Source organism: Micromonospora pallida (assembly GCF_900090325.1).
Classification (GTDB): domain Bacteria; phylum Actinomycetota; class Actinomycetes; order Mycobacteriales; family Micromonosporaceae; genus Micromonospora; species Micromonospora pallida.
Genome location: NZ_FMHW01000002.1, coordinates 3,281,579 through 3,339,249, shown reverse-complemented (window position 1 = coordinate 3,339,249; position 57,671 = coordinate 3,281,579). Strand labels below are relative to the sequence as shown.

At 69.8% G+C, this 57,671-nt stretch carries 23 protein-coding genes and 1 pseudogene (2 of these 24 running past the window's edge); 17 read left to right on the top strand and 7 right to left on the bottom strand.

Annotation, left to right across the window (positions count from 1 at the left end):
• From GA0074692_RS13250 to GA0074692_RS13195, 10 genes are all read left to right on the top strand, one after another.
• A protein-coding gene (locus GA0074692_RS13250; RefSeq protein WP_091644246.1) for a WXG100 family type VII secretion target crosses the window boundary here: on the top strand, positions 1-235 show its 3' portion. It extends 83 nt beyond the left edge of the window; 235 of the gene's 318 nt are visible here — the last part of the coding sequence; the start codon falls outside the window, past its left edge; the stop codon is at positions 233-235.
• Positions 236-304: 69 nt separating this feature from the next.
• A complete protein-coding gene (locus GA0074692_RS13245; RefSeq protein ID WP_091644242.1) occupies positions 305-592 on the top strand; it encodes a WXG100 family type VII secretion target in 288 nt (95 codons plus the stop codon).
• 203 nt (positions 593-795) lie between these two features.
• Positions 796-1,167, top strand: coding sequence for a hypothetical protein (locus GA0074692_RS13240; RefSeq protein ID WP_091644239.1), 372 nt, complete (start codon positions 796-798; stop codon positions 1,165-1,167).
• A 2-nt stretch (positions 1,168-1,169) separates the two neighbouring features.
• Complete coding sequence (locus tag GA0074692_RS13235) at positions 1,170-4,433, top strand: hypothetical protein (RefSeq protein WP_091644235.1); 3,264 nt, start codon at positions 1,170-1,172, stop codon at positions 4,431-4,433.
• 67 nt (positions 4,434-4,500) lie between these two features.
• Positions 4,501-4,923: a YbaB/EbfC family nucleoid-associated protein gene (locus GA0074692_RS13230; protein WP_091644231.1), complete on the top strand. Its 423-nt coding sequence runs from the start codon at positions 4,501-4,503 to the stop codon at positions 4,921-4,923.
• Positions 4,920-5,261, top strand: coding sequence for a hypothetical protein (locus tag GA0074692_RS13225; protein WP_091644227.1), 342 nt, complete (start codon positions 4,920-4,922; stop codon positions 5,259-5,261). Before GA0074692_RS13230 ends, GA0074692_RS13225 begins: the two co-directional genes overlap by 4 nt.
• A 121-nt stretch (positions 5,262-5,382) precedes the next feature.
• Positions 5,383-11,241, top strand: coding sequence for a hypothetical protein (locus GA0074692_RS34715; RefSeq protein WP_091644223.1), 5,859 nt, complete (start codon positions 5,383-5,385; stop codon positions 11,239-11,241).
• Positions 11,220-27,683: a hypothetical protein gene (locus GA0074692_RS13205; RefSeq protein ID WP_141725269.1), complete on the top strand. Its 16,464-nt coding sequence runs from the start codon at positions 11,220-11,222 to the stop codon at positions 27,681-27,683. Before GA0074692_RS34715 ends, GA0074692_RS13205 begins: the two co-directional genes overlap by 22 nt.
• 698 nt (positions 27,684-28,381) lie before the next feature.
• On the top strand, positions 28,382-34,462 hold the full coding sequence (locus GA0074692_RS13200) for a toxin glutamine deamidase domain-containing protein (protein WP_141725268.1): 6,081 nt from the start codon (positions 28,382-28,384) through the stop codon (positions 34,460-34,462).
• A complete protein-coding gene (locus GA0074692_RS13195; protein ID WP_091644205.1) occupies positions 34,390-42,771 on the top strand; it encodes a toxin glutamine deamidase domain-containing protein in 8,382 nt (2,793 codons plus the stop codon). Before GA0074692_RS13200 ends, GA0074692_RS13195 begins: the two co-directional genes overlap by 73 nt.
• 23 nt (positions 42,772-42,794) lie before the next feature.
• Here the strand turns inward: GA0074692_RS13195 and GA0074692_RS36920 are convergent.
• Positions 42,795-42,980, bottom strand: a pseudogene (locus GA0074692_RS36920) (hypothetical protein); the annotation flags it as partial.
• 68 nt (positions 42,981-43,048) lie between these two features.
• Between GA0074692_RS36920 and GA0074692_RS13190 the strand changes: the two are divergent.
• Positions 43,049-44,680 carry an esterase/lipase family protein gene (locus GA0074692_RS13190; RefSeq protein WP_091644202.1) on the top strand — a complete coding sequence of 544 codons (1,632 nt, stop codon included), beginning with the start codon at positions 43,049-43,051 and terminating at the stop codon, positions 44,678-44,680.
• 16 nt (positions 44,681-44,696) lie between these two features.
• A complete protein-coding gene (locus GA0074692_RS13185) occupies positions 44,697-45,482 on the top strand; it encodes a DeoR/GlpR family DNA-binding transcription regulator (RefSeq protein WP_091644199.1) in 786 nt (261 codons plus the stop codon).
• 98 nt (positions 45,483-45,580) lie between these two features.
• On the opposite strand, the gene GA0074692_RS13180 is transcribed toward GA0074692_RS13185, so the two are convergent.
• From GA0074692_RS13180 to GA0074692_RS13170, 3 genes are all read right to left on the bottom strand, one after another.
• Positions 45,581-46,303, bottom strand: coding sequence for a hypothetical protein (locus GA0074692_RS13180; protein ID WP_091644195.1), 723 nt, complete (start codon positions 46,301-46,303; stop codon positions 45,581-45,583).
• Between the two features lie 162 nt (positions 46,304-46,465).
• On the bottom strand, positions 46,466-47,185 hold the full coding sequence (locus GA0074692_RS13175) for an LrgB family protein (protein ID WP_091644191.1): 720 nt from the start codon (positions 47,183-47,185) through the stop codon (positions 46,466-46,468).
• A complete protein-coding gene (locus GA0074692_RS13170) occupies positions 47,182-47,574 on the bottom strand; it encodes a CidA/LrgA family protein (protein WP_091644186.1) in 393 nt (130 codons plus the stop codon). The genes GA0074692_RS13175 and GA0074692_RS13170 overlap by 4 nt, the downstream gene beginning before the upstream one ends.
• Before the next feature lie 624 nt (positions 47,575-48,198).
• Here GA0074692_RS13170 and GA0074692_RS13165 point away from each other — a divergent pair.
• The 5 genes from GA0074692_RS13165 (at position 48,199) to GA0074692_RS13145 (ending at position 54,038) form a co-directional block, all read left to right on the top strand.
• Positions 48,199-49,362, top strand: coding sequence for an extracellular solute-binding protein (locus tag GA0074692_RS13165; RefSeq protein ID WP_218106651.1), 1,164 nt, complete (start codon positions 48,199-48,201; stop codon positions 49,360-49,362).
• A gap of 165 nt (positions 49,363-49,527) precedes the next feature.
• Entirely contained in the window at positions 49,528-50,286 is a 759-nt protein-coding gene (locus GA0074692_RS13160; RefSeq protein WP_218106650.1) for a carbohydrate ABC transporter permease, read from the top strand.
• Positions 50,283-51,173: a carbohydrate ABC transporter permease gene (locus GA0074692_RS13155; RefSeq protein WP_091644181.1), complete on the top strand. Its 891-nt coding sequence runs from the start codon at positions 50,283-50,285 to the stop codon at positions 51,171-51,173. The genes GA0074692_RS13160 and GA0074692_RS13155 overlap by 4 nt, the downstream gene beginning before the upstream one ends.
• Positions 51,170-53,221, top strand: a complete 2,052-nt coding sequence (locus tag GA0074692_RS13150) for a beta-galactosidase trimerization domain-containing protein (protein WP_091644178.1) — start codon at positions 51,170-51,172, stop codon at positions 53,219-53,221. Before GA0074692_RS13155 ends, GA0074692_RS13150 begins: the two co-directional genes overlap by 4 nt.
• A complete protein-coding gene (locus GA0074692_RS13145) occupies positions 53,214-54,038 on the top strand; it encodes an alpha/beta fold hydrolase (protein WP_091644175.1) in 825 nt (274 codons plus the stop codon). Before GA0074692_RS13150 ends, GA0074692_RS13145 begins: the two co-directional genes overlap by 8 nt.
• A 108-nt stretch (positions 54,039-54,146) precedes the next feature.
• Here GA0074692_RS13145 and GA0074692_RS13140 read toward each other — a convergent pair whose 3' ends face one another.
• The 3 genes in view from GA0074692_RS13140 to GA0074692_RS13130 are tightly spaced (at most 42 nt apart) and all read right to left on the bottom strand, a layout consistent with a single transcriptional unit that may run on beyond the window.
• Positions 54,147-54,812 carry a GntR family transcriptional regulator gene (locus GA0074692_RS13140; RefSeq protein WP_091644172.1) on the bottom strand — a complete coding sequence of 222 codons (666 nt, stop codon included), beginning with the start codon at positions 54,810-54,812 and terminating at the stop codon, positions 54,147-54,149.
• A 42-nt stretch (positions 54,813-54,854) separates the two neighbouring features.
• Entirely contained in the window at positions 54,855-55,619 is a 765-nt protein-coding gene (locus tag GA0074692_RS13135) for an alpha/beta fold hydrolase (protein ID WP_091644168.1), read from the bottom strand.
• On the bottom strand, positions 55,616-57,671 hold the 3' portion of the coding sequence (locus GA0074692_RS13130; protein WP_091644164.1) for an alpha-amylase family protein. 122 nt of this gene lie beyond the right edge of the window; 2,056 of the gene's 2,178 nt are visible here — the last part of the coding sequence; the start codon falls outside the window, past its right edge — the gene reads right to left on this strand; the stop codon is at positions 55,616-55,618. Before GA0074692_RS13130 ends, GA0074692_RS13135 begins: the two co-directional genes overlap by 4 nt.

Here is a 57,671-nt window from a genome sequence, read left to right as displayed (position 1 = left end):
GGCCAAGAACAGCCAGCAGGCCGTAACGGCCGCCAGCAGCAACCTGTCCGCCCAGTGGCAGAGCGACTCGGCGGCGCCGCGGTTCCTCCAGGCCGTCCAGCAGTGGCTGAACGGGTTCCAGAAGGTCCAGGCGGGCCTGGACATGCTCAACCAGAACATGCAGCAGTACGCGCAACTGACCACCACGACCGAAGACGACAGCGCGATGCGGGCCGGCGGCTGGGCCGCCGGCTGACCGTCGAGCCCTCACCTGTGAAAGCCGGGCCGACGAAACCCGGACCGACGAACGAGAAGGAGGCCGAGAATGGCCAACTACAGCATTAATCCCGCTGCGGTTCAGGCGGTCGCCGACGAGATGGCCAGGGAGACCCGCGAGCTCGACCAGTCGCTGGCGAACCTCCAGACCTCGGTGGCGAGGTTCACCGCAGCCAACAACGGTCAGGCGCCGGAGGCCTACAAGGCCGCCCAGGCGCTGTGGAACCAGGGTCAGCAGGAGATGAGGGCGGCCCTGGCCCTGGGGCAGCAGCGCCTTCAGGAGATCAACGTCAACTACCAGCACGGCGACAACCGGGGCGCGGCCATCTTCAGCTAGTACCCCGCCGAACCTGACCTCGCACGAGGTCGGGACGGCAGTTCCGCCGAGCCGATACCGGGTCAGGCGCGCTGGTCCGCCGCACCGCCGGGTGGACCAGCGCGTCTGACCCACCGCTGTCCACGGACTCGTCCGGACCTCGACCCCGGCCGGGTGCGGACAGCCGAGTCCCGCTGGCCCGTCTCCATCCGAGAGGAAACACGATGAAGAACATCGTCATCAACGAGAGCTACCTGCGGAAGCTGCACGGCACCTACACCAAGCAGGTCGACGAGATCGATCTGATGTACGGCAAGAACTACCCGTACGGCTCTCTGCCGGATTCCACCGTCGACATCACCAAGCAGTTCAAGCTGCGCCTCGGCGGGAAGGGCTTCACCGAGGCGGAGGACCTGACGGGGGCGATCGACGTCGTCCGGGCTGGCCTGGCCAACCGGCTCAAGGGCGCGCGAACCGAGCTCAACAACCTGGAGCACGGCATCAAGTTCCTGCTGGCCGACTCCGACGCCGTCGAGCAGACGAGCACGCTGAGCGCCGAGCAGTTCGAGTACTTCATGCCCAAAGCCGGGGGTTAGTCATGGCGAACACCGCGACGTTCGAGGATGCCCTGGCGAGCATTCTGGGGCTGGTGCTCGGCGGTGGAGAGGGCGGGGAAAAGGCTTCCATCAACGACAACTTCCGACCGCGGACCATCAAGGGCCCCGGTTACTGGCTGATCACCCAGACGAGCACCCTCAAATCAAACGTAATCGGCGGGTGGATGCCGGAGTACAACAAGGACGCGGTCACCTTCTACCGGTGGAAGCAGAAAGGGGTGTACAAACACATCACCCGGGTGACGGTGTGGGTGGGCGTGACCAGCCGGGACGACACCCAGGGGCAGGAGCGCAACACCACCGACCCGGGGAACTCGACCAACCCCGACGGCAACCCGGTCGTCGCGCTCGGCAACGCGTGGGAACGGATGATCGCCGACCTGCCCAAGGTGGCCGGGCCGAACAAGGCGTTCGACCCGGACTCGATCGGGTCGGTCCGCGAGATCCTGGCCAACCTGACCACCCACGCGCTGGGGATCTCGAGCGAGCTGACCGATCAGGTCAAGTCGGTGAACGCCAAGAGCCCCGACTTCAAGGGCTCCGCCGAATCAGCCTGGCGGCACCGGGTGCAGGAGGCGAACAAGTACCTCGCGGACATCATGCCCCAGGCCAAGCAGTGGGACACCTCGCTGGCCCAGGTCGAGCAGGCCATGAGGGACTTCATCACGGCGGTGGCCGACACCTTCGAGAAGTGGTCCTCGATCCACCCGGCCGGCATCTGGCAGCACCCGTACCGGGTCATCGCCCAGATGTTCAACGAGAGCACGCTCGAGTACGGCGACCTGCACGACGGCCAGTCGAACGCCTGGGACCTGGGTCAGCAGTACGCTGAGACCGGGGACGAAGAGGGATCGCAATACCGTGGCACCAAGTTCGGTGGCTCGGACGCGGGTATCGTCACGTGGACGCCGCCCGCGTGGGTGAAGTACCACCCGTTCGACGCGTTCAGCATCCCCGAGTGGAACAAGCTGGACCAGCATCTGCGCCAGATGTGGGCCGACAACGCCCTCAAGACCTTCGAGCCGGCGATACTCGCGGCGAAGAAGTTGGTGTCGGTGTTCGCCGAGGCGCGCAACCCGATGAGCATCACCGACCCGAAGCCGGTGCCACCGAACCCGATGCCCAACGACGTGGGGATGCCCAACGGCGGCTTCGCCAACAACCCGTTCGGGAACATGGGTAACCCCTTCGCCAACTGGGGCGACCCGTTCGCGAACATGGGCAACCCCTTTGCCAATGTGGGTAACCCCTTCGCGAACATGGGCAACCCGTTCGCGAACGTGGGCAATCCGTTCGCGAACGTGGGTAACCCGTTCGCGAACGTGGGAGCCAACTTCGGCAACCAGTTCCCCAACGGCGGCGGCTTGGGCAACCCGTTCGCCAACGGCGGCGGCTTGGGTAACCCGTTCGCCAACGGCACCGGTGGCGGTGCTTTCATGCCCGCCAGCATGATGCCCAACTCGGGCGCCGGTGGTGGTGCGGGTAATCCGTTCGCCAATGGCTTGGGTGGTTCCTTTGGCGGTGGCGCGGAGAATCCGTTCGGTGGTGGCGTCGGCGGCGGCCTTCCCACCGACCTGAAGGTCAAGTCGGGCATGCCGTCCGAGGGTGGTGGTGCGGGTAATCCGTTCGCCAATGGCCTGGGTGGTTCCTTCGGTGGTGGCGCCGGCGGCGACCTTCCCGCCAGCCTGATGCCCAACTCGGGCGCCGGTGGTGGTGCGGGTAATCCGTTCGCCAATGGCTTGGATGGTTCCTTTGGTGGCGGCGCGGAGAATCCGTTCGGTGGTGGCGCCGGCGGCGGCCTTCCCACCGACCTGAAGGTCAAGTCGGGCATGCCGTCCGAGGGCGGTGGCGCGGGCAATCCGTTCGCCAATGGCGGCTTGGATGCTGTGGTTGGCGGCGGTGGCGCGAGCGGCCTTCCCCCCATTCCGGCCCCCAAACCGGTCACCCCGTCTGCCGGCGGTGGCCTGGAGAATCCGTTCACCGGTGGTGGCGCGGGCAGTTCCCTGCCGACCAGCAATCTCGGGCTCAACCGCAAGCCGTCCGGGCCGCAGTCGTTGGGTGACCTGACGCCGTCCCAGTTGGAGCAACTGGACAAGGCCGGGCTGCTGGACGATGTGCCGCTGACGGCTGAGCAGGCGGACTACCTGCGGAAGAACGGTCTGTCGCCGGGCGGTGCGACGAATCTCGGTCAGCTCAGCCCGGATCAGCTCGACGCGTTGGATCGCGGCGGGCTGCTGGACGAGACCCCCCTCACCAACGACCAGCGGGCGAAGCTCGGCCTGAACGGGCCGCAGTCGTTGGGTGACCTGACGCCGTCCCAGTTGCAGAGGCTGGACGGGGCGGGGCTGCTGGACGATGCGCCGCTGACCGCTGAGCAGGCGGACTACCTGCGGAAGAACGGTCTGTCGCCGGGCGGTGCGACGAATCTCGGTCAGCTCAATCCGGATCAGCTCGACGCGCTGCAACGCGGCGGCCTGCTGGACGATGTCCCGCTGTCGCCGGAAGAGCGGGCGAAACTCGGGTTGCCGCCCAACCCGTCGGGGAGTTCCGGCGGGGGTGGATCCGTGCCGGGCCTGAACACGGGCAAGTTGCCGTGGCCCGACACCGGCGGGGGTGGATCCGTGCCGGGCCTGAACACGGGCAAGTTGCCGTGGCCCGACACCGGGCCGTCGGCACCAATAGACCGGAATGCGTTCCCGACCACCGTCGACGGTAAGGACGTGTCGCCGAAGCCGGGTATGACCGGGAGCATCACCGCCCCTCCGGCACTCGGCGACGTCACGAGACCCGGCTCGGCCAGCTTCCCGCACGTTCCCGGGGTGCAGGTCGGCACCGGGGGCCTGTCGGCGGTGCCGGGTGTATCCGGCTCGCCCGGAGCGCTGAACCCGGACAAGCTGGGAGTGCCCGTCGGAGGCCCGGTCGGGGCCAACCTGACCCCAGGTCCAGGTGCCGGCCCTGGTCTCCCGCAGCCCGGCGCGGGCGGTATGCCGGGCGGTGGGATGCCGTTCATGCCCCCGATGATGCCGGGCATGGGTGGCGCACCCCAGCAAGGACAGGACCGTGATCGTCAGCGCAGCACCTGGCTGAAGGAGGACGAGAAGGTCTGGGGTACCGACCCCGACTGCGCGCCCGCGGTGATCGGCCGGCGCGGTCGTGACACCCGGGTCGAGGACGACGAGTTCGGCATGCCGGTCGACGACCGCCCCGGCAGCCAGGACGAACGCCGCCGGTACCGGGGCCGTTGAACACTGTTGCGCCGACGTGAACCCGGTGCCGCAGGTCAGCCGTGGGATAGAAGAGGAGGTAGTCGGGATGAGCATGTTGGGCGACGAGGGACTGTTGGCCGAGATGCGTGCGGCCCTGAAGGACGTCGACGAGGCGGCCGAACGGGTACGCCGGCGCGTGGCCCGGGCGCAGACCACCGTGGAGGACAAGAAGAAGCTGCTGTCGGTGACCGTGGGTGGCCACGGCGAGCTGACCCGGATCACTTTCAACGGGGACGCCTACCGGCGACTCGCGCCGGCCGAGCTGGCCGACCTGATCGTGACGACGGCACGGACCGCCCGCGAGAAGGCCCAGCGCAAGACGATGGCCGGCACCGCCGAGCTGACGCGTCACCTCACCGGCCTCGACGACGCCGCGCAGTCGGCCGGGAGCATCGAGGAACTTGTCGAGGGCATCGCCAGCATGGTTTCCGGCGGTGCCGACCGGCGGACCGGGCCGGCGGCGTCATGAGCGGGCAACGGATCGAGCACCACGGGGATATCCTGCTCCAGAATGTGCCGGCGGTGCTCCAGTTCAAGGACCACCTGATCGGCACGGTGGACCCGGTGCGCCAGATCGCCGAGTGCCGGTGGGCGGCCGGCGTCCCCGCGGACGACGAACTGAGCCTGCAGGCCCGCGCGGCCGTGCAGCAAGTGATCGGGGTCATCGTGCTCGCGGCGTACGCCAAGCTGGCCGCGGCGGCCGGATTCCAGGGCGAGAAGTTGCACAACGTTTTCCGTGTCGGGGAGAACACCGAGGCCACCATCAACGAAATGGTCCCGGACATGAGCGGTGGCGCGCGGGGTTGATCCGCGGAGACGAGATGGCCGAGGGCCGGGGCGGTGGTCTGCGCCGCTGAGTGATTCGCACTGAGCGACCAGGGGCAGGGAACGGAGGCGTTGCGCGATGGGTAAGGTCGCCGTTCCTTCCGTGGGGCTCAGTGAGTCGGACAAGCAGGCCCTGGAAAATTTCACCGGGATGCGGTTGCACCGGTCGAATCTGCCGATGTTGGCGTACGACCTGAACGCGTTGGAGGTGCTGGCGGATCGGGTGCGGACCCTGTTGGTTCCGGAGCTGATCCAGGCGATCAAGGCGGTTCGGGCGGCGGGGGAGGGTGAGGTCTACGACCGTTTCGTGGCGCAGACCGCTCCGTTCGTGGAGTTGTTGGACGGGGTCGCCGATCTGAAGGTGAACACCGCCCAGGCGATGCGGGGCTTCCTCAACCAGATGGAGCTGACGGATCGTCAGGCGCTGGTCATGTTCATCTTCATGATGACCGAGTTGGCGGTCGCGTTCGCGATGGCGTTCTTCCTGCCGGTGGAGGCGGCGGCGCACATCGTGAAGACCCGGACGATCATCCAGACGATCCTGCGGTCGTCGATGGTGCGGGCGGCGGCGAGCAGCACGGCGATCCAGATGTTGTTCATGCCGGGCTCGTCGCTGTTGGCGCAGATCAGCATGCTGGCTGATGGTCTGATGCCGGGGATCGACTGGGCGCAGGTCGGTAAGCAGGCGTTGTACGGGTTGGCGGTGGCGGGTGTCACCACGGCGGCCTCGCCGGCGTTGGCCCGGTTCGCCGGTGCCGTCGGTGGTGGTCTGGCGCACCTCGGGGTGTCGGGTTCCACGCGTGACCTGTTGACCAGTCTGATGATGGTGCCGGTGTCGGAAGTCGGCATGGAGGTGGTCGGCGGTGCCGGCGCCGGCTTGATGGTCGACGGGTACTACGACACGGGCAGTGTCGGGCCGGACGCGCTCTCCGGGGCGTTGTCGGGGTCGGGTGAGTTGGCCGGGACGGCGGCCGGGATGGGTGCGCGTCGTGGCGCGGTGGGCCTGGGGTTCAATCCGACCCGGCCCCGGTGGCGGATGCCGGATGGTGTCGGCTTCACCGCCGACGGTAGGCCGGTCGCTCCGGTGCCGCCGCCCATCCCGGTCACTGCGGACCCGTCCGCGTATCAGCCGGAGGTCGGCGATCCGGCGGGTGCGGGCTCCGGCGGGCCGGCCCCGGTGCCCGTCCCGCCGGTGCCGGCACCGTCGCTGTCGGCACCGGCGCCAGTGGTGCCTGAACCGGTGCCGCCGGTGCCGGCGTGGTCGCCGCCGGACCTGTCCGTGCCGTCGTGGTCGGTGCCGGACGTGCCCGTGCCGCCGGTGCCGGCGCCGGAGTGGGTCGTGGCCGCTGGCGCGCCGGTGGTGGAGCAGTGGCAGCGGTTCCAGCGGGAGCTGGTGGACCATTACGGTGGGGTGCTGGCCGGGACCGGGCAGGCGCGGCAGTTCCTGGCTGGGCTTCCCGTGCCGGTCGAGCAGGTCTTCACCGAGTGGGCCGACGCCCGGCAGAACGACCCGACCGTCCCCGCCTTCCTGTCCCAGATCGGCCTGCCCGCCACCGCCCTCACCGAGCGGTACCTGTTCGGTGTCCGGGACCAGGCCGTCGCCCGGATCACCGAAGCCCTCGCGGGGCAGATCCCGGCGGGCGGGCAGATCCCGGCGGCGGTACGCCCGGAGCAGGTCGTCGCCGCGCTGCCGGCGGAGTTCGACCGGCAGGCGTTGCGCTCGGCCGTGCATCTGGCCGCCCAGCACCACATCGACCAGTACCTCACCACCGGCACACCGACGCCCGTCACCCTGCAAGGCGGACTGGTCCTGCCCGAGGCCGTTCAGGTGCCGGGGACCGCTGGTGTGCCGGGGGCGGGTGGCGTGCCGGGCGGTGCTGCCGTGCCGGCGGTCGTCGGTACGCCGGGGACCGCTGGTGTGCCGGGTGGCGCGGGCGTGCCGGGGGCCGCCGGGGCGGCGGCGGTGCCGTCGGACGCCGTGCGTGCGGCGGTCGCGCGTCACGTGGACCGGAGCCTCGACGCGATCCTCGGCACCAACCCGCTACCCACCGCACCACTCACCAAGCCGTCCACCATGCCGTCGGCCGTGCCGTCGGCTGCGGTGGCCGGTCCGGACGCCGCGCAGGTCAACGCCGTGGCGGACGTGGTCCGACAGGTGGTCACCGACCTGCCCGCCCGCTTCACGGCCGCGGTCATCCCCGATGCCACCGCACCGGAGGCCACCCCAGCCGGCACGGACACCCCGGCACACGGACGCACCGACGTGCCGACGGTGCCGGTGACCCCGGAGCAGCACACCGCAGCAGCGGCCAGCCTGGCGGAAACCCAGTTCACCGCCCTGGCCAGGAAGCACGGCGTCGAGCCGACCAGTCACGACACCCTCGCCGAATCCTTCCGACAGGACTGGGTCGACGGATACCACCAGGTACTCGCCCAGGCCACCGCCACCCCCGGCACGGCGGGTACGCCCAGCGCGCCGGCCATGTCCAGCACGCCCAGCGTGCCGGGTGCGCCCGGCGTGCCCGGCGTGCCGGCCACGTCCAGCACGCCCGGCGCGCCGGGCACTCCGGATGCGGCCGGCGTCCGCAGCACGCTGCCGGGTGGTGTCGCCTCCCGCATCGACGGCACGCCGGACCACCACGACGCCAGCGACCAGACGTCGGTCAGTGAACTCTCCGTCCCCAGCGACGGCATCTTCAGCCGCGACAGCAGCTTCACCGACCCCACGACGATCAGCGACCTCTCCTCGCAGGACGGTCGGGCCGACCGCGACGAGATCATGACGGTCAGCGATCTCTCCTCGCTGGACGAGCCGACCAGCCGCGACCCGGTCAAACGCGACGTCATCGACGGGGATTCGGTCAGTGGCGTCTCGTCCCTCGACGAGTCGGACAATGGTGAGGCGGCCAGGCGCGAATTCAGGGACACGGACCCGTTCGGGGACGCCTCCTCGCGGGACGGGTTGATCAGCGGTGGCCCGGTCGGGAGCGATTTCGGCGGCAGGGATTCGTTCAGCAACGTGTCCTCGCTGGACGAGCCGGTCGGTAGTGACCCGGGCGGACGCGGCGAGCCGGCCAGCGCGGCACCGGAGCCGGCGGTCGCGGCGACCGGGCAGCCCGTCGCGGCGGCCGAGACCGCGCGGCGGGTCGCCGACTGGATCGATCAGACGCCGGTGAGCCCCGACAACAGCCGCGACCCGTGGTGGTGGTGCGTGCAGGCCACCCTCGACGCCTACACCACCGCGTACGGACGGCCGGGCAAACGGGCGGTACTCGACGACCGGATCATCGGACCCGACGGCCGACCCGCACCCACCCGGAGCTGGCCGCAACTCCTGGACATCCTCGGCGCGACAGACGAGAGCGTCGCCCACCCCGGCGGAGTCACCCCGGAGGACGTGCTCGCCGCGCTGCGAGCGGCACCGGGATCGATGGTCGTGGTCAGGATCGCACCACCCAACGAACCACAACACGTGTTCGCCCTCCACAGCCAGCCACAACCTTCCGGACCACCGACGATCAAGGTGCGCGACGGCCTGGTGCCCGGCGCCGAGGACCGACCCGAACCGACCGACCCGAAACGCGACCCGTGGCTACGACACCTGTTCGCATCGAGTACCCGACTCGCCGCGTTCGACAGCACCGGGCGTCCCACCACGATCGCTGACCTTCTTCCCGACCGCACCACCGCACACCCGCAGCCGAGCACCACGACCAGCATCGACCCCAGCGCCATCCTGCTCGCCTCCACCACCCCGCCACGCGGCCCGTCCCAGGCGATGCAGGCGGACACCACCTCCCCCGGGCAGCCGTTTGATCCGGCGGAGATGGACGATGCGCCTGGCACCGACCCGGCGTTTGTTGGTCTGGGATTCCAAGACGCGGACCCGGATCTGAGCGGGCTGAATCTGAACACACCGGCGGAGCTCCCCGAGGGCTGGGAGCCGCCGTGGGATGTCGATCCGGTCGAGTCGGACCTGTCGTCAGGAGGGGAATCACCGGCGTCCGACATGGACGGGGAAACGCCGAGGGGCGCCGAGCTGGTCGACCCCTCGGATCCGCTGGCATCGGAGTCCGGCGCCGTCCTGCTCGCCTCCACCACCCCGCCGCGCGGTCCGTCCCAGGCGATGCAGGCGGACACCACCTCCCCCGAACCGGCCGGCTTCTCCGGGCAGCCGTCCGACCCGGCGGAGATGGACGACGCGCCTGGCGCCGGCCCGGCGTTTGTCGAGCAGGGATTCCATGAAGCGGACCCGGATCTGAGCGGGCTGAATCTGAACACACCATCGGCGCAGATCCCCGAGGACTGGGAGCCGGCGTGGGATGTCGAACCGGTCGAGTCGGACCTGTCGTCAGGAGGGGAGTCACCGGCGTCCGACATGGACGGGGGAACGCCGAGGGGCGCCGAGCCGGTCGACCCCTCGGATTCGCCGGCATCGGAGTCCGGCACCGATTGGCTGGCGGGTGCCAACCTGAACGACCCCTGGGAGCCGATCGAAGAGTTTGCTGGCGTCGATTGGCGGGCGGAATCCGGCCCGGTCGACTATTGGGTTCCGCTGGCGCGGGTGGATTCGCCGGCACCGGTGTCCGACGTCGATCGGCTGGCGGAACCCGAACAGGTCGGGTCGGACCTGCCAGCAGGGGTTGATTCACCGATGTCCGAGGACGGGGGGACGCCGGCGGGTACCGACCCGGTCGACTCCGGGAATCCGTGGGCGGGGATTTCTCTGCCGGCATCGGTGGCCACCGGTTGGCTGACGGATGCCGACCCGGGCGAAGCCGTGCGGCTGCTGGCAGCGTGGGACCAGCAGGATTCGGCGCCTGGTTTCGGGACTCTGCCGGAGAACCCCGCACCAGTCGGGCCGGACCCGGGGTCGAGTGGGGTACCGGCCGTCGGTGGGTCCGGCGGTGTCCCGCAGGACTGGAAGCGGACCGTGGCTTCGGCGATCGCGCAGTTGTCGGCCGTGGGAACCCGTGGTGAGGGGGGTGGAGTCCGCGATGTCGGGGCGGAGTTCGTGCAGTGGACGCGCGACGTGCTCGGAGTCGGTCTCGCGAATCACTCTCCGCACCCGAACGACTTCCACAACGCGGTGGTGCGTCGCTTCGAGGAGCAGTTGAAGGCTGAGGGGGTCGAGCCCAGCATTCCTGGACTCCGCGCGTGGGTGGCCCGCCAGTTGGCCGCTGACCTTCGCCGGGGTGGCGAGTCGGAGTTCAGCGGGTTGCTTCCGTATCCAGAGGTCATGTCCGAGCGGCGACGGGAGGATCTGCACCGGCAATGGCTCAACAAGATCGCGCGCAACCAGTCCGGCGATTTCGACGTTGCGCATGTGGTTCCGCACGTCATCGCTTCGGGGTTGTCCCTGTCGATGCGGATCCACCATCCGTTCGGTGCCCCGTACGACATCGGCCCGGAGCCCGGTGCTGGTGTCATCCCGTATCCGGTCGTCTTCCACAAGGGCGCCTTTTACCTCGGCCAGCGGCCTGACCCGGCCGATGTCGAACGCGCTCGGCGCATCGCTGAGGGCTTCCCTCGGACAGAGATATCCGAAGACGAGCGGCAGCGACTCGATCGACTGTTCGACGACGCACGCGATCTGCTGCGGGCGACGATCGCGGAGGCGGAGAACCACCCCCATCCGACCAACTCCGACCAGTGGCCCATCCTGCGGGAAACCTTCCACCGCGAACTTGCGGTCATCCGTCAACACCCCGACTTTCCCCACAACAAGAAGGCCCGGGAACTGGCTGCCCACGTCCACTACCTTCGGAGACTCCTCCTCAGTGCCGGCAGATGGGAGTCCGGGAACCGGCAGAACCTGGAGAACCTGGAGAACCAGTTCACCCTCCACCTGCCCGTCGCCGTCGACCAGAGGGGCGGGGGCACCGGTATTTGCGCGTATGGTGGAGTGGCGCAGAGTCGGTCGTCCTTGATGTCGATCGGATGGCTGTCCCGGGCGATATGATCGCTGTCCATTTCGGGAAGGTCGACGAAGCGGGCACCGGCTTCGCTGAAGTCTCGTACACCGCGGCCGACGGTACCGAAATCTACTCTCGGCGAGAAATCGGCCGCAGTCTCAACGACTCGCAGCTGGCCAAGCTGAGGAGCAAGGCGGCCGACAAGGTGTGGGACCTGGACCGTCCGCCACTGGTGCGCGATTTCTCCATAACGACGCCCGTGCACAGGAGCGGGGAATTGAGCGTGGGGCTCGGCAGAGCCGAACGCGGCCGGGATGTCCTGGGGGTGAGGATCCCGTCGGCCCCGGTAGTCGGCGGACTTCCGCCCGTTCTCACCAGGGAGCTGGAGGAGGCCCGGCTTCTGCTCGGGTATGCCCGGGACGGCGGCCGACCCACTGCCGTCGTGGAAGCACCAGCCGGGAAGAACGTCAAAGGGCTGCCCCTGTATCTGGAATTGTCCAAACCTGTCATCACCCGATACGACATCGAGCGGCTGCGCAAGAGGGCATTGTGGGAACCGGAGGATCGGTGGGCTCTTTCCGAGCAGGTGTCTTTCGATGTCGTGTTGCAGCCGGGGGCGAGTCGCCCTGGGTCATTGTCGATTCGTGCCGCGTTGGGTCGACTGTCCATCGAGGTCAGCGGTAGTGGTCGGGCCAGGACCTTGGCCGGGGCGGAGGTGGATCTCTCCCCGGGGACGTCGGTCACCCTGTCCGTGGGGAAGTGGCCGGGGCAGGGGGAGGACGGGGCGGGTGTCGCCGGCACCATTCCTGTCGTGGTCCGCGCGCCGTTGGTCGACGGGCCCGGACACGTCTACCGGCTCTTCGACACCGGTGTGGACATCCGGTACTTCGACGACCTGACAAGAGAGATCAGCACGGCCTCGGCGGAAGTGCGGGAGGTTCCGGAGCGGATTGGGGTACAGGCGGTCGGTGGGTCCGGCGGTGTCCCGCGGGGCTGGAAGCGATCCGTGGCTTCGGCGATCGCGCAGTTGTCGGCCGTGGGAACCCGTGGTGAGGCGGGTGGAGTCCGCGATGTCGCGGCAGAGTTCGCGCAGTGGACGCGCGACGTGCTCGGGATCGATCTCTTGGCTCACGTTCCGAAGCTGAACGACTTCCACGACGCTGTGGTGCGTCGCTTCAAGGAGAAGTTGAAGGCTGCGGGGGTCGATCCCAGCATTTCTGGACTGCGCGCGTGGGTGGCCCGCGAGTTGGCCGCTGATCTTCGCCGGGGTGGCGAGTCGGAGTTCAGCAGGTTGCTTCCGTATCCGGAGGTCATGTCCGAGCAGCGCCGGGAGGATCTGCACCGGCAATGGATCAACAAGATCGCGAACGTCAGGACCGCCGATGACGACGTTGCGCATGTGGTTCCGCGCGTCATCGCTTCGCGGTTGTCCCTGTCGATGCGGATCCACCATTCGTTCGGCGCTCCGCATGACATCGGCCCGGAGCCCCGTGCTGGTGTCATCCGGCATCCGATCGTGTTCCACAAGGGCGCTTACCACCTCGGCCAGCTACCTGACCCGGCAGATGTCGAACGCACTCGCCGCATCGCGGAGGGCTTCCCTCGGACAGAGATATCCGACGACGAGCAGCGGCGACTCGATCGACTGTTCGTCCACGCACGCGATCTGCTGCGAGCGGCGATCGCGGAGGCGGAGAACAACCCCCATCCGACCGACTCCAAGCACTGGCCCGTCCTGCGGGAAACGCTTCAGCGTGAGCTCGCGGTCATCCGTGAGCACCCCGACTCTCCGCACAACATCCGTGAACACCCCGACTCTCCGCACAACAGGAAAGCCCGGGAACTCGCCGCATACCGCCTATACTTCGACGACCTCCGTGCGGATCATCGATGGGAGGAAGAAACGACGGGCTTCCGTTACGACTTTACGCTCGACGTCGGCGTCACGCGACGTAAGAATAGTAAGTCCATGGAGCTGAGCGTGCCGCTGGACGGCGGGGCCGTGCCTGTGAGTATCGGCCGACTGGCCATACGGGGCGACCGGCTTCCTGTTCATTTCGGGGCGAGAGGCGAAGAGGGAATCGCTTTTGCGGAATTCCGGTATACCGACGCGACCGACGGCACCGACAGGATCCTCTACCTAAAATTCGAACACAATCTCAGCGACGGTGACCTGCTCGAGTTGAGGGGGAAGGCAGCCGGCCGCGTGTGGGACCTTCACCACCTGCCGCTGTCGAGCGACCACTATCAGGTGGCAGTGCCTCTATTGGGACGCCAGTATTTGGCCGGTCAATACGGCGACCCGGCGGCCGGGCCGAACGACAGACGGATCGCGGTCCCACACGTCCCGGTGGTCGGCGGGCTTCCGGCTGTTCTCTATGCCGACCTGAACGGCCGTCTCATCCTCGGGTACGCCGAGGACGGTCGACCCACTGCGGTCTTGGTAGCGCCGGCCGAAAAGAACGTCACAGGACTGCCCCTATACCTGGAAGTGGGCAAGCCCGCCCTCGTCGTCGACGATATCAAGCGCCTGCGCAAGGACGCGCTGTGGGAACCGGAGGATCGGTGGGCTCTCTCCGAGCAGATGTCTTTTGAAGTCGTATTGGAGCAGGGGAAATGGACGCCCGGTCCGCTGCCCATCGCGGTCGGCGGTCCTGACCCGGCCAGGACGTTGGCCGGGGCGGAGGTGGATCTCTCTCCGGGGACATCGGTCACCCTGTCGGTGGGGCAGTGGCCGGGGCGGGTCGGGGCGGATGTCGCCGGCACCATTCCTGTCGTGGTCCGTGCGCCGTTGGTCGACGGGTCCGGACACGTCTACCGGCTTCTTGACACGGGTGTGGACAACGAGCGCTTCGACGACCTGAAACGCGACATCACCGAGGCACTGAAAAACCCGGGGTCGACTGCGGCGATGCTGGCGGGGAGGTCCGACGATGCGGCGCAGGGCTTGCCGCAGGAGGACCTTGAAACGTCGGGCTGGTTGCCGGCGGCGGTTGCCACGGCGATCGAACAGTTGTCAGCCGCGGGCAACCTCGACGAGCAGAACTTCGTGCGGTGGACGGGCGAGGTGTTCGGAATCGATCTCACGCGAGCGAAACCGGGCAACTTCTACGACTCGGTTTTCCGCACCTTCAAAGAGCAGTTTGCGGCCTTGGGGATCAACCGTCAAAGACTGCACGAGTGGACGGCCAGCAGCCTGGCCGCCGATCTCCGTCTGGGTGACGCGTCGGAGTTTCGGCGTTTGCTTCCGTATCCGGAGGGCGTGTCCGAGCAGCGACGAGAGGACCTGCACCGGCAGTGGATCGGCAAAATCGCGTACGGCTACAACAGCGATCACGACGTCGCGCATGTGGCTGTCCATGTCCTGGCCCGGCTCATACCCCAGTCGGTGCGCATCTACCAACCGTTCGACGCCCCGCACGACATCGGTTCGGGGTCCGATTCCACCAAGCTGCCAGTTGTCTTCTACAGGGGCGCCTACTACCTCGGCCGGCCTGCTGATCCAAACGATGCTGACCTCGCCGCCAGAATCGCCATGGGTCCCGAGCGGACGCCAATACCGGACGGTGAGAAGCGGCGACTGGATGGACTGTTCGACCAGGCGCTCGGTATGCTGCTGGCGCGAATCGGTGCGGTGGAAGAGAAACTCCGAACGGCCGGCAGCCACTGGTCCGTCCAGCGGGAACACCTTCAGCGTAGGCTCGCGGTCATCCGTCAAGGGGTCGGCGGGGTAGATCTCGCCGAGCGGCAACGCCCCAAATCGCCCCGGCAGCAGGCCGACATCCTGGCGGAATACCGCCGGTACCTCCACAGCATGTTCCAATCCAGCCCCTGGAGAGGAGAGGACCCAAGGCCTCAGGGAGGTCGGGTCACCCTCCACCTCAACGTTGCCTCCCAAGGTGATTCGATGGCAGTGGCGTTTGCCCAAGTGGGTGACAAGCGCCTGCGTATCCGCCATCTGAATGCTGTCGCCATCCCGGGCGACCGGATCGCCGTCGATTTCGGGATGGACGGTGAAAAGGTCTTCGCTGTTGCCAGAATTCCCTACACGGCGCCCGACGGAACCGAGAGATTCATCTACCGGGACTTTGATACGGACTTTACTGCGGAAGATCTGAATGCTCTGAATGAGCGGGCAGTGGAGGCCCCGTGGCGGAAAGTGCACTCGGCGATCGAACAGTTGACGGCCAGGAAAACCCACAAAGGGTCGGCATTCAAGCGTTGGGCGTATGAGGTTTTCCGCATCGGTCGCGCGGAGGGCGGCGCGCGGCCGCTCGACGCCTTCTACGGGACGGTGTTGAGCACCCATCAGGACCGGTTGGCGCAGGCGGGCGTCACCACCGTGGCTGAACTGGGCGCATTGGTGGCCCGCCACCTGGACGCCGACCTCCGCCGGGGCGGGCAGTCGATGTTCAGAGCACTTCTCCCCTATCCGGAGGACATGTCCGAGCAGCGACGGGAGACGCTGCACCAGCACCTACTCAACAAACTCCTACACCGCCAGCCGGGCTATCCCGACGTCGTGCACGTGGTTCCCCACATCGTGGCCTGGGGTTTGGGTCTGCCGATGGCGATCCACTATCCGTACGGTGCCCCGTACGTCATCGGTCCACCGTCCGATGACGGTGAGGTCCCGCAACCAGTCGTCTGGTTTGACGGCGCCTACTATCTCGCCCAGCCTCGTGACCCACACGATGCCCGCATCGTCGAGGGCTTCCCGTCACCCGCAGCCCTCACCGAACTGCGCCGACTGGACGTGGTGTTCGACGAGGCGCTCGAGGTGCTGAAAACCGAAGTCGACACGGCGGAACAGAACACGGCGATCGGCCACTGGCCGCTCCTGCGGGACACCTTCCACCGGAACGTCGCGGCTATCAGCCAACGCCCCAGCTCCCCCCAGGTGCGCGCCGACGTACTCGAAGAACACCTCCGATACCGCGACGCCCTCCGCGAGGAGAGCACCTGGGAGGACGAGAACCGTTGGAACCTGCAAGACCCGTTCACCATCCCCGTCCTCGTCGAGGACACCGCGGGTCGTCCAACTCTTCGGCTCCGGCTTGACGGCAACGACATTTCCCTCGGATATGCCGATCGAGTCGCCGTCCCGGGCGACAGGGTCGCTGTCGATTTCGGAAAGGTTGACGGCGAAGGTGTCGGTATTGCCAGAATCCCGTACACCGCGCCCGACGGCACCGAGAGGTTCGTCTACCAGGAGATCGCCCGCAGGTTCACCGACAGCGAGCTGGCCGAACTGTGGAGTGTGGCAGCCGGCCCGGTATGGGAGACCGTCGACCGGTGGACGTTCGGCAATTCCTACCACGTCACGGCGCCGGTGAGCGAAAGCGGAACATTTGACATCACCTTCGGCGGCCAGCGAGTCACGCTCCCACCGGTCGAGGTGGCCGACGGACTTCCGCCGGTCATCGCCGCCGAACTGAGGGAGGGGCGTTTCCGGCTCGGGTACGGCATGGATAGTCGACCCCTGGCGGTCCTGGAAGCACCGGCCGGGAGGAACGGCACCGGAGCGCCCCTGTACCTGGAGCTGTCCTCGCCGGCCCCCACCGCCTACGACATCGAGCGGCTGCGTTCGATGGCGCTGTGGGAATCGGCCGAGCCAGCGGCGCTCCTCGACGAAGTATCCATCGATCTCGTCATGCAGGAGGACAGGCGCACGCCATACCCGCTGCCGCTCACGCTCGGCGATGACAACTCGGGCAGGACGCTGGACGGGCAGGAGGTGGATCTCTCCCCTGGGACGGAAGTCGCCCTGCGGGTCGGCCGATTTCTCCGGCTGGAGGAGTCGAACGTCGTCACGAGCATCGTCGCCGTGGTCAAGGCGCCGTTGGCCGACCAGTCCGGATACGTCTACCGGCTCATCGACACGAACCTGCCGAATGAGTGGTTCGACGAGTTCAAGACGCAGTGGGAGACGACCGACAGCGGCAAACGTCCGGCCGCGCCGGCATGGCCTGCGGGGCCACTCGAGAAGCGTCCGCGTACCGGGGGTGAGTTGCCTGGCAGCCCGGCCGCGTTCGAGTGGGGTCCTGGGAAGGGCTCGTTCTCGGCTGGTGTGGGCGTGGAGACCCTGTCGTCTTCCGGATGGGCGGCTGGGGTGGAGCCGTCGGTGGAGCAGGTTGACGGTGGTTGGCGTGTGTCGTATCGCAGTGCGGAGGGTTTGCCTTCGTGGGGCGAGATGAACCGGGTGCATTCGGATCGGTTCACGTGGAAGGGTCCGGCGCCGCTGGAGTTCGTGCCGACGCCGGGGGACGGGCGTCCGTTCCGGGTGGTGACGGCGGGGGAGGATGCGGGGGTTCGGGTCCACGTCGATCATTGGGTGGATGGTGAGTCGGGGACGGTGGTGTTCCGTCTTCGGTTGGAGCCTGACGCGAACGTGGTGGAGAAATCCATTGTGGACACGTTGGGTGCGGTTGAGCAGTGGGTGGTGCAGACCAACGAGCGGTTGCGGCCGGAGGGTGGGCCGCCGGCGGTGGCGGTGGTGTTCGATCCGGCCGCGGAGACGGTGGTTCGGCTCAGCCGGTACGGCAGTGACCTGAAGGACAGTCATCGTGTCTGGGTCAGCGAGGATGGCTCGGCGGGTCGGATCACCCAACTGCACTGGCTTGCCGATCTTCCGTCCCGCGCTTACGGGCATGAGCTGAAGCACTTCGCCGGGGTGCCGCACGATGGTTCGCCGGATGATCTGCTCAGGACGTCCAGGACCGTCGGTGACGATCATCTCCACGAGCCGGGGTTCACCGCCTGGGAACTCGACGAGATCCGTAAGACGGCTGCCTCGTACGTCGCTCGCACGGTCGAGCCCCGGCCGGCGCCTGCCCTGGTCCCGCTCGGCGTGCCCCGCGACGGTCTCGACCTGTTGTCCGCCTTCGTCGCCTCCGAACCGGCCCTGGTCCGCACCGCGCTGGACGCGCGGCTGCCGGCGGACCTGCGGGAGTTCCTCTCAGGTCCGGCCGGGGTGCGGGCCGCTGTTGCCGAATCGGTTCGTACCGGGGTGCCGCAGGGGTCCGAGCTCGGCCGGGTCACCGAGCTGTTGCGGGACCACGTGTCCGGCTATCTGGAGGAGAACGCGGGGCGGTTGCCGGCGGACGTGACCGCGCAGCGGCTCGCCTTCCAGCCGCAACACGAGCGGGACGTGGCAACGCTCAGCCCCGACCAGGCGCAGCGGCGCGTCGGTGAACTCTTGGCCGCCGGTCTCCTGGACCCGGACACCGCGCGGGCACGCCTCGACGAGATGCGGGCGAATCCGGCGGACGCCGGCCGTCACCTGCTCGAGGTGTTGACCGACCCCGATCGTCAGCTCGACTCCGGGGAACTGGCCGCGGTGAAGGCGGCCGTGCACGACTGGGCGAACCTGTCGGACAGCCCGGCCGGCCGGTTCCTGGCACCGCTGCTGGCCCACGCGACCGATGCCCGGATGCAGATTTCCCAGGTCGCCCCGGACGGTGTGCGGCCGGTGGCCGGGTACGGCCCGGCCGGGGGCGCCCCGGTCAGTCTGGCCCGCGCGGCGGCCGACCCGGAGCGGCCGGGCGTCCACTTCGACGCGCTCGTGCCGGAGACCCCTGCGGCGGTCGAGCCGTCGGCCGTACCCTCGCAGCAGCTCGCGCCGGCCCCGCAACCGCCGGCCCCGGCCGCCGGGGACGGTCAGCAGCAGGTCGTCCCGCTGGCCAGTGCGTCCCCGGACGCGCCGCTGGTGGTGATGGCCGAAGGGCTACCGGAGAACCTGCGGCTCCAGCGCGCGGTGGGCGGTGTGCTGCTGCACGACAGGGACGCCGCGCCCGGCCCGATCAGCTCGCGGGTGTTGGCCCCGACCGGCCCCGGCCCGGCCGTCCTGCTGCACTCCTCGGTGCTCGACCCGGACAGCCTCGGTGCCGCGCTGGCCGGGTTGCGGGCGCAGGACGCCACCATGGCCGTCCTGCACTGGCCGCAGGATCAGCCGGTCAGCGTGGCCCGGGCGCTGGAGGTCACCGCGCAGGGGCTGGGGCCGCAGTCCTCGGCCATGTTGTCGGTGCCCCGGTCGGCGCTGCGGGACCGGCCGACACCCAGCCCGCAGATCGTCCCGCTGGACGCCAACGGCGAGGTGACCTTCTTCAGCGGGCGGCCCGAGCGGTACCTCTTCCTGCCCGAGGTCACCGGCGCACCGCGCCGGCCCGCCCCGTACGGCCTGCCCGAGCAGTCGCCCGGCGTGTACCGGCTCGGCGACGACTGGGTGGTGTGGGACGGCGGTAGCCACCTGTGGATCGGGCCGGAGTCCGAGTTGGACGGGGCGCGGCGGTTGCTGCCGGAGACCGGTGGCTGGCTGGCCGAGCCGGTGGTGTTCCTGGGCTGGAAAGCGACTGCGCTGCCGGCCGAGGTGGGTCACCGGGTCGGTCGGATCTTCGGGGGCATGCCGGCCGCGCCGCCGACGCACCTGATCACCTCCGGGATGGGGCTGGACCGACGTACTCTCGTCCCGTCGGAGGTGTCCGGGCTGCCGGCCGGCGTCCAGTTGAGTCACGTTCCGGGTGGGGTGCTCGCCCACGCCGGTCCACGGCCGCCGGCCGGTGCCACGACCCTGAACTGGTCCGACCTGACCAGCCCGGACCGGCCCCGGCTGGTGGTGGACGAGTCGGTCGGCGACCCGGTCGCCGTCGTGGAGGCCGTCCATCGAGGGCTTCCTTCGGGTGCCGGCCCGCTCCAGGTGTTCGTCGCGCCCCCGGCCGCCGGCACCCCGGGCACGTCGTCCGGTGCGGTGGACGCTGCCCGGGTGGCGGAGGTGTTGCGGGAGCGGTTCGGCGGGCGGTTGGAACTGGTGCTGCCGGTCTCCGTGGTGGGTCGGCAGCCGGCCGGTGCCGACGAGCTGATCCCGGTCGACGCCCGGGGGCAGGAGACCTTCCCGGCCGCCGCGCACGCCTGGCGGGTGCCGCTGCGTCCGGCACCGCCCCGGCAGCCGGGGCCGCTGGGCCTGCGACCGGCTGCCACCGACGGGTACGAGGTGTACCGGGGTTGGACGGTCCGGGAGCAGACCGGGGTCGTCCTGTTTGCGCAGAACGGCACCAGCCCGAACACGCTCTCCCCCGACGCCCTGGCGGCCCCCGCGAGCGGGGTGGCCGTGGTGGTCCAGTCCCGGGGTGGTCCCATCCCGCGCGAGGTGGCCGACACGGTCGCCCGGCTGCTCTCCGGTGTTCCGGAGGCCGACCGGGACGTCCGGGTCTTCGGTAACGCGGCCAGCGCCGGACCGGCCGCACCCGATCCCGGCGGGTCGTCCGCGTCGGCTCCGGCGCGGCCGGCCACCCCGGACCGGCGGGCGCTGGCGCTCGGCGATCCCAAGGCCAACCTGCCGGACGTTGACCGTATCGAGCAGGGGCTGCGCGCGGAGGTGGCCCGTCGGGGCGTCACCGTGCGGGACAACGAGTGGGAACAGTTGCGTGAGCGGCTGCTCAACAACTACCCGCAGTTGGTCTCCGCGGACGGGCACCTGTTCACGCTGGGTGGCATCGAGGTCCGGGCCCGCCTGCGGCCGGAGGACCCGCAGTTGGTGTCGAACCCGGCCGGCTCGTTCGACACGGAGACGTCCGGTCCGTCGCTGGACGACACCGAGGGCCGGACGAGCGAGGACGGCCGTTTCCACGCCAACCAGTTCACCCAGGGTGTCTTCCAGACCGGTGCGCACAGCCAGTCCGACGGCACCACCACGCGGGCGATGCGGTTGCGGGGTGATTTCAACGTCGACGTGCCGCTCGGCCCGATGACCCACTGGGGGCCCCGCTTCAACGCCACCCTCAACAAGGTCGACCAGAAGTCCGCCTACCTCATCGACGCGGAGAAGGGCCGGGTGTTCGACACCCGCGCGGATTCGACGTTCTACTCGTACGAGCCGGGGTGGTTGATCGAGGCACGCGGCGACGCGCAGCCGTGGCAGGCGGTGGAGGTGCCGGAGCCGCCGGATGGGCAGGAGGCCGCCCGGCTGGTGGTGGCGATCCCCGACCACCTGCTGGAGAGCGCCGGCGAGCAGGTGGTCGCCGACCTGCCCGAGCACATGCGGGACAACCTGACGCGGGTGCCGGAGCTCTTCTCCGCCAGCAACATCACCGGCCTGAACGAGCTGTACGACCTCGTCATCGACCGGCTGCGCGCCGACGGCTTCGACATGTCCATCGAGAGCCCGATGCGGGGTGAGTTGCAGCGCAAGCTGTGGAACCTGGAGACCCACTTCGACGAGGCGGTGAACAACCGGCGTACGCCGGAGACGGACGGCGACGCCGGCGCGCTGACCCGGGGCTTCGCGTTCACCTTGCACGACGACGGGCACGCGGCGGCCAGCATCCGGGTGTACGGCCGTCGTCTCGGCGGCTCCGTGCAGGTGGGCCTCGGCGGCGGCTCCACGCGGGTGGGCGCCAGCAGCGACAAGGCCCACATCGAGCAGGTGCGTACCGGCATCGTGGGGCAGGGCGGCGAGTTCACCCTCGGGCAGTCCGCCGGGCTGTCCCTCGGTGGCGCGGTGGACCTGCCCTTGGCCCGGCGTCTCGACGATCCACAGGCGTACAAGGAGAACGCCAAGCTCGGTCTCTCCGCCCGTGCGGGGATGAGCTGGACCAGCAACGACGGTGGTGGCGTCACGGTGGCGTCGCTGAACGTCGTGGTCGGCCGGTACACCGGTCAGACGGTCGGCCACGAGGTGCCGTTCGAGTGGCACGCCGAGGTGTCCACCTCCCGCCGCCCGCGCGAGTGGCCGCATCCGACGCCGGTGGTGAACGGGTCGGCGGTGCTCCGGATGTCCGAGCCGGACGCCTTCGACTACGGGTTCAGCGTCGACGCGGACGCCTTCGCCCCCGATACCGTCCCCGGTCTGGCGGACGGTGACCTGGCGGTGGTGCCCGCAGGCGGACGACTGCGGTCGGTGCCGCACGACCAGTGGCGGCCGAGGTTGCGCAACACCGGCGTGCACCCGGAGGACACCGGCGGCAACCTGCTGCCCCGGCACGTCATCCAGGGGCGGGGTCTGCTGGGTCAGGCCCTGCCGAGGATCGACAAGCCGGCGGTGCGGCGGCTCCGGGCCGGTCTCATGGAGGTGCTGGCCGGTGAGGGGTTCCTTCCGGCGGACGGGGACCGGCCGTGGGCACACGGGGAGCAGAACCGGCCGGCGACCCCGGATCCCGGTACGCCCCTGGAGGAACGGCCGCTGCTGGGTCGGATGGTCGACGGGGCGCGGGACGTCTACGACGAGGTCGTCCACCGCGACACCGACGCCACGATCGACAACCTGGACCTGTTCCACAAGATGGTCAGTGGCGACGGCCTGGAGTCGCACTTCGACTCGCTCGTCCAGGACGGTGCCGCGTTCGTCGACGACCCGGACGCGCCCGCCCCGGCGGCGGGCATGTCCTTCACCCTGCACAGTTGGCGCAACGCGGTGATGCGTACCGCCGAGGTGACCGTCTTCGCGATTCCCCGGATCACCGCGGACGTGGACGCGGACGGCAACTCGGTGCACTTCGAACGGCTCAGCGACGAGGTGAGCACGGTCACCCTCGGGATGTCGCTCGGCATCGCCGGCCAGGGCGCGAGCGGCAACCAGGGCTGGTCGGTGGAGGGCGGGGTGAACACAGCGCTGCCGCCGAGCGTCAAGGATGTCCGGTCCGTCGGACTCCTCGGCGGGTCGGTGAGCCGCAACGTCGGCGCCGCCGAGCGGGTGACCCGGGTGGTCAACCGGCCGGAGCTGAAGGAGTACGGCGGCCGGGTGATGTTCGTCAACGCGCCGTACGACCTGGGCTTCGTGGTCCGGATCAGCGACCGGGACGCCCCGATCGTCTCGCCGGAGCTGATCCGCGCCAACGTGCACGCCGCGCTGCTGAAGTTCAACACCGACCCGGCCACCTTCAGCGAGGTCGCCCCCGGCGACGTCGCACCGTCGGCGCTCCACCAGGGCATCGTGTACTTCGTCGACGCGCACGGCCTGCGCGCCGCGGCGCAGAACCAGTTGCCGCGGGACCTGACCCTGGCCGGCCGGCCGATGACCGGGCCGGTGGCCAGCCTGACCAACCACGTCACCTTCCAGGCGCGGTTCAAGGAGGCCATGCTCGGCCAGTACGGCGCGACCACCCTGGTCGAGCCCGGCTTCTGGGCGAACACCAACGCCGCGCTCTCGGTCAAGGTGCCCCGGATCAAGGGGGCGCAGTTCGTCGGCGCCACCCCGGACCAGTACGTCACGGGCCTGATCGAGCTGTACCTGGCCGAGACCGTCAACGTCGCCAACGAGTCGTTCACGAAGGTGTTCAACCTGCCCAACGTCGGCCTCAGCCGCAAGTTCGGCCCGGTCAACGTCAGCTTCGGCGAGTCGGCGGGCGTGCGGGTCAGCGAGAGCGAGTCGGCGGAGACCAAGCGCGTCGGCGGCCTGGAGATGCTCAAGCTGGCCTTCGGCCTGGGGTACGCCTATGTGGCGGAATACGACGCCAACGTCCGCGCCGGCATCCACAAGCAGGTCGGGTTCGCCGCCAGCCGGGTCAGCGTGCCACCCGGGGCCGACCTGCGGGGCCGCACGATGCTGTTCATCCTGCCGGAGGCGGAGGCCCTGGCGCAGTACGCGGCCGGGAAGCTGCCGGTCAGCGATGTGCAGCTGGTCGACGCGATGGGCCGGTGGTCCCGCGGTGAGTTGGTGCTCAGCGGCAACACCGTGGCGGGGTTGCTCAGCCGGTGGCGTGGCGACCTGGCCGACCGCGCCAGCAGCCGCACCGTCGACGGTCTGCCCGACCTCGGCGCGTACCTGATCCAGCACCGGGTCCAGACATGGGCGCTGACGCTCGCCGACCGGCACGTGGACCAGCGCGGCGCGGTGCTCGACCCGCGCCGCCGCGCGCGGTTCGCCACCGACTTCGGGATCACCCTGGACCCGAACGTCAACCCGTTTAGCGCGTTGACCGTGCCGCCCTACCTGACCCGGACCGGTGACCGGACGCTGGGCCACGCGGGCGTCGACGATCTGGTGCTGTTCACCGGGCCGGCCCCGGCGGACGGCGGGCCGCGCCCCACCACGACCGTGCTGGACGCCGTTCGGGAACTGGTGGACGCGGGCCGGCCCGGGCTGCTCGGGGCCAGCCACGACAACTGGCCGGGGGCGGGGACCAGCTGGGGCGTGCTGATGGTCTCGCCCGACGAGTCGGTGGTCGGCGCGCTGCCCGGCGGCCTCGAAACGCTCCAGTCCACGCTCGCCGGTCAGCGCGCCAACATCGTGTTCGCCGACATGCTGCACCGCTACAACGGCGTGACGTTCTACCTGGTCGACCAGCGCAACCCGGTGGCGGCCCAGATGTTCAAGCTGAAGGTCTCGGGCACCCTGGGCGGCCGACCGCGGTACACCGGCTGGAGGGCCGACTACGGCATCGAGAACTACGAGCACGCCTACGGCGCCACCGCTCGCATCATCGGACAGGCGCTGGGCTGGAACCTGACGCCGGCCCGGTTCGGCTTCTCGGTCGACGGCGTCCCGGTGTCCACCGCCGGGTCACTGTCGTTCGCGCCGGGCGGAGGGCGCGGCGTCAAGGGTGCCGCGCAGGTCGTCCGGGAACGCACCGTCTACGACTGGACGGGGAACTACGAAGCCGAAGACGACATCGGCCTGACCATGGAGCTCAGCCGGGTGCAGATGCACGGCTGGCAGCCGAGCTACCTGGTGAACCACGTGATGACGGCCATGAACAGCGCGGCGGACTGGGCGTTGCACCAGGCGCCCGCCGGTTTCGCCGACTGGATCTCCCTCGCGCCGGTGGAGCCGGTGCTGACCCGTCACTACGAGGGGCGGATCGACTTCAAGGTGCCCCGGGGGCTGGCCGAGGCCACCCCCGTCCCCCGGTCGCCGCAGCTGGACCTGCGCGCGCTGCCGGCGCTGCCCGGCGACGCCTACGTCAGCGCCGCCCTGGTCGACGACCTCTACCCGGCCGCCCGGCACCTCATGGGCAACGTGCTCGGCCCGCAGGCCAACGCCCCGATGTACCGGGGCAGCGTGGCGCTCGACGGACTGCTGTCCCGGCTCAACGTCGACAACCACCTCTCCGAAGGGCTGGGCGACGGCGGGTACCTGCTCGGCTCGCACCTGTTCGTCGCCGGCTCGTCCAACAACCGGGTCGCCATGCGGATGTACGTCAAGCTGCACTCGCTGGAGATCATCAGCGAGCTTGCCACCACCGGCACCGGCCGGTACGCCAAGTTCGCGTTCACCACCTCGGCCACCCAGTCGCGCAACCGGTGGCGGCCCAACTTCGACGCGGAGGCGGCCTACGGCTCGCCGATCGGGAAGACGAACATCGGCCCGCAGGAGGACACGACGGCCGGCGGCCGGATCTCCACCGGCGCGAACCGGAACGCGCCGGCCAGCCACAGCGCCACCTTCGACGACACCAAGCGGCTCGAGAACCACCTCAAGATGCAGGGGTTGACGTACCTGGTCCGGATCCGCACCCAGGCGCGTTTCGTCGCGGTCCCGCACCAGCACAGCGCGTTCCACCGCGACGCCGGCCTGGCGCCGATCGAGCCGGCGCGGTTCGAGGCCGACGACGCCCCCGGCACCGGTTGGATGAGCGGCGACGGGTTCTACGAGATGTTCGCCGACGAGGTACACGAGCTCCAGCGCGCGCTCTCCGAACGGTACGACTGGAAGACGAACAACCCGGCCGGCTGGCCCGCACCGGCGGCCGACGCCCCCACGATCGGTCTGGAGGGCCTGCTGCAACGCGCCACCCCGGCGGGCATGGCCGCCGCGCCGGTGGCCGACCGGGTCATCCAGGCCGGCGACTTCGACCCCGACCAGGCGCCCCAGCATGTGGCCCTGCTGATCCGCGACCAGCTCGGCAACCACTACGACCCGGTCAGCCCGCTCCGGCTCACCGCCAGCGCCGCCGAGCAGACCCGCCGCCGGTACGAGGTGACCTTGGACTGGGCGGTGGGTCACCTCCAGCAGCTCAACGCCACGCAGCAGGCCACCGCCGACCTCGCCGAGCTGACCGCCTGGAAGAACCGGGTCGGCAAGCTCGCGGTCGGTGCCGCGCTGTCCGCAGCCGACGTGCGGCTTTTCAACGAGCGGATCCCCCAGATCGTCGAGCGGGTGCAGGCGGTGCAGCCGCCGGGCTCCCCGTCGGTCACCCCGCCGGAGGAGGTGGAACTGCTCGCCCAGGACCCGCGCCCCGTGGCCCGGGTGGTGGCGTTCGAGCTGAAGACCCACCTCGACCTGACCGTCACCGACGACCAGGGCGCGGCCAGCCGGTACCGGATCGACCCGCAGGGCTGGATCGTCGCACTGCGGGAGGGTCCGGACGGCACGTTCGCCCCGGTCACGGCCCCCGAGGTGATCTTCGACCTGGACCGTGACCTGAAGCTGCGGGCCGACGCGGCCGGGATCCGCCTGCGACGGCAGATGGCCCTCTACCACGAGCTGCTGGGCCGTACCCCGGTGCAGATGGACGCCGCTGCGGAGCTGGGTCCGGAGCTGGAGACGCACATCCGCCAGGCCCGCGCCGACGCCGACGACCGGGCCCGTGAGTGGATCACCGAGGGCCTGCCCGCCAAACCCGCGAACCCCCTTGCCGTCCACACCGCCCGGCACGACACCGACACCGCCCAGACCCGGGCCGGTCAGGCGCGGCGGCTGCTGGCCCCCGTCCTGCCCCCGGGATGGACCACCACCGGGCCGCTGCCGCTGCCGCTGCCGCAGGCGCCGGACACGCTGCGCCCCGGCACCCGAGTGTGGATCACCCGCCCCCAGGGTGCCGCCGCGGCACGTGTCGACGCCGACGGCACGTACCGGCTCTACGACCCGTTCGCCCTCGGGACGGCCGAGCGGACCCTCGACGCCCAGCAGTTCCAGGACGTACTCGCCGGGGCGTCGGCCGTCACCCTGGTCGAGCCCGACGTGCTGACGAGCTGGCTGCTTCAGGACGGCAACTGGACGGCGTCCCGGCAGTTCGCGGAGGACAACCTCGGGATGCTGCGCGCCGACCCGACCGCGACGCGGCTGACGCAGGACCAGCAGCAGGCCCGGCCGGCGTCACCCCCGACCCCGCCGGCCCAGCCCGACGCGACCCGGACCGAGACGACCCCGGCACCCGCCGGCGATCCGGTCCGCGACCGGCATCGTGCCCTGCTCGACGCCATCCGGGCCGGACAACTGACCGCCGCGTACGACTACCTCGCCGCCGCCGACGCGACGGCCCGGCACCGAGTGCTCGCCGACGCGGTGGCCGCGGTGGTACCGACCGCCCCGACCGACCCGATCGACCCGACCGCCCCCGCCGGGCTGCGGGCGCTGGCGGACCTCGTCGACGCCGACCCCCGGGTGACCCGACCCCGGCCGGGGCCGGAGGCCGTCTCCGACGCCGGCATCCTGCGGGCCGTGGCCGACATCCTCGACCCGGCCGTCGGCGCACTGGACACCTTCCGGGCCATCGCCTCCGCCGCGTGGACCATCAACCCCCGCAGAACTGGCCGGACACCCTGCAAGCCCTGACCGAGATGCCCACGGCAGCCGGCCGCGACGTGGCGACGCTGCGCGACGCGCTCGACATCATCGAGCGGCAGCGGTACCACGGCGTCGCCGACCTGCTCGACGGCCTGACCCCGGACGACGCCGGCCGGGTCGCCGCCGAGGTGACCGCGTCCGGGGCGACCGCGACCGACCTGGCCCACGCGTGGGAGGACGTCTCCACCCCCGCCGACCTGATCCGGGCACTACCCGCACCGGCCGACACCTGGGCCGGGACGGCGGACACCCCACTGCCGCGGGCCCACGTCGTGCACCATCCGACGCCCCCGGCATCCGCCACGCTCGACGAGTGGCTCGCCATCGGCAACTGGGACGACTCCCGCGCCTTCCTCGACGGTCACCGGGCGGACCTGCTCTCCGACCGGGCGCACAGCGCGCTGCAGATCCGCCGGGCGGGACTGCCCCACGACGTCGACCTGGCCGCCCGCGACGCGCTGCTCACCCTGGCCCGCTACGGCCACCTCGACGACGGATACCGGTACCTGCTCGGCCCCACCCCACCGGCGCCGACAGCGGCCGGGACCCCGGCCCCGCTGCCGGGGATGCCGACCGGGCGGCAGGAGTTGCTGACCAACCTGCTGGCCCGGCCGGACGTGGCCGACCCGGCCGCCGTGTCGGCCCTCGGCTACCTGGCCGCCACCCTCGACGGTCCGGTCGACGCCGTGGACGCGGCGATCCTGCACCTGACCGCCGACGCGCTCGCCGGCCTGAACATCGCCGATGCCGCCGTCACCACGCTGGTGCAGGACGCGCGTCAGACCCTCTCCGCGCCGCAGCGGCACCAGTGGGCCGAGACGATCCGCCACCTCGCTGACAACGCCACCGGCACCCGTGGGCCGGCACTGCGTCACCTCGCCGACCGGCTGTTCACCACGGCACCGGATCCCGATCCGGTCCCGGACGCTTCGGACGCTTCGGACGCCGAGGTGGCCCGGGTGCGGCAGGTGACGCGGGAGCGCCTCCAGCAGGCCACCCAGGAACTCCAGCGCACCGTCGACGACCTCGACCAGGCCCGCCGGGACGAACGCGACGCCCAGGGTGCCCGGGAGGCCGCGGAGGCGTCGCTCGACGCCGCCAGGACCGCGCTGACCCGGGCCGAAGGCGAACGGGCCCGGCTCGAGGAGAACATCGACCACCTCGACCGGGCGATGCCGGAACTCGAAGCGGAGGTGACGCGACGGGAGAGGCTGGAGTCAGCGGCCCGGCAGACCGTCGACGACCCCGCCACCAGCCAGGACGAGTCACGGCTGGCCGCCGCCCAGGCAGAGCTTGACCAGGCGCGGCGGGAACTGGACGTGGCCCGGACGGCGCTGGAGAAGGCCACCGGAGACCTCCGGGACGCCGGACAGGATCTCGACCGGGTCCGCGCGGAGCTGCCGGATCTGCGCCGGCAGGTCGAGACCGCGAGCGAGGAGTTCCGGGCCCGCGACGTCTCGGCGCAGGCGCACGCCAACACGGTACGGATGCTCGACGAGGCCAGGACGGCCCGCGAGGACGCCCGGGACGCGGCCCAACAGCAGGTGGACGCGATGGCGTTGCCGGTCCCAGCGGTCCCGCGCGGCACCCCGGTCGTGAACGTGGACACGGCGTTGGCCGAGATCGCCCGCTCCGGCCACGGTCGGTCCGTCGGCCAGGAACTGGAACACACGGTGCGCGCCCGGCACGACGGCACCGTCCCGGCGCGCGTGGTGCTGAGCACCGACCCGACCCGGCAGGCCGACAACGCCGCGACCGCCCCGGCGGACGAGACCCCCGTACACGAACTGGACCGGGTACAACTGGCCCGGGACCTCGCCGCGAGCCTGACGGTCCCGGTCGAACTGCGGGTCGACGGCGGCACCCGCGCCGAGCCGCCGTACCTCGCCTACCCGGGTGGAGAGGTGGTGCGGCTGGACATCACCGGCCGCCCGGAGAGCCTCGACGACGCCGTACGGCGGCTGCCGCAGCGCGTCCAGGACGACCTCGCCGCCCACCGGGGCCGGTCCGACGTGTACTCCCGGCTGGAGATCCTGCACGAGGCGGAGATCGAGTCGCGGCAGGACTTCGCCACGGCGGTGACCGCCCTGGTGGAGAACCTGAACCGACACCAGGGATACCTGGCCCACCGGTGGGTCACCCAGGCCGTCCCGCCGGTCGACACCGCCGGCCTACGAGCATTGGCCGACGGCCTGGACACCACGGCCTGGCCGGAGCCCACCAGCACCCCGCCGGCCGGACCGGTGGAGACCGGCCGCCCGGACGCCGTGGCCGCCGCCTGGCTGGCGTACATCCCGCAGTACCGCGCCGACATGCTCGCCGACATGCTGGACGCCGTCCCCGGGCTCGGGTTCACCGTGAGCCGGCCGACCCGTGAACTGCCGGCCGATCAGCGCCCCGGTGCCCGGGTGCTGGCCGTGGCCGGGTCCACGGCCGCCGCCGGGGTGGTCCTGCCCACCACGCAACTGCACTGGTACGAACCCGCCCGCAACCAGATCCACACCGGCAGCATGCGGATGCTCGGCACCTGGGCCAACGACCGGGCCGGCGAGGAGGCCGGACCGGAGGGCATCTGGTACATCGTCCTGACACCGAACGGGACCGACCGCCCCCGTGACCCGTCGGCCCTCGCGCACCACGTGGACGTGGCAGCGCGGACCACGTCGACGTCGACCCCGCCGGTCGAGCCGGACCCTTCGGCGGACGTGGCCGGTGCGGTACGCGGTGACGTGTCGCTGCCGGGTGGTGCGGCGGCGTTTGAGTGGGGTGCTGCGGGGGGCGGTGCGGTTTGGGGTGGTGGCTCGTCTTCCGGGTGGGCGGCTGGTGTGGAGCCGTCGGTGGAGCGGGTTGACGGCGGTTGGCGGGTGTCGTATCGGAGTTCGGGGAGCCTGCCTCCCTGGGGCGAGATGACGCATGTGTTCTCGGATCGGTTCACTTGGCAGGGGCCGGAGCCGTTGCGGTTGGTGCCGACGCCGGGGGAGGTGCGTCCTTTCCGGGTGGAAGATGCGGGGGAGGAGGCGGGGGAGCGGGTCTTCGTCGACTACTGGGCGCATCGTGAGTCGGGGGCGGTGGCGTTCCGCCTTCGGTTGGCGCCGGACGCGGACGTGGACCGTGCCTCCATTGTGGGGACGTTGCGTGCGGTTGAGCAGTGGGTGGTGGAGACCAACCGGGCTGTGGGGTCCGGGGGTGGGCCGCGGGTCGAGGTGGTGTTCGACCCGGTGGTGAGTCCGGAGGCACGGGCGGAGGTGCGAACGAAGGTTCGGCTGAGTCGTGCTGGTATTGGTCTGCGGGAGAGTCATGATGTGTGGGTCTCTGCTGATGGTTCGGCGGGTCGGATCGATCAGCTCCATTGGCTTGCAGGTCTTGCTCCTGGTCGTTACGGGCATGAGCTGAAGCACTTCGTTGGGGTTCCACACACTGGTTCGCCCAGGGATTTCCTGAGGAGGACCAGGCCGGTCGGTGAGGATCATCTTCACGAACCTGGGTTCACGGGTTGGGAGATCGATCAGATTCTGGCGGTGGCGGAGTCGTTCGTGGCTTCTACTGTTGCGCCGCGGTCGGTGGGGCCGTCCGGGTCGGAGTCACCCGGCTCGAACTCCGAGGCGTCGGAGTCGCCCGCCGATTCGTTGCCGGGGCGGGCGGCGGCGATGGAATGGCACCCCCCGGCCGACTCCGAGGCAGACGGACAGCCGTCCGGCCCAGCGGAAGGTGACCCGTTCGGTTTTGACCCGGAGCTTGCTCTGTGGGATGACCCGCTGGAAGGACTCGATCTGAGGACACCGGCGGCCGGCTCGGGATGGTCGCTGTCGGGTGGGCAGATGCCGGACTGGGAAAAGGAAGTGGCGGCAACCATCAGATCCCTGAAGCTTGCTGGAGTCGCTGCCGAGACGGCGTTTGGCAAGTGGGCGCGCGAGGTGTTCGATTTCGACCGTGCGTCGCTTGATCGGAGGCCGAACTACGTCTTCAACGAGTCGGTGTTGAACACCTACCGGGATGAGTTGGGGAGGAGAGGCGTCACCACCCAGACTGGATTGAGCGGATGGCTGGCCCGCCAACTGGCCGAGGAACTCGCCCTGGGCGGATCGTCGAGGTTCAGGGAGCTTCTTCCGTATCCGGATCCGGAGAATATGTCCGAGCAGCAACGGGATGCCCTGCACCGGATCTGGCTCGACAAGATCGCAAACGCCCGATCTGCGGGTTACGAAGTCGCGCATGTCGCTCTCCATGTGCTGGCTCAGGGGTTGGACCAGCCGATGCGGGTCCACCATCCTTTCGGCAACCCGTACGACGACATTGGCCCGCCGTCCGATGGCGGTGCCATCCCACAGCCCGTCGTGTGGTGGAAGGGTGGTTACATCATCCTCAAACCTCGTGACCCGACCGATGCCGACATCGTCGCCCGCATCGCCAGTGGCTACCGGGGGCGGTCGATATACGACCCCGAACAGCAGCAGCGCGATAGCCTTTTCAACGAGGCGCTCCGTCTACTGAAAGCCGAAATCGCCGCAGCGGAGGAGAAATTCTCCGGGCGTCACCGGTCCCTCCTGCGTTACAAATTGGACCGCGACCTCGCGGCCATCGGTAAACGCCCATTTTCCCCTCGCCGCCAAGCCGAAGAACTTGACGTGTACCGCCGGTACCTCACCGGCCTCAGCAGCGGCGGCGGCACCTGGGAAGGTGGCTACCGATGGGAACTCGAAGACCCGTTCACCCTCCGTGTCGCCGCCTTCGTCCGCGCCGGCAGGTACTCGGGATTGAGTATCCGGCTGGGCGGCAACCAGGTGCAACTCACTCATCTCGACCACATGGTCCTACCGGGCGACATGGTCGATATCGACTTCGGGTCGGTCGACGGGACGGGTGTCGGCATTGTCAAGATGCCGTACCTGGCCAACGGCGCCGAAAAATTTGCCTACCGAAAGATCGACCGCGAATTTACTGACAGCGAGCTGGTCGAACTGAGAGACAGAACAGCTCGGGCTCGGGTCGACGGCCAGGCGTGGCAACTCGACGAGCCGCCGGTCAGCGCTCTCTATCACATCGTGACGCCATTGGACCATCGAACGGGCCAATTGAGCCGCTCCTTTGGCAAGGGCTCCGAAGGCGAGAAACTCCGGAGAGCCCGTATCCCAGCCCTCAAAGTGGCGGCCGACGGAAGTCCATTTGTCATCCCAGATAATCTGGAGGAGGTTATTGTTCGACTCGGGTATGGCCTGGATGGTCAGCCCATCGCGGTCGTGGTAATGCCGGCTGGGAAGAGCGGGACCGGGCAGGACCTGTATCTGCAACTGGTCAATCCTGCCCCCACCGTCGACGACATCGAGTTTTTCCGCAAGCGGGCGCTGTGGGAACGCGGGAATTGGTGGGCCCTTTCCCGGGTGAGGTCTTTCGAGGACACAATTGACTGGAAAAGGCGAGTGCCTGGTCCTCTGGGTTTTACTCTCGGCGGCAGAAACTCGGGCAGGACGTTGGACGGGCGGGAGGTGAATATCGACCCTGGGACGCCGATCACCTTGGAGGTGGGGGAGCGGCTCCGGCCGACCGGAAAGGATGGCAAGACCGTCGAAGACGTCGTCGTCGTGGTCAAGGCGCCGTTGGTCCCAAGACGGGAAGGCGAGCCGGAGTCCGAGCCCGAATACGCCTTTCGGCTCTTCAGCAAGGATGCGACGGATTACGATGCTCTCATAAAGCAGCTCGAAGACCGGCAGAGGATGGTCGACCGGCGCAAAAAGGAAGCCGAGTGGGCAGCTGGGCGGGGCCCGAAGCGTCCGCGCATCGACGATGGGTCGTCGTTGCCCGTAGGGGCGGACGCGGGTTCGAGCGAAACCATGATGGCCGGTGATGTCGGCGGTGTCACGCGGGAGTTGCCCGGCCAGGCGACCGTGCCACACCAGCAGCCACCCCCACCGGATATGGCTGGCGTGTCGGTACGCGGTGACGTGTTGCTCCCGAGTCAGCTGTCGCCGGCTGAGGTGTCGGTCTGGTTCGACTGGCTGGGCAGTGTGAACCCGGGCCGTGGTGAGGGTTTCGACACCAACTGTGTGTTGACGGCGATCGGTACGGACATGTCGTTGGCGGGTGGCGTGGGTTGGCAGGTGCCGCCGGACGTGCCGTCGCCGGTGGCGTGGTTGCAGCGGTACGCGGAGGGTCGGCCGTTGGTGGAGGTGGCCGACTACGACGCGGTGGTGGAGGTGATGGCGGCGGCGGAGCCTGGTGCCCGGGGTGTGCTGGTCATGACCGGTGAGGGTGACCGGATCTCACACACGGTCAACGTGGTGCGCACCGATGACGGGAGGGTGGTGTTCCTCGACGGTCAGCGGGGCGGGCTGGCTCGGGGGCCGGTGAAGCCTGGCCGGTTGCGGTTCGTGGCGACCACCGACGGCGTGGGCGTCCCACGACCGCCGGCGGGGGTGGCAGACGCCGCGACCGTGACCGTTGCGGAGCATGCGGATCTGGCCGGGATGGACGAAGCTGCCCGGCCCCCGTCGGGATCGCGGGTGCCGGACGATGGGGGCCGCACGCCGTCGCCCGACGAGCTGCCCGACACCCTCGGCGCCGAGGGCGAGCCCGCGTTGCAGCATTCCTCCGGTCAGATTTCCTCGCCGGAGAGTTCCTCGTCCGAGGACCTCCCCCGCAGGGCTCGACGATCGACTTCCAGCGGGCCGAGGAAGACTGGCACAAGATCGAGTTCCGCATGTCCCGCTACGACAAGCTGTGGAACAACCGCGAACTGCGAGATGCCTACGAGGACTTCAAGGAACAGATGACGTTCGAGCTCCGGCTGAAAGCTCAGGGCCGGACCAACGACGAGATCGACGCTGAGGTCGTCAAGCGGTTCGGCGCCGACCGGGTCGCCCCGTTCGCGCAGTTGATGGCGGACAACCACGCTTTCTCCGTCCCGGCCAAGTGGTGGTTCAAGCACCAGCACGACAGCGACTTCGACGCCCAGTTCCCAGAAGCCGTCCAGCAGTTCCGGTCGAGGCTCGCCCTGTGGGGCAAGATCGGCCCCGCCGTCGCCGAACGGATCACCGAGCAGAGCGGCAACCGGATGCTCGAGGCGACGCCCGGCGGGCAGGTCTTCGACAACATCATGCTCGGCACCGGCAGCTTCTTCAATTACCCGCCCGGGTTCAACCGCATGTGGGAACAGTTCTCCCACCAGCTCGTGGCCGTCACCGACGGCCTGGTCGACGCCCACGTGTACCGGGGGGTGATGATACCGAGCGTCCTGCACAACACCGAGGCGAAGATTCTCTTCGAGAAGGTCGACCGGCGCGAGATCGAGGGCCTGCGTGTCGTCGCGTGGGAGTTCGTCGACAAGACGAAAAACAAGATCGTGAAGGCGGGCGAATACGTCGTCCGGTCCCAGGGGTCCTACGACGAGCGGGTCCCGAAGCTCGAAAAGGGCAAGACCTCGAAAACGTTCAACGAGCACCAGCAGCAGCTCTACGAACAGCTCACCTACCGCCGGGAGGAGTACAACCGGATCGGTCTGCAGGACTCGCTTCCCGAGCTCCCGCCGATCGAACGGAAGGACAGCAACTACGTCTTCGTGGTGTCGGACGCGAACCAACCCGAGATCATGGAGAGCCCGGAGAGCCTCACCAGAAAATTGTCGATGGCGCTGGAGAGCCAGACCGCCGACAACCCGTTGGCCCAACTGGACCAGATGCTGGCCGTACTCGAGTACGCGCAGAACAACCAGGAGTGGTCGGGGAGCGAATCCTCGTCCGTCGATCTCACGGGCAGCCTCGCGAACGTGAACACGAGCGCGACCGGCAGCCTGTCCGGCTCGATCGCCAGCATTCTCGTGCCCCCGACCCGGCGCAACACCGCGCTGAACCCGACCGACGCCGAGCTCGGCCCGCTTCCGGAGGACCCGACTTCGAGCCTGTCCGGATCCGACTACTCGCCCACGCTGGATGCCGTACCGGAGGAATGGCCTCCCCCGGCCGCCCCTGACGCTCCGGTCGACGCCGAGGATCTGGCCGGCGCGATCGGGGGGAGCAGCACCACGTCACCCACGACAGGCACCGGCGTCGCCGGCGAGGCGGACGCGACGCCGGCCGGAGTCCCGTTCCCGCGTCCCGCGTCCGCCGAGATCGCCGGCCGAGCGGCGGAGGACGTGCTGATGCCGAGTGACATGTCGCCCACCGAGGTGTCGGACTGGTTCCCGTGGCTGGGTGGGGTGAACCCGTACCGGGACCGGGGGAAGCAGTACGCGACGAACTGTGTGTTGGCGGCGATCGGCACCGACATGTCGTTGGCGGACGGGGTGGGGCACCAGGTGCCGCCGGAGGCGTACCTGCCGGTGGCGTGGTTGCAGCAGTACACGGGTCGGCCGTTGGTGGACGTGGCTGACTACGCGGCGGTGGTGGAGGTGATGAAAGCTGCGGAGCCGGGGGCCCGTGGTGTGGTGGTCATGACCGGTGAGGGTGACCGGATCTCACACGCGGTCAACGTGGTGCGGACCGACGACGGGAACGTGGTGTTCCTGGACGGTCAGCGGGGTGGGCTGGCCCGGGGGCCCGTCCGACCTGGTCGGGTGCGGTTCGTGGCGACGACGGACGGGGTGAGTGTTCCGCAGGCGCCCTCGACGGCGGGAGAAGACGCGACCGCGACGGGTCCGGCAGGGGAGGATCTGGCCGGTGCCGGCGAGGGAAGCGCCCCTGCGCCATCCACGGCGGCCGGCGTCGTCGAGGGTGGCGACGTGGCGGCGACGCCGGCCGGGGGCACGCCGGAGGTCGAGCGGCTGACCCGGGAACTGGCCGGCATCCGGGACAGGACCGCTGCCGTCGAGACCGACCTCGCCGCAGCGCGCAGCGAGCTGTCGTCGGCGCGGGAGGCCGTGGCGCGCCAGGTCGAGGCTCGCCCGGCCGTGCCACCGGTGCCCGCGCCGCAGACCCCGACCAACGCCGCGCAGACCCCGAACAACGTCGATGCGACGCCGGCCAGCGGTGCTGCGGGGCAAGCGGCGGAGCGTGCGGCGTGGGAACGGCTCACCCGGGCCCAGGACCGGGTCGCCGAGCTGGAACGGCAGCGCGGGACAACGCGACAGCTGCTGGAGCGGGCCGTGCGGGCGGCAGACCGGACGCGGCAGGCGCTGGAGCAGGACGCCGCCAGCCGGGAGGCGGACTGGCGGGCGGCGGTACAGCAGCGGACGGACGGCCTACAGGCGTTGCAGGCCGGCGGGGCAGCGGCGGCGGACCGGGCGGCGGAGCGGATCCGGCAGCGGAACGCAGCGCGGGAGGCCGCCGAGCAGCTCGCGGCCCAGCGGGCCGGCGAGCGGGAGGTGGCCCGGCAGGAGGCAGCCACCCGGGCGGCGCAGCGTCTGGTGGCGGGTCAGGAGGCACGCGAGCGGGCGGCGGCACGCGGGCAGGCCCGGAGGGACGAGCAGGCGCGGTGGGACACGTGGCAGGGCGTGCAGCAGGCGCTGGCGGTCCGGAACGCGGTCCGCGAGGCCGCGCAGGCGGAGGCCGACCGGCAGGAGCAACGGCGCCAGGAGCAGGAGGCGCGGGCCACGGCGGAGGAGGCGCAGCGACAGCTGGCGGACCGGGACCCCGGGCAGCAGCACCTCGCGGCGGAGCGTGCGCAGCAACGGCAGGTCGCTGCTGCGGCAGAGCAGTGGCGCGCACGGGAGCGCGAGCTGGCCGAGGGAGCGGCGAGGACCCGGCAGGACCAGCAGCGTGCCGACGACCAGTTGGCCGAACAGGCGCAGCGGCGGTGGGCGGAGGGCCGGCGGGAGGCCGAACGGGCGGAGGCCGAACGGGTCCGGGCGGACGAGGACGCGCGGCGGCAGGAGGACGAGTGGCAGCGGGCCGACCTGCGTGCGGTCGAGGAGGAACGCGAGCGCGTCGAGGCGGAGCGGGAGCACGCCGACAACGCGGAGCGCCAAGCGGAGACGTGGCGTCAGGCCGAGCTGAGGGACGCGGTCGACGCGGCGGCGCGTGCGGCGGAACGGACCCGGTTGGCGCAGGACGTCGCCCACCACCAGGGGCGGCTCGACCGCGCCCGGAGTGCGGTGTCCGCTGCGCGTACGACCTGGGAGCGTGCGGTCGGGGAGCGGGATCGAGCCGACGTGGCTCGGGCTGCGGCCACCGGGACGGCCAGGGACGTCGAGCCGGCGACGCCGTGGTACTTCGCCGCCGGTGCCCTCGGTGAGCTGAGCGTCTCGGCGGTGCGGCACCTGACGCCGCAGCAGGTGACGGAGACCGTCGCGCAGTTGATGGACGACCTGCCGTCCGGGTGGCCGACCGGGGGCGCCGACGACATCGAGATGGGCACGACCGACCGGCTGGACCTGGGCAGCGCCCACCAGGAGGCAGCCGTCCGCGCGCGGGTGTCGGCCGCGCTGCACAGGCTGCTGACGGCACCGGATCCGGGGGATTCCCGCGCCGTCGAGGAACACCGTGAGCGCTGGGAGCAGGTGCTGTTCTCCGGAGAGACCCTCAGCGCGGGCGGGCGACTGGTGTGGATCCATCCCGTGCCGTACGGTCCGCGACCGGCGCCCGCCGGGAACGCCGGAGGCGCGCGGGTGTACGGGGTCTCGTTCGGCTCGACCAAGGTCGGCAACGACACGTCCGTGTCCAGCGGGCGGAAGACCGACGGTGGGCTGGAGGAGACCTTCGACATCTCGACCGGGCACGCGTCCAGGTTGATCGCGAACCTCCCGTCCGTGTCGATCAAGAGCGAGCGCCAGCAGGCGATGTCCCGGGAGACCCGGGTCATCTGGGGCCGGAAGATGTTCGTGACCCAGTCGACGTCGTTCACCAGCGGAGTGTCCTTCCAGGTCTTCGTGAACGGCATCGAGTGGGGACGGCCGTCGGTGCCGGCCGAGACCGGCCTCCTCGACATCTCCCTGCCCACCCTGTACGCCAACGGCAGCGCCGCGCCGAACCCGGCAGCCCGGCTCGCGCCGTCGCCACCCGGGTCACCGGCACGGTCGACGTCGCAGGCCCGGGACGTGCTCAACGCGATCGACCTGACCCCACTCGTGACCGGCTGGCACCAGGCACTGACGGCCGCCCTGCCGGCCGACACCGCGGCGGGCGTCGCCGCGAAGGCCACCCGCCAACTGCTCAACGAGCGGACGACCCGCAACCGTAGTCGCTGGGTGCTGTCGAACGGGGACATGACGGACACGATCGACGAGCGACTCACGGTCGGCAGGTTCCGCGGCTACGTCGACACGAAGGCGGTCATCCGGGAGTTGCAGCTGGCGGGGATCACCGAGGGCGTCACGGTACGGGACGACCTCGGGGTGATCGCGACCTCCGGCGAGGAGGTGTCGGACACGAGCGGCGCCGGCGTCGACGTGGACGCGGTGGTCCTCGGACTGACCCACGCGCCGGCCGACCCGGGTGGTCGGGAGGAGGCCGCCGACCGGACGGGCGGTGCCTTCTCGTTCGGCTTCGGCGGCGAGTCCGAACGCGAGTCCGCGCTGGAGGTGGGGGGCAAGGCCCTGAACCACACGGTGCTGAACCGTAGGGAGGACCAGGCGCGTTACCGGGTGGTGTTCGACCTCACGGTGACCACGCACGGCGATTCTCCGGTGGCGCCGGTGACCCGGCGGGTGGTCGCGGAGCTGGGCGTGCCGGTGAGCGAGGCGCAGCAGTTCGAGCGCAGCGTCTTCGGGACGGTCTTCACCCCGGAGTTCGGTGGGCCGGGTACCGGGCGGCCGCGGGCGGTGATCACGCCGGCCGCCGCGACCCCGGTACCGGCTCCGACACCGGCGGACGAGGTGGCCGTCCGGTTGTCGCCGCGCGTGCTCCGGGCGCCGCAGGCGCGGCAGGCGTACGTGCCTCCCGCCGGCCCGGCGGCGCGCGAGCCGCTGGCGCTGGCGATGCGGCGTGGCCAGGGTCTGGGGATCGCGGCGAACATGCCCGGGGCGGAACAGGTCGCCGACCTGGTGGAGTCGGTGCTGCGACAGAAGTCGGGGCGCGCCGACATCGGCGCGGTGGCGCGCCGCACCGTCCTGGCGAAGGTGGGTCGGGCCGCGATGGAGGCCGATCCGACGCGGACGCAGGCCGGAAAGAAGTTCACCGTGCGGGTCGGCGGTGAGCGGTACCAGATCCTGGTGACCGAGCACCGGAGGGAACTGCTGGACAGTCCGGAATACCCGATGACGGTGAACGCCCGTGCGCTGACCGGAGCCACCACGTCGGCCTCCCGGTCGACCGAGGGCAGCCTCAGCGGCCGGTTGGGCGGTCGGGTGTCCAACCCGGTGGGCACCGTCGAGCAGTCCGACCGGAACGGGCAGACGCCGGAGAGCGGGACGGAACACCAGGGGAGGGTGTTCTTCCCCCGGCTCGGCGTGACAGCGGAGCACACCCGGTCGAAGGAGCACGAGCTCAGCCAGGTGGTGCAGGAGTACCGCCGGACCGAGACCGTCGGCGACGTCGTCGACCACCGCTACCGTACGGTGTTCGAGGTCGTGATCCGTGAGCAGACGGAGAGCGGCTGGGGACCCCGCGAGACCTGGCTGGTCGACACCGGACACGGCGCCGAGGTGGCGACCCACATCGCGGTGCCGGTCGAGCACGTGCCGCGTGATCCGCGCACCGGCGAGGAGCGGGCCGTCACGACGGCGCAGCTCGACGCCGCGGGCGTGACCCGTACGAGCCCGCGACCCGACTCCGCGTGGGCACCGGCCGGCCGGCCGCCGCACCTGCCGTTGGACGTCCAGGGCAGCGCCGGCATGTACGCGGCCTTCCGGTACGTGCCCGAGCTGCCCGCCACTGCGGCGCGGCTGTACCAGCAGGTGAACGGCCTGCCCGACGAGTGGTTCGACGAGCCGATGAACTGGCCCGACACGATCTTCGATCTCGGTGCCGGCTCCGAACTGGCCGGCGGGTTCCCGGAGGCGGTCGAGGAGCACGGGTGGGAGCTGCAACTGCCCGCCCACGACGGGTACCAGCAGGCCGTCCGGATCCGGGAGCGGTTCTTCGCGGCGGGCCTGACGTACCAGTACAGCAGCGACGGCATCGACAGCGCGGACGGTGTCGAACTCGAACAGTACCGGCAGTCGGCGATCAGCCATGCCTCCGGGACGAGCAACGAACTCAGCCTCGGCGGCAAGGCCGGCGTCGGGGGCCAGTACCTCAACCACGCGGCCACCGCGAAGAAGAGCGGCCCGGACAGCGTCGACTCGGACAGCGTCGACTCGGACAAGGCGCGCGAGCGCGGCCGTGTCGGCGGCGGCCTGTACGTCGAGGGTGGGGTGTCGTTCGGTGGCTCGGACGGCAGGGACTACGGCGCCATCGACATCACCCGGGCCACCTACAACGACGTCGTCCACGCCTATCACGGCCGGGTGGTCTTCGAGGTCACCGCCCTGCGTACCAGGGGCGGCGAGACCACGGCCACCGCTCCCGTCTACCTGGACGCCGACGACGCGGTGGATCTCCTGGCGACCGATCGCGCGGCCGAGGATCTGGGGCTGTACCGTCCCCGGACGCAGGCAGCCGACCCGGCGTCGTCGCGCGAGATCATCGACCCTGAGCTGTTGCCCGCCGTGGGGCACCCCGAGCGGTTGCGGGCCAACGCGGTGCTGGACACGATCCTGCGACGGCTGCGGCAGCGTGGCCTGTTCGCCTCCGGCGAGAGTATCCCCGACCACCTGCGGCGCGCGCTGGTAAAGCGATTCTCCTCCCGCAACCTGGAGCCGCAGTACCTTCCGCTGTCCGGCCAGGGTGTGTACGGCTGGTTCCCGGTGCCCACGCCCTATCACACCACCCAGTACCTGTGGGTGCGGGTCAGCGCCAACCCGTCCGACGCGCAGTCGAGCGACCGCCCGCGAGAGCAGGTCAGCCTCACCCTGCGGGGGGAGACGCACGACGCCCAGTCCAACACGGAAACCTCCGGATCGTCGTGGGGTGGGCTCGTCAACTTCTCCGGTCGGGGCGCGTGGAACGACGAGGGCAGCGTCCTCGGCGGGCACGGTGACTACGGGCGGGAGAGCGCGGAGTCCAGTGAACGCGGCACGCAGTCCGAGTCCAAGGACATCTTCCGGACCGGACCCAAGAAGTCGCACGAGGTCGAGTACCCGTTGGACTTCACCATCGACATGACGCTGACCACGGAGATGCCCCAGGCGGTCACGTACGTGCTCGACTCGGTGCGCAACGTGCTGTTCGGGAGCGCCTGGCTCGCCGGCCTCTGGCAGCCGAACCTGGAACGGTCGGTCCGCGACCTCTGGGACAACCTGCCCGGGATCGGCTGGCAGGAGCAGGTCCAGGTCGCCGGGGACGTCCGGCTCATCGTGCCGCGATACCTGACCCGGCCGACGGCCGAACAGCCGGGGAGTTGGCAGGGGCCAGCCCCGGCCCCGGCCCCGACCGGCGACGGCCGGCCGACACCCCGGTGGGCGGAACCCCGCGCCACCCGGCCCCGGTTGAACGACGACCTGGTCGGTGACCGCGACCTCCATCCGTGGCGGCTGAACCGGGTGGCCCGGGAGTTCGAACGCTGGGCGGCGCTGACCACCCGACCGCCGCGGCTGCGGCAGGGCCTGGACCTGGGCGCCGACGGCGCCTGGCGGGTGCCGGGCGTGCACGGGGGCAGCGACTTCGACCGCCTGATGGCGCACCATGCGTCCGAGATGATGCTGCGATCGCGTCTCGTGCCGCTGCTCGAACACCGCTACCAGGTTCCGGGCGCCGGCGTCACCCTCGGGCTGGACATCCGGCGGGCGGAGTTCTACGTCGACAAGGACGGCCGGCCGCTGGCCTTCGAGCAGAAGGCCCGGCGATACCAGCAGAACGAGGCGGGCCCGATCAACAAGGGTGATTCCTCCTCGGGCTGGGGGTTCTCGTTCGGCCCGCAGACCGGCGATCCCACCGGCGACATCAAGAAGCTCGGCTGGAACGGCGACGGCTTCGGCGTCGGTCGCGAGGACGGTGAGGCCCACGCGGCCGAGATGAGCGAGGTGAACGAGCGCAACGTGGAGGCGAAGCGGACGTTCCATCAGTACCGCTACGACGTCACAGCGGTCATCTACGGTCCGTACGGCACCCTGCTCGTCGACGTGCAGAAGGGCCTCTACGTGATGCGCGAGCAGGCACCGGCGGTCCGGTGACCCACCCCCGACCGGTCCGCCGTCATGCCCTCGACGACCTTGCCGGTGATCGTGGAGATCGTCTGCCGCGACACGTCCGCGCCATACACCTCGCTGCCATCACGGTCGCGGGGCACCTCGATCCGCACCGGGTCGCCCTTGTCGTGCCCCAGGTGATCGGTGATCTCACCTACCTGTTGTATTGCGGCGTGACGGACGGGTCTGACCAAAGCGTCCTCATCGAGATCGGGAACGCGGAAGAATTGGCGCGAAGCCTCGCCTGCTTGAAGGAGGAGGGGTGCTGAGCCGTTGGCGCCTGTTTGCACTGCTTGGGGTCGCCGCCGTCGTCCCGCTGGCCGAGTCCCTCGTACTGGTGTTGATCGGCTTCCGGCAGGCGGAGGGATTGATCGGGCAGAGCACGGCGGTCTGGCCGTATGACTCCTACCACGACATGCGCTGGCTGTTGGTCTACCACAACTCCTGGTGGGTCTTCGGGCTCGGGCTGGTGGGGGCGATCATGGTGCGCGGGGCGCTGTCCGCAGTGTTGGTCGGTCTGTCCTGGCCGGCCAGGAGGCCCCGGCCATCACGGCGGACCCTGCTGCTGCGCAATCTCGGCGTAGCGGCGTTGACGGCTGCCATCGTCGCGCCGTTCGCTGCGCTCGCGGTGGCCGCGTCGGTGGTGTCGCTGTCCTGGGTTCTGTTCGCCTCGCTGATCCCCATGGTGATGTTGGCCCCGTTCCTGCAGCGGATGGCGGTGGGTGCGGGCTGGTGGCGTGGCCTGCCAACGGCGGAGCTGTTCGGCTGGTCGTTGCTCAACTTCGTGGTCATCACCGTCGCCGGGGGACTGGTGTGGAGCGCGGATGAGGCGTGGACACCGGCCGTCGCGGTGGCCGTCGGGATGGTCAACGGCCTGATGTGGAACCGGACCGTGCGGGCGGCCGTGCTCCCCTCCCACGTGCGGTTGCGGCGGGTGCCGGTGGTACCGATCGTCGTGGTGCTGACCCTGGCCATCCCGCTGGTGGCGCAGGCGCTCACCCAGCGCGACGGCGAGACGAACACGTTCTCGCCACCGATCTTCACCCAGCCGCTACCCCAGCGGGTGCCCTATGCGGTGATCCTGCTGGCCGGACACAATTCCGCGTACGATGGCCGACCCTCGGCGGATCCGAACGTGGAGCGATTCTCGTACAACGGCCTGGACTCGGGTGGCCGTCCGCTGCCGTACCGGTCGAACGCCACCCACCAGTCCTTGGAGTCCAGCGCGCAGATGCTCGCCGCGCAGGTCGAGGCCGTACACCGGCGGACCGGCCGGCCGATCGCCCTGGTCGGGGAGAGCGAGGGGGCGATGGTGGCCCGCACCTACCTGCGAAGCCCGAAGCCAGCGGTAGCAGCGCTGCTGATGCTCAGCCCGCTGGTCCGCACCGGCCGGGCGTACTATCCGCCATCGGCCGCCGACTCCGGCTATGGAGTAGCCACCGGCTGGCTGCTACGCGGCATGTACACACTCGCGAACCTGGGTTCCGGAACCGACGACCAGCCAGACGAGCCATTCGTCCGCTCACTGTTAGAAGACGCGCCGTTCTATCGCTTCCAGACCATGTGTCCGATTCCAGGCGTGCGAGTGGTCGCCTTCCTGCCGACCGTCACCGCGGCGGAGTCCACACCAGGTCGGTTCACCGAGATCCCCGTGGTCGAGGTGCCGTCCCTCCACGTCGAGTTACTTGGCCGGCGGATGGTCCACGACAAGGTGATCGACTTTCTCGCCGGAGCGAATTTCAGGCATATCAGTAGCGAGTACGGCCTGATACAGCGGCTCGGGGCAGCCTGGCAAGCACCCCTTCTGACGGTCAATGTGAACCCGGTGTGGCGTTCCAAAGCACCACCCGGACCAGCGTTCTCAGCGGCCCGGATCTGTCGCGCGGTCCGGTGAGCAAGGGTCTGCTGCGATCGACCGCCTACGAGCTCGACGCGACGAGATCGTACGACTGGCCATGACCACGGGTCTGGCCACTGTGGAGGAGCTGGCCGGCACGTTCGACGTGACGGCCTCGACGATTCGCCGCGACCTCGCCCTGCTGACCTCCCAGGGACGGCTGACCCGCACCCTGGGTGGAGCCATCGCCCCCAACGCGCATCCCGAGGCGTCACTGCGGCAACGTACGGGCGAGGCGTTCGAGGCGAAGCGGGGCATTGCCCGTTGGGCCGCGGCGCAGATTCGCCCCGGCGAGACCGTCCTGCTCGACGCCGGGTCGACCGTGGGTGCGCTCGCCCACGAGTTGCGTTCGGCAACCGCGCTGACCGTGGCGACCACCGGCCTCACGGCCCTTCAGGAGCTCGCCGACGTGGACGCCGTGCACGTCGAATGCCTGGGTGGGACGCTACGGCATCTCAGCCAGGGATTCGTCGGCCCGCTGGCCGAGGCGGCACTGGAGAAGTCGACCTTCGACCGCGCCTTCCTCGGTGCCGACGGGGTCACTCCCGACGGCGGGATCTGCGAAGCGGATCTGCAGCAGACCCGGCTCAAGGAGCTGATGACGCGCCGCGCCGAACAGGTCTACGTCCTCGTGCACGCGGGAAAGCTTCTCCGCCAACCATTCCACGCCTGGGCTCCGCTGTCGCGCAAGTGGACCCTCGTCACCGACCACCAGGCGGATTCCGCTGTGATCGCGGCCTTCACCGCCAACGGCATCGAGGTGGTCATCGTCGATCCCGACGGACACCGCATCAACTGACGTTCCATGTCTCTCCATCTGATATCGGTGGATGGTGTGCGGCGTGATCCTTCCTCGGGGGTGATCTCTTCGACCCACAGTTGACGTGGGCTTCTCGGTCAGTTCGGGTAGCCCTTCCTCTGCGGCGGGGTCTGCCAGCGCGTCGCGTCCGACTGCCAGGGCTCGCCCGTGGAATCGCTGCGCAGCGAATCGATCCAGCGTGGGCCGTGGGCCATCGCTGGCTCCGGTTCGTCGGCTATACCCGGCTTCGTCGGATTCTCAGCCTGTTTGGGCGAGCCGAGCCGGTCGGCGTCGAGCGGGCGGAATCCATCCGCGTCGAGCGGGCGGTCCCGTTCTGACACCGGCGGAATGGTATTGGCTGGGACATCGGCTGTCGGCTCATCGGCGTCCGACTGCGGCCAGCGCCGCCACCGCTGGACACTGGCTACCCCGACCAGGAGCAGCGAGCCCAGCAACAGCGTCGTCCCGGTCCGTACGGGGGTGAGTACGTCGATCTGGTAACCCGCCACGCTCAGCTTGTGACTGAGTAGGTCCAGCACCCGTGCCGGGCTGAAGAGCAGACCTGCGTAGCTGGCCGAGTACCCCAGGCCGATCAGCACTGAGCCGAGCGGGGAGATCCGGACGGTCGCGAGAAGCCCGAGGAGAAGGCCAGCGGCTGCCAGCACCAGCAACGGCTTCAGCAGAGCGTGGGGATCGAGCACGCCACCGTTTTCCTGTGCATCCTCGAACACCCGCAGGGACCGGCCCTGCCCGGCGGCGAGCAGGACCCAGGCCAGCGGACCCAAGATGAGCGCGGCGATCGCGGTCTTGATGTGTCGCATTCGGGCAAGGTACTGAGCTTTCCTCGTTGATCCACAGCCCGATAAGCGAAACTTAACTCGCCGTCACGCTACGTTGTCTGGCGTAGCTGATGGTGTCGAAGGTGGCCGTGAGGGCTCCGTAGCGCTGAGCTTCGCCCGGGCAGCGGCGCGGGGCCTGAGCCGCTACGGGAGGAAGGTCGCAAGCCAGGGTATCGCCGCGACGAGGGTGATGATCACCGGGACCAGCACTGCGCCGAATGCCATGCCGATCGCTGCGTAGGTGCCGGTTTCGGCGTCCATGTCGAACGCGCGGCTGGTCCCGATCGCGTGTGACGAAATCCCCAGCGCAAGACCGCGCACACGGGGGTCGGTGATCCGGAAGGCACGGAACAGGGCCGGTCCGGCGACCGCGCCCAGGATTCCGCTGATGATCGCGAGGACCGCCGCCAGGCTCGCCGGCCCGCCCAGGCTGCCTGCCACGGCGGTTGCCACCGGTGACGTCGCCTGGGTCGTCAGGAGCGCGACGAGCATGTTCGGGTCGGCACGTAGCGTCACCGCGATCACGAACGACGCGGCGACGGCGGCACAGATCCCGGTGATGGATGCGGCCAGGAGCCCCGGCAGGCTGGCCGCCACCTCCCTCCGGTGACGGTGGATGGGTAGCGCGAGCGCGACGACCGCTGGACCGAGAAGGAACGAGATCGGCTCGGACGCTTTCGCGTACTGCGCGTAGGGGAGGTGCGTGCACGTCAGGAACAGCGCGACGAGGGCCACCGCCACGAGGATCGGGGGCACGAATCGCCGGGTCACGGGAAACGCCCGAGCGAAGGTCTCGGCGAGCGTCCACGCGACGAGAGTCGTCATGACGCCCAGCAGCGAAGCGTCGGCGGGTATGTCCGTCATCGCCGTCCACGCCCAAGCGACCACCGCGCGACCAGCGTGGTGACGAGGATGGCGACGAACCAGCCAGCCATGACCGTGACAGCGCTGCCGACCCACTCTGCGGCCAGGGCGTCGGCCTCGGTGACGATGCCTGCGGCGACCGGGACGAGCAGGAACGGAAGCAGGCCGACGAGGATCGTGCCGACTCCGCCGACCCATTGCTCGATGTGGGCGCCCCAGGGTGTCTGGAGCATCGCGAGCAGCATGACCAGGCCGATCACTGCTCCGGGCACGGACCAGCCGATGAGCGACGTGGCCAGCGTTCCCAGCGCGTAGAGGCCATAGAGAATCGTGAACCCCAGCAGCCCGCGCGTGACCGGCGCCGGCCCGGCCGGGGGGTCCTGACTCATCGCCGTACCTCGGTCGACGCTTCGGGTCCGTCGGCGTCGACGGCGTTCGGCGCGGTACCTGGGCGGGCCCCGGAGATCCGGGCGAGGCTCCCCGGCTCGGCGTCGCACGGCGGGCGTGACCGTTCGCCAGGATCCCGCCCTGGGCGAGCGGGGTGAATGCCCGGGGGCGACATCTCGATCAGTTCGGTCATCGCATCAGCCTTCTTGTCGGTGGTCTCCGTGTCATCGACGCCACCCGGATGCGTGCCCGGCGCGTCCCACGTACGCGAAGTCGTCGCGACCCACCCGGACGACCTTCTCTGCTGGGAGGGCCGCGAGGTGTCCGGTATAGGGTCGTTCGGCCGTTTCCGCATTGCGAAAGAAAGATTCCTTCTATCGGAAGCTTGCACTATGGTAGCGGCGCTCGTAGGTTGTCCACCAGTGGCATCTGCATGATTGCCAGACAAGTGATCCGAACTTACGACCACAACCCACCCCACCACCCCCAGTGAGGAAGATCTCGTTGTGTTCAGTACAGGATTCCCGCGCCGTGCCGCCATTGCCACGGCCGGACTCGCCGCAACCGCTCTCGTCCTGACAGGCTGCGGGAGATCGGACCCGGGAACAGCGCAAGAGAGCGTCGCCGTGATCGACGACTCGCCAGCCACCGGAAAGATCACGATCTGGGCCGCGGCGAACGAGGGGAAGGCCCTGTCGGCGCTCGCGGAGGAGTTCAAGAAGACCAACCCCGATGTCACGATCACCGTGACCCCGGTGTCCTTCGACGAGTTGCCCCGGAAGATCGACACCGCCATCGCGAGCGGCCAGGTCCCCGACATCATCCAGCCCAGCACGGGCCTGCAGTCGTTCGTCGCCGCCAAGGGCATCGCACCCGTGCCCAAGGGCGTCGTCGACAACAGTGAGTTCTTCGACGCGGCGGTCGAGGCCGTGACCTTCGACGGTGTCCAGTACGCGGTGCCCTGGTACGTCACCGTGCAGTCGTTCTACTACCGTGCCGACCTCGCGCAGCGGGCGGGCGTCAAGGCCCCCACCACCTGGGCCGAGGCGCTCACGTTCGGCAAGGCGCTGCAGTCCGCGGGCGCCGCGAACGGGACGTACATCGGACCGCGGGGCACCATCGCATGGCAGACGATCCTCCCGATGATCTACCAGTCGGGTGGAACGGTCGTCAAGGACGGCAAGTTCACCTTCGACACGCCGGAAGTGGTCCGGGCGCTCGACCACTACCAGGCGTTCTTCCGTGACCGCATCTCCAACCCGCAGACGGCCTACACTGCCCCGGGAGAGATGGAGGCGAGCTTCGCCAACGGCACCGTCGGGTCGTACCTGACCGGCTCGTACTCCTACGACCTCGCCCTGGACGCGCTTGGCGGCGACCCGTCCAAGCTGGCAGTCGCCACGCTCCCCGCCGGCCCCGCGACGGGCGCCGGATACCTGGGCGGTTCGGGTCTGGCCGTGATGGCCGACTCCGACAACCAGGAGACCGCGTGGAAGTTCCTTCGCCACGTGTCCTCCCCGGAGAGTCAGGACGCCGCGTACCAGGTTGCCGGCGTGCTTCCCGCTGCCCGGGCGCCGTGGACGTCGGGTGCGGTCGCAAAGAGTCCGACGGCGAAGACGTTCGCCGCGCAACTCGAGCAGAGCATCCCCCTGCCGCGGGTGCTCACCTGGACTGAGATCCGCGACCTGCTCGCGACGTACGCGGAGCGGCTCGCGCGCGGCGTGACCACTCCGCAGGACGCGGCAGCGGCCATTCAGGCCGAGGCGGAGAAGATCGGAACCGGACAGTAGTGGCCGCGAACGCCAAGACCGGGCGCCCCCTCGCGGGGCGCCCGGTCCGCGACCCGCCGATCGCAGGCGGTCGCGGGATGGCTCTTCTCCCTGCCGTTCGTCATCGTCTTCGTTCTGTTCAACGCCTGGCCGATCATCTGGTCGCTCTTCATGAGCATGACGGACATGACGAGCCGCGACCTGCGTACGCCCTTCAACGTCGAGTTCGTCGGACTCACCAACTTCGTCGACGTCCTCACCGACCCGGACTTCCTCCAGTCGCTGCTGACCACCGCCGTCGTGGTCGTCGTCAGCGTGCCCCTCATTCTCGTCATCGCCCTGCTACTGGCTGTCGCACTCAACCGTGGCATCCGATGGGGGAAAGCCTTCTTCCGTACCGTCTACTACGTTCCCGTGGTGACGGGCATCGTCGCGATCGCCGTCGTGTGGAAGTTCCTCTTCGCCGACGAGGGCACCGTCAACGCCGCGCTCGCGGCGTTCGGAATCGACGGGCCCGCCTGGCTGGCCGACCCGTTCTGGGCGCTGCCCACCATCATCCTCCTGGTGGTCTGGCGCTGCTTCGGACTGGTTATGGTGCTGTTCCTCGCCGGCCTGCAGTCGATTCCGGAAGAACTCCACGAGGCGGCACGGGTCGACGGCGCCAGCTCATGGCGGCGACTCGTCTCGATCACCGTGCCCATGCTGGTTCCGATCGTCCTGCTCGCCGCGGTGCTCATGACGGTCGCCGTCGTGCAGGTCTTCGAGGAGCCGTTCGTCATCACGCAGGGCGGACCGCTCGACTCCACACGAACCACCGCGATGTACATCTACGACGAGTTCGGGTTCGGCAAGTACTCGACTGCGGCGGCGGCCAGCTACATCCTCTTCGCGATCATCAGCCTCCTGTCGCTGATCCAGTTCCGACTGCTCAGGAGCCGCACATGACACCGACACGCGCGACGCTCACCCACAACGTCACCCGAGAGCGCCAGCGGAAAGCTTCTGCGGCCGACAGTCCCGGCCCGGCGGCCCGTTGGTTGCTCTATGGCCTGCTTTCCCTCGGCGCCCTGCTCACGATCAGCCCGCTGATCTGGAACCTCCTGAGCGCCTTCAAGCCCACCGGAGAGATCCTGCGGTCACAGAGCTGGTGGCCGGAGGCGTTCACCGGAGAGAACTTCGCCCAGCTCTTCTCGGACGCGGAGTTCCCCCGCTACTTCCTCAACAGCGTCATCGTGTCGGTCGCCATCGTCGTGGGCAACGTCGTCCTCTGCTCGGCCGTGGGATACGCGCTGGCGAAGCTGCAGTTTCCGGGCCGTAGCGTGGTGTTCGCGGCCGTCCTGGTGACCTTCATGGTTCCGTCGCTGGTCCTGTTCGTCCCGCTGTTCGTCACCGTCGCGGGAATGGGGCTCACCAACACGTACGCGGGTCTCATCCTGCCGTTCCTGATCACTCCGCTCGGCGTCTTCGTCATGCGGCAGTTCATCGCGCAGCTCCCTGACGAACTGCTGGAGGCCGCCCGCCTCGATGGTGCCGGCGAGGGGCGCATCTTCTTCCGCGTCGTGTTCCCGCTGTGCGGACCGGCCATCGCGACCGTCGGCATCCTCTCGTTCGTGAACTCGTGGAACAACCTGCTCTGGCCACTCGTGGTCGCGCAGACCACCGACATGTACACCCTGCCGGTGGCGTTGACGACCATCTCGCAGACGGAGGGTTCCACCGACTACGGGCCCCTCCTTGCCGGATCGCTCCTGACGATCCTGCCCATCATCGTCGTCTTCATGTTCTTCCAGCGGTACTTCATCGCGGGAATCGCCTCGACAGGAATCAAGTGACTGCGGCATCTCGATACGACGGCCCGCGTTGGTGGGATTCTCCCTTCCGGCTGCTCCAGACCAATCTCCGGGAGGAGGACGCACTTCTCGACGCACCCGCGGCCGTGGACCAGCTTGTCGACCTCGGCTACGACACCTGGCTGTGCAACGCCGGCGGAATCATGTACTTCTACCCCACGCACGAGGCGTACCAGCGGCCTGCGGCGCGCCTGCGCGAACGGCCGTCGGGCGACATGGTCGGCGACGTGCTGGCGGCCGCGCACGCGCGCGACGTGCGCGTACTGTCCCGGTTCGACTTCTCCCGGCTGCCCACCGAGGTCATCGCCGATCATCCCGAGTGGGCCTTCGTCGACAAGGACGGGGAATGGTTCACGGAGGACGGCCTGACGGCGATCTGTCCGCGCAGTGACTACCACGAGCTGCTCGTGCCGCGCATTCTCCGTGACTTCGTGGAGCGCTACCCCGTCGACGGGGTCTTCTTCAACTGGCTCCAGTACCCCGAGGTCGCCTACAGCGGCATCTACAAGGGCGTGTGCCAGTGCGAGCGGTGCCGTACGGCGTTCCAGGCCGCCCATCCCGGCCGACAGCATCCGCGCACACTCACCGACGACGGGTACGGTCAGTGGCTCGAGGTCGCCCTGCGGCTCCTCACCGAGCTGGCCGAACGCTACTCGAGCGTGGTCAACGACGTGCGTCCGGGCACGCCGCTCATGCTGGCTGATGTGCGGATGGACATCGCGTTCCTCGAGACCAACAGCGCGCTCGACCACAACGGCGACCGTTGGTGGGCGCACACGCCGAGCGAGTTGGCGAGCGTGAACCGACTGTCGGACCCGGGGGTGCCCGCTCTCGTCCACTCCTCGGTCAACCTGGGCCTGCCGTACCGGCAGATCGCCGAGGAACCCACCCAGTTCCAGCGGTACATCGCCCAGGCGCTGTCCCGTGGCGCGCTTCCCTCCACCGTCGTGGTCGGCGCAGTGGAAGCGGGCCGGTACCCGTGCCTGGACGCGGCCGCCGACCTGCTCGGCTTCCTTCGTGAGCACACGGAGTTGTACGCCGGGTTCACGCCCGCCAACCGGGTGGCGGTGCTGCGGCCACGGGGCGGCACGGCGCTGAGCGCGATGCAGAACCGCGTGGACTTCTCGGAGTACCGAGGCGTGTACACCGCGCTCCAGGAGGCGCACATTCCGTTCGACGTGCTGGGTCTCCAGTTCCAGGACCGCCTGGTGGGCGACGACGTGGTGTCGCGCTACGACGTCGTGGTCGTCCCGGGTGCGGAGGGACTGGAGGAGCCGCTCCGGCAGGCGTTGGACGACTTCGTCCGAGGCGGCGGGACCCTCGTGCTCACCGGCGAGGTCTTCGACGGTGAGACGCCGATCTTCGACAGTGATCCGGTCACCCGCCGGGTGCGCAGGCTGGCGGGGCTCGCGGAGTTGGGCGGGCGGTACGTGGGCCCGGCGGACGGCCGGACCGACGAGCCGTTGCACCCGGTCCTGGGCCACTTCAGTGTCGTCGAGCGAGGAGCGGACGCGACCGTCGGCCGACTCGCGCTCAGCACGCAGACCCCGTTCGGTCCACCCGAGATCACCGGTGGGAACTCGGCGCGTGGCGGTGCCCCGGCGTTGGTACGCGGAAGGTACGGCGAAGGCGCGGTCAGTCACTTTCCCTGGGCGATCGGCACCACAGCGCACACCTCGGGCCTCACCGCGCTCCACCGCGTGATCGCCGACGAGGTGCGCTCGCTGCTCGCCGCGCCCCACGAGATCGACGTCGACCTCCCGACCCAGGTCGAGATCACCCTCGGCCGCAGCGGGGGGCGCTGGGTGATGCACCTGGTGAACCACTCGGGCGGACGGGGAGACCGGGTGCGTGCCTCCCTGCCCGCACGCGGCACGGTCACGCTCGGCGGACCGCTTGCCGATGCCGCACGGCAGGGCGTGCACGCCCTGGTGGACGTGCGGGAGATCCAGCCGGAGTCCGTCGTCGACGGTCGGGTCCGGATCCCTGTCGAACTCGATGGTGTACTTGAGGTGATCCGACTTGGCTGAGGCTGCCCGTGAACTGCACCGCGCGTACTATCCGTCGCGCCTCCCGCAGTCACGCGACCCCCTGCTCCTGCTGAACTCGCTGGCGACGACGACGGAGATCTGGCGACCGCTCCTCGCCGAACTCACCGCCGTGACCAGCGTGCTGTGTCTCGACTATCCCGGCCACGGGCGCTCACCGGCGCGGGGCCTCCCGGCCGACCTGGACGAACTGAGTCGCCAGATCCTTCAGGTGATGGACACCCTCGGTGTGCACCGTGTCCACGTCGCCGGGGTGTCGATCGGTGGCATGTCCGCGCTGCGGCTCGCGGACATGGTTCCTGACCGCATCTCGTCGATCACCGTGATCGGGTCGACGCCCGTCATGGACGCCGCGCTCTGGCGGTCGCGTAAGGACATCGTGCAGCACTGGGGGACACGTGACCTCGTGCCCGATGTCATCCGGCGCTGGTTCACGCCGGAGTTCTGCCGTGCCCACCCGGATATCGTCGCCGAGTACTCCGGGATGCTGGAGAGCACCGCCGATTCCGCCTACGCCGCCTTCTCTGACGTCCTCGCGGCCTCCGACCTGCGCGAGCGTCTGTCGGGCATCTCGTGTCCCACGCTGATCGTCTCGGGCACCCATGACCCGGCGGCGACGGTGGCGGACGGGGAGTCGATGGCCGCACGGATACCCGGGGCGAGGTTCGCCGCCATCGACGGGGCCGCGCACATGCTCCAGGCGATGGCGCCGGCGAGGGTGGCCGAACTCATCGTCGAGAGTGTGCTCCGCGGCGAGCAGGGGTCCGCGCGGATTGGTGCGGTCGATCGGCGCGTCTGAACGCGCGCAGGCACGGAACCCCTGGTCATCAAGGTGGTGACCGGGGTTCCGTGCCTGCCGTCCCCGCCTGACTCGCCGAGCGTGCGGGGCCCTCTCACGCTGGCCGGACTACTCCGTTTCGAACGCGCTCCGCACGCGCCGGTGCGCCGAGTCGAGGTGGGCGACCAGACGCGCCCGGGCCGTGTCGGAGTCGCGGGCGCGGAGCGCGTCCAGAATCGCGGCGTGCTCCGCGGCCACCGCGGCGACGGGTGCGCTCTGATGACCTGCGCTCCCGATGGTGAGCAGGATTTCCCCGGTGATGAGCTCGTGCATGCGCGCGAGTCGTTTGCTGCCGCTGGCGCGCACCATACTCGAGTGGAAGGCGATGTCCGCGCGGACCAGTCCGAGCCGGTCGTCGAACTCGCCCGCCATGTCCAGCGCCCGCTGTGCCTCCAGCATCGTGCGGGGCACGTCGCCCGACTCCGCCAGACGGGTCGCCGCGGTCACCTCGATGGCCGTCCGCGCGAGGAAGAGGTCGTCGATGTCGTCGGCCGTCAACACGGTGACGGTCGCGGACTTGTGGTTCGCGCGCTGCAGCAGCCCCGTGCCGACGAGTCGCTCGATGCAGGCTTTCGCGGTGGGGCGGGCTACGTTGTACTCCTCGACCACACGTGCCTCGGTGACCCGCTCCCCGGGCAGGATCTCGCCGGTCGCGATTCGCTGACGCAACGAGTCGAACACCGCATCGGTGAGCGTCGTCGTCGAGATGGTGATCGCGGGCTGAGAGGCAGTCATACCCAACAGTATGCCATGGATTGTAAGATTGTCTGACGAGCGTCAGTGGGCGGCCTCGATGAACGGCAGCACGAGCGCACCGAGCGCCTGCGACTGCTCCACGGGTAGCCAATGTGCGCCGGCCAGCTCCTCGTACCGCGCGTCGGGGACACCGTCGGCGATCTCCCGTAGCATGGCCGGCGGAGTCGACGGATCCACATCACCCGCCACCACCAGGGTCGGACACCCCACCGAGCCGAGCGCTGGCCGCAGATCGAGCGCCCCCAGGGCCTCCGCCGTACGCGCGTACCCCTCCGGATCGGTTGCCAGAAACATCGCCCGCGCGTCGTCGATGACCGCGGGGTTCCGCTCCGCCCAGGCCGGCGTGAACCATCGCGACAGCGAGCCGTCCGCCAACTCCGCCATCCCGCCGGACCGCGCGAGCGCCGCCCGCTGACGCCACAGTTCCTTGTCGGGGAAGTACGCCGCGCTGCAGACGACCGAGAGCGAGACGACCCTCGACGGATGGACGGCGGCCAGCGACAGGCCGACCATTCCGCCGAGCGAGAGGCCCACCACGTGCGCCCGCTCGGCCCCGGCCGCGTCCAGGACGCCGACGGCGACCTCGGTCAGCGACCGGATGTCGATCCCGTCCGCGAGGGGCGAACCACCGTGACCCGGCGAGTCGTACCGGACGACCCGATGCTGCCGTCGCAGGCTCCCGACCATGGGGTCCCAGACTTCCAGGGCGGCTCCCAGTGGATTGCAGAGCAGGATGACGTCCCGACCAGCCGATCCTCCGGTCTCGGTCCAACGCGCCGCGGTCATGCGTCCTCCCCGGACGAGACGGTCTCGATGGTGGCGAGTTCGAAGTCCACCACCGTGTCGATCGTGAAGGTCACCCCGTCACCGCCGGGTACGACCTCGACGTCCGCGCCCTGCCGGCGCAGGCCCACGCGGGCGCGGTCGACTCCCGGCACCCGGACGCTCAGCGGCCCGGTCGGCCGGAACGACTCGACGGGCTCGTCGTTCGCGCCGGGGTTGTCGAGGTTCACGACGGCGATCGCGATTCCGGTCGGCGTGTACCAGCTACGCACGTCGACGCGTCCGTCACCGCGCACCACGACGGAGGGCCCGGAGGGATCGAGGGTCCATTCGGCGATCCCCGCGAGGACGTCGCGGTGGTCGCCGGCCCGGTGTACGAAGTACCGGGCGTCGAGGTCGGTGGCGAGGAAGACGCGACGTCCCTTCGGCTCGCTCAACGCGAGCGTCGGCTGCGTACTCGCGGGCGGAAGACCGGCCGCGTGGGTGGGGATCATGTGCTCCGATCGATTCCACACGAGACCGGTTCGCGCGGCCGTGGTGAAGGGCACCAGCCAGTTCCCGCCGACGACGAGTTCGTCCTCCTCGAGTTCGGGAAGCAGTCGCTTCACGAGAGGATCCGTGCCGACGTGCAGGTAGGAAACCAGGTCGTAGCCATCGGCGGCGGGTGGTCGACGATCGACGCCGACCAGCGCGGCGATCGGATCGCCGTCATGCGGTACGCCCCACTGGTCGGTCATGCCCGCGGTGCCGCAGACGATCAGTCCTCCGCCAGCGGCGGCGAACGCCGTGATCCGCTCCACGGCACCGGCGTCCAGGACGAGAGCGCTGGGCAACACGAGGGTGGCGACCTGCTCGAACGATTCCGTGCCGTCGGCGAGGATCAGCTGCGCGGGCAGGCGACGGCGCGACAGCGCGAGATGCCAACCGCTGACCGCGTGGGCGAAGGCGGGACCGGGCAGCGCGACGCCCCAGTCCTGCACCCAGGTGCTCGCCTGCGACCAGACCACTCCGACGTCGGCCAACGAGCGGCGACCGGTGACCGCGTCGGCCGCTCCGGCGAGCCAGGCGTCGAACTCGACCACCCCGTCGATCCACCGTCTGCTGTACTGCTTTCCCGAGACCGCGTGCCAGACCGGCAACTCCCCGTGGGCCAGCGCCTCCGCCATCTGGAGCCGCAGCTCGGCCGGCTCCTTCGACGAGTGCCGCCCGCCCCCGCGCAGTCGAGCGGTCGACTGCACGCGCAGGGCGGGCCTGCCGGCGGAGACGGATCGGAGCACCTCGGAGCTGAGGCCGACCTCCCACAGACTGTGCGACGGCGCCGACCGCCCGTAGTCGCTCGACCGGTCCTGGTTGTCGCACGCGAGCAGATCGAGCTCGGCCACCCATTCCGTCCAGGGCAGCCCGCCGCTGAGCGAAGGGATCGCGGACGTGGTGAACGACAGTCCCGGGGCGAGACTCCGGGTGTGGGCACGCAGCTCACGGAGGCGCTCGAGGGAGGCCGCCTGGAGGAACCGGACGTACTCACGGAACACCGGGCTCGCGGGATCGTCCGCCGTCGGGAACTCGTCGTGGCCACTGAACGAGGCCCACAGCTCCCGGCACCGGGCGCAGTGGCACACCATCCGGGTGGACGGCGTGGCGAGCGCGACGGTCGGGAAGCCGTTCGTGAAGAACCCGGCGATGTCGTAGCTCTCGGCGACCTCGCTCAGCAGCGCCGGCAGGTACTCCGTGAACAGGCCGGAGTTGATGCAGGTGTAGTACATCTCGTTCTCGAGGCGATGGCCTCCGGGTTGGCCCCAGTTGCCGCCCGTGACGTCGTTGAGCGTGCGGGATCGGCCTTCGGCGTCGACCATCATCCATTCGGGATGCAGGTCACGGAACCGCTGGTCCACCACGCCGACATCCAGTCGCCCCACGACCTCGATGCCGAGTCCACGTGCCGCACCGACCAGCTCACCGAAGAGGTCGCGCTCGTCGACACCGGTGGCGACGGGGTGCCCGGGCAGACGGGTGGGGTGATAGGCCATGATCCCCCCACAGTTCAGCAGCACCGCC

What these genes read in the sequence shown, in the direction of transcription:
- GA0074692_RS13155 (WP_091644181.1), top strand. Translation starts at nt 50,283, where the DNA reads ATGACACCGACACGCGCGACGCTCACCCACAACGTCACCCGAGAGCGC.
- GA0074692_RS13180 (WP_091644195.1), bottom strand. Translation starts at nt 46,303, where the DNA reads ATGCGACACATCAAGACCGCGATCGCCGCGCTCATCTTGGGTCCGCTG.
- GA0074692_RS13160 (WP_218106650.1), top strand. Translation starts at nt 49,528, where the DNA reads ATGACGAGCCGCGACCTGCGTACGCCCTTCAACGTCGAGTTCGTCGGA.
- GA0074692_RS13205 (WP_141725269.1), top strand. Translation starts at nt 11,220, where the DNA reads ATGGCTGTCCCGGGCGATATGATCGCTGTCCATTTCGGGAAGGTCGAC.
- GA0074692_RS13245 (WP_091644242.1), top strand. Translation starts at nt 305, where the DNA reads ATGGCCAACTACAGCATTAATCCCGCTGCGGTTCAGGCGGTCGCCGAC.
- GA0074692_RS13170 (WP_091644186.1), bottom strand. Translation starts at nt 47,574, where the DNA reads ATGAGTCAGGACCCCCCGGCCGGGCCGGCGCCGGTCACGCGCGGGCTG.
- GA0074692_RS13140 (WP_091644172.1), bottom strand. Translation starts at nt 54,812, where the DNA reads ATGACTGCCTCTCAGCCCGCGATCACCATCTCGACGACGACGCTCACC.
- GA0074692_RS13230 (WP_091644231.1), top strand. Translation starts at nt 4,501, where the DNA reads ATGAGCATGTTGGGCGACGAGGGACTGTTGGCCGAGATGCGTGCGGCC.
- GA0074692_RS13240 (WP_091644239.1), top strand. Translation starts at nt 796, where the DNA reads ATGAAGAACATCGTCATCAACGAGAGCTACCTGCGGAAGCTGCACGGC.
- GA0074692_RS13235 (WP_091644235.1), top strand. Translation starts at nt 1,170, where the DNA reads ATGGCGAACACCGCGACGTTCGAGGATGCCCTGGCGAGCATTCTGGGG.
- GA0074692_RS13175 (WP_091644191.1), bottom strand. Translation starts at nt 47,185, where the DNA reads ATGACGGACATACCCGCCGACGCTTCGCTGCTGGGCGTCATGACGACT.
- GA0074692_RS13225 (WP_091644227.1), top strand. Translation starts at nt 4,920, where the DNA reads ATGAGCGGGCAACGGATCGAGCACCACGGGGATATCCTGCTCCAGAAT.
- GA0074692_RS13135 (WP_091644168.1), bottom strand. Translation starts at nt 55,619, where the DNA reads ATGACCGCGGCGCGTTGGACCGAGACCGGAGGATCGGCTGGTCGGGAC.
- GA0074692_RS13195 (WP_091644205.1), top strand. Translation starts at nt 34,390, where the DNA reads ATGTCCCGCTACGACAAGCTGTGGAACAACCGCGAACTGCGAGATGCC.